54 protein-coding genes and 1 riboswitch (2 of these 55 only partly in view) are annotated in these 55,543 nt (G+C 67.6%); of the genes, 28 read left to right on the forward strand and 26 right to left on the reverse strand.

What is annotated here, in order from left to right; all coding sequences use genetic code 11:
• A protein-coding gene (locus FQU96_RS32435; protein ID WP_178130841.1) for a CaiB/BaiF CoA-transferase family protein crosses the window boundary here: on the reverse strand, positions 1-460 show its 5' end (the start). Its footprint begins 740 nt before the window's first position; only the first 460 of its 1,200 coding nucleotides appear in the window; it begins with the start codon at positions 458-460; its stop codon lies off the left edge, out of view.
• A gap of 99 nt (positions 461-559) precedes the next feature.
• Here FQU96_RS32435 and FQU96_RS32440 point away from each other — a divergent pair, with 99 nt between their 5' ends.
• Entirely contained in the window at positions 560-1,093 is a 534-nt protein-coding gene (locus tag FQU96_RS32440) for a GbsR/MarR family transcriptional regulator (protein WP_178130842.1), read from the forward strand.
• A 3-nt stretch (positions 1,094-1,096) separates the two neighbouring features.
• Here the strand turns inward: FQU96_RS32440 and FQU96_RS32445 are convergent, their stop codons facing one another.
• The 5 genes from FQU96_RS32445 to FQU96_RS32465 form a co-directional block, all read right to left on the reverse strand.
• Positions 1,097-1,864 carry an ABC transporter permease gene (locus FQU96_RS32445; protein ID WP_146545543.1) on the reverse strand — a complete coding sequence of 256 codons (768 nt, stop codon included), beginning with the start codon at positions 1,862-1,864 and terminating at the stop codon, positions 1,097-1,099.
• Positions 1,861-2,619: an ABC transporter permease gene (locus FQU96_RS32450; RefSeq protein ID WP_146545544.1), complete on the reverse strand. Its 759-nt coding sequence runs from the start codon at positions 2,617-2,619 to the stop codon at positions 1,861-1,863. Before FQU96_RS32450 ends, FQU96_RS32445 begins: the two co-directional genes overlap by 4 nt.
• Positions 2,620-2,701: 82 nt before the next feature.
• Positions 2,702-3,514 carry an ABC transporter ATP-binding protein gene (locus FQU96_RS32455; protein ID WP_146545545.1) on the reverse strand — a complete coding sequence of 271 codons (813 nt, stop codon included), beginning with the start codon at positions 3,512-3,514 and terminating at the stop codon, positions 2,702-2,704.
• Entirely contained in the window at positions 3,511-4,443 is a 933-nt protein-coding gene (locus FQU96_RS32460) for an ABC transporter substrate-binding protein (protein ID WP_146545546.1), read from the reverse strand. The genes FQU96_RS32455 and FQU96_RS32460 overlap by 4 nt, the downstream gene beginning before the upstream one ends.
• Positions 4,385-5,152 carry an FCD domain-containing protein gene (locus tag FQU96_RS32465; RefSeq protein ID WP_146545547.1) on the reverse strand — a complete coding sequence of 256 codons (768 nt, stop codon included), beginning with the start codon at positions 5,150-5,152 and terminating at the stop codon, positions 4,385-4,387. Before FQU96_RS32465 ends, FQU96_RS32460 begins: the two co-directional genes overlap by 59 nt.
• Positions 5,153-5,247: 95 nt before the next feature.
• Between FQU96_RS32465 and FQU96_RS32470 the strand changes: the two genes are divergently transcribed.
• The 4 genes from FQU96_RS32470 to FQU96_RS32485 all read left to right on the forward strand — a co-directional run bounded on the left by FQU96_RS32470 (position 5,248) and on the right by FQU96_RS32485 (position 8,740).
• Positions 5,248-6,222, forward strand: coding sequence for a fumarylacetoacetate hydrolase family protein (locus FQU96_RS32470; RefSeq protein ID WP_146545548.1), 975 nt, complete (start codon positions 5,248-5,250; stop codon positions 6,220-6,222).
• A 76-nt stretch (positions 6,223-6,298) separates the two neighbouring features.
• Positions 6,299-7,075: a cyclase family protein gene (locus tag FQU96_RS32475; protein ID WP_146545549.1), complete on the forward strand. Its 777-nt coding sequence runs from the start codon at positions 6,299-6,301 to the stop codon at positions 7,073-7,075.
• Between the two features lie 80 nt (positions 7,076-7,155).
• Positions 7,156-8,013, forward strand: a complete 858-nt coding sequence (locus tag FQU96_RS32480) for a fatty acid desaturase (protein WP_146545550.1) — start codon at positions 7,156-7,158, stop codon at positions 8,011-8,013.
• Between the two features lie 160 nt (positions 8,014-8,173).
• Positions 8,174-8,740: a hypothetical protein gene (locus FQU96_RS32485; protein ID WP_146545551.1), complete on the forward strand. Its 567-nt coding sequence runs from the start codon at positions 8,174-8,176 to the stop codon at positions 8,738-8,740.
• A 34-nt stretch (positions 8,741-8,774) separates the two neighbouring features.
• Here FQU96_RS32485 and FQU96_RS32490 read toward each other — a convergent pair whose 3' ends face one another.
• The 3 genes from FQU96_RS32490 to FQU96_RS32500 all read right to left on the reverse strand — a co-directional run bounded on the left by FQU96_RS32490 (position 8,775) and on the right by FQU96_RS32500 (position 10,992).
• Positions 8,775-9,452: a carboxymuconolactone decarboxylase family protein gene (locus tag FQU96_RS32490; RefSeq protein WP_218574964.1), complete on the reverse strand. Its 678-nt coding sequence runs from the start codon at positions 9,450-9,452 to the stop codon at positions 8,775-8,777.
• A gap of 82 nt (positions 9,453-9,534) precedes the next feature.
• Positions 9,535-10,110 carry a hypothetical protein gene (locus FQU96_RS32495; protein ID WP_146545552.1) on the reverse strand — a complete coding sequence of 192 codons (576 nt, stop codon included), beginning with the start codon at positions 10,108-10,110 and terminating at the stop codon, positions 9,535-9,537.
• Positions 10,111-10,251: 141 nt separating this feature from the next.
• Positions 10,252-10,992, reverse strand: a complete 741-nt coding sequence (locus tag FQU96_RS32500) for an aldolase (protein WP_146545553.1) — start codon at positions 10,990-10,992, stop codon at positions 10,252-10,254.
• A gap of 134 nt (positions 10,993-11,126) precedes the next feature.
• Here FQU96_RS32500 and FQU96_RS32505 point away from each other — a divergent pair, with 134 nt between their 5' ends.
• Complete coding sequence (locus FQU96_RS32505) at positions 11,127-12,572, forward strand: hypothetical protein (RefSeq protein WP_146545554.1); 1,446 nt, start codon at positions 11,127-11,129, stop codon at positions 12,570-12,572.
• 227 nt (positions 12,573-12,799) lie between these two features.
• Here FQU96_RS32505 and FQU96_RS32510 read toward each other — a convergent pair whose 3' ends face one another.
• A complete protein-coding gene (locus FQU96_RS32510; RefSeq protein WP_146545555.1) occupies positions 12,800-13,507 on the reverse strand; it encodes a DUF1194 domain-containing protein in 708 nt (235 codons plus the stop codon).
• Between the two features lie 124 nt (positions 13,508-13,631).
• Here FQU96_RS32510 and FQU96_RS32515 point away from each other — a divergent pair, with 124 nt between their 5' ends.
• Together FQU96_RS32515 and FQU96_RS32520 are read left to right on the forward strand one after the other, a co-directional pair.
• The gene (locus FQU96_RS32515) at positions 13,632-14,114 is read left to right on the forward strand and encodes a YbaK/EbsC family protein (RefSeq protein WP_178130843.1); all 483 of its coding nucleotides are present in this window, start codon (positions 13,632-13,634) and stop codon (positions 14,112-14,114) included.
• 61 nt (positions 14,115-14,175) lie between these two features.
• Positions 14,176-14,550 (forward strand): hypothetical protein, encoded by a 375-nt coding sequence (locus FQU96_RS32520; protein WP_146545557.1) that lies wholly within the window; start codon positions 14,176-14,178, stop codon positions 14,548-14,550.
• A 2-nt stretch (positions 14,551-14,552) separates the two neighbouring features.
• On the opposite strand, the gene FQU96_RS32525 is transcribed toward FQU96_RS32520, so the two are convergent.
• Both FQU96_RS32525 and FQU96_RS43070 read right to left on the reverse strand, forming a co-directional pair.
• Complete coding sequence (locus FQU96_RS32525) at positions 14,553-15,770, reverse strand: threonine synthase (RefSeq protein ID WP_146545558.1); 1,218 nt, start codon at positions 15,768-15,770, stop codon at positions 14,553-14,555.
• A 117-nt stretch (positions 15,771-15,887) separates the two neighbouring features.
• Positions 15,888-16,577 (reverse strand): RNA-binding protein, encoded by a 690-nt coding sequence (locus FQU96_RS43070; RefSeq protein WP_146545559.1) that lies wholly within the window; start codon positions 16,575-16,577, stop codon positions 15,888-15,890.
• A 335-nt stretch (positions 16,578-16,912) separates the two neighbouring features.
• Between FQU96_RS43070 and FQU96_RS32535 the strand changes: the two genes are divergently transcribed.
• The 5 genes from FQU96_RS32535 to FQU96_RS32555 all read left to right on the forward strand — a co-directional run bounded on the left by FQU96_RS32535 (position 16,913) and on the right by FQU96_RS32555 (position 23,062).
• A complete protein-coding gene (locus FQU96_RS32535) occupies positions 16,913-17,230 on the forward strand; it encodes an NIPSNAP family protein (protein ID WP_146545560.1) in 318 nt (105 codons plus the stop codon).
• 123 nt (positions 17,231-17,353) lie between these two features.
• A complete protein-coding gene (locus FQU96_RS32540; RefSeq protein ID WP_146545561.1) occupies positions 17,354-19,021 on the forward strand; it encodes a thiamine pyrophosphate-binding protein in 1,668 nt (555 codons plus the stop codon).
• Positions 19,022-19,088: 67 nt separating this feature from the next.
• A complete protein-coding gene (locus FQU96_RS32545) occupies positions 19,089-20,699 on the forward strand; it encodes an alpha/beta fold hydrolase (protein WP_146545562.1) in 1,611 nt (536 codons plus the stop codon).
• Between the two features lie 75 nt (positions 20,700-20,774).
• Positions 20,775-21,710, forward strand: a complete 936-nt coding sequence (locus tag FQU96_RS32550) for an aminotransferase class IV (RefSeq protein ID WP_146545563.1) — start codon at positions 20,775-20,777, stop codon at positions 21,708-21,710.
• 17 nt (positions 21,711-21,727) lie between these two features.
• On the forward strand, positions 21,728-23,062 hold the full coding sequence (locus tag FQU96_RS32555) for a methyltransferase domain-containing protein (RefSeq protein WP_146545564.1): 1,335 nt from the start codon (positions 21,728-21,730) through the stop codon (positions 23,060-23,062).
• Between the two features lie 98 nt (positions 23,063-23,160).
• Here FQU96_RS32555 and FQU96_RS32560 read toward each other — a convergent pair whose 3' ends face one another.
• The gene (locus FQU96_RS32560; protein WP_146545565.1) at positions 23,161-23,751 is read right to left on the reverse strand and encodes a hypothetical protein; all 591 of its coding nucleotides are present in this window, start codon (positions 23,749-23,751) and stop codon (positions 23,161-23,163) included.
• A 31-nt stretch (positions 23,752-23,782) separates the two neighbouring features.
• The gene (locus tag FQU96_RS32565) at positions 23,783-25,012 is read right to left on the reverse strand and encodes an alpha/beta fold hydrolase (RefSeq protein WP_146545566.1); all 1,230 of its coding nucleotides are present in this window, start codon (positions 25,010-25,012) and stop codon (positions 23,783-23,785) included.
• Between the two features lie 121 nt (positions 25,013-25,133).
• On the opposite strand from FQU96_RS32565, the gene FQU96_RS42880 reads away from it, so the two are divergent.
• Positions 25,134-26,558 carry a dipeptidase gene (locus FQU96_RS42880; protein ID WP_255468678.1) on the forward strand — a complete coding sequence of 475 codons (1,425 nt, stop codon included), beginning with the start codon at positions 25,134-25,136 and terminating at the stop codon, positions 26,556-26,558.
• 90 nt (positions 26,559-26,648) lie between these two features.
• On the opposite strand, the gene FQU96_RS32575 is transcribed toward FQU96_RS42880, so the two are convergent.
• Both FQU96_RS32575 and FQU96_RS32580 read right to left on the reverse strand, forming a co-directional pair.
• Complete coding sequence (locus tag FQU96_RS32575) at positions 26,649-27,602, reverse strand: alpha/beta hydrolase (RefSeq protein ID WP_146545567.1); 954 nt, start codon at positions 27,600-27,602, stop codon at positions 26,649-26,651.
• 70 nt (positions 27,603-27,672) lie between these two features.
• Positions 27,673-28,731 carry a hypothetical protein gene (locus FQU96_RS32580; RefSeq protein WP_146545568.1) on the reverse strand — a complete coding sequence of 353 codons (1,059 nt, stop codon included), beginning with the start codon at positions 28,729-28,731 and terminating at the stop codon, positions 27,673-27,675.
• Between the two features lie 307 nt (positions 28,732-29,038).
• Positions 29,039-29,115: riboswitch (SAM riboswitch) on the forward strand.
• Between the two features lie 77 nt (positions 29,116-29,192).
• On the opposite strand from FQU96_RS32580, the gene metZ reads away from it, so the two are divergent.
• Positions 29,193-30,416: an O-succinylhomoserine sulfhydrylase gene (metZ, locus tag FQU96_RS32585; RefSeq protein ID WP_146545569.1), complete on the forward strand. Its 1,224-nt coding sequence runs from the start codon at positions 29,193-29,195 to the stop codon at positions 30,414-30,416.
• Positions 30,417-30,569: 153 nt separating this feature from the next.
• Complete coding sequence (locus tag FQU96_RS32590; RefSeq protein WP_146545570.1) at positions 30,570-31,202, forward strand: TenA family protein; 633 nt, start codon at positions 30,570-30,572, stop codon at positions 31,200-31,202.
• A gap of 6 nt (positions 31,203-31,208) precedes the next feature.
• Here FQU96_RS32590 and FQU96_RS32595 read toward each other — a convergent pair whose 3' ends face one another.
• Positions 31,209-31,670: a MarR family winged helix-turn-helix transcriptional regulator gene (locus tag FQU96_RS32595; RefSeq protein WP_146545614.1), complete on the reverse strand. Its 462-nt coding sequence runs from the start codon at positions 31,668-31,670 to the stop codon at positions 31,209-31,211.
• Between the two features lie 266 nt (positions 31,671-31,936).
• Here FQU96_RS32595 and apaG point away from each other — a divergent pair, with 266 nt between their 5' ends.
• The 4 genes from apaG to argE (FQU96_RS32615) all read left to right on the forward strand — a co-directional run bounded on the left by apaG (position 31,937) and on the right by argE (FQU96_RS32615) (position 35,717).
• Complete coding sequence (apaG, locus tag FQU96_RS32600; RefSeq protein ID WP_146545571.1) at positions 31,937-32,353, forward strand: Co2+/Mg2+ efflux protein ApaG; 417 nt, start codon at positions 31,937-31,939, stop codon at positions 32,351-32,353.
• A gap of 29 nt (positions 32,354-32,382) precedes the next feature.
• On the forward strand, positions 32,383-33,027 hold the full coding sequence (gene folE, locus FQU96_RS32605; RefSeq protein ID WP_146545572.1) for a GTP cyclohydrolase I FolE: 645 nt from the start codon (positions 32,383-32,385) through the stop codon (positions 33,025-33,027).
• A gap of 335 nt (positions 33,028-33,362) precedes the next feature.
• Positions 33,363-34,535: an acetylornithine deacetylase gene (argE, locus tag FQU96_RS32610; protein ID WP_218574965.1), complete on the forward strand. Its 1,173-nt coding sequence runs from the start codon at positions 33,363-33,365 to the stop codon at positions 34,533-34,535.
• Positions 34,536-34,556: 21 nt separating this feature from the next.
• The gene (gene argE, locus FQU96_RS32615; protein ID WP_146545573.1) at positions 34,557-35,717 is read left to right on the forward strand and encodes an acetylornithine deacetylase; all 1,161 of its coding nucleotides are present in this window, start codon (positions 34,557-34,559) and stop codon (positions 35,715-35,717) included.
• A gap of 88 nt (positions 35,718-35,805) precedes the next feature.
• Here the strand turns inward: argE (FQU96_RS32615) and FQU96_RS32620 are convergent, their stop codons facing one another.
• The 4 genes from FQU96_RS32620 to FQU96_RS32635 all read right to left on the reverse strand — a co-directional run bounded on the left by FQU96_RS32620 (position 35,806) and on the right by FQU96_RS32635 (position 39,888).
• The gene (locus tag FQU96_RS32620; RefSeq protein ID WP_146545574.1) at positions 35,806-36,504 is read right to left on the reverse strand and encodes a hypothetical protein; all 699 of its coding nucleotides are present in this window, start codon (positions 36,502-36,504) and stop codon (positions 35,806-35,808) included.
• 164 nt (positions 36,505-36,668) lie between these two features.
• Positions 36,669-37,628: an Hsp33 family molecular chaperone HslO gene (locus FQU96_RS32625; RefSeq protein WP_146545575.1), complete on the reverse strand. Its 960-nt coding sequence runs from the start codon at positions 37,626-37,628 to the stop codon at positions 36,669-36,671.
• Positions 37,629-37,748: 120 nt separating this feature from the next.
• On the reverse strand, positions 37,749-38,675 hold the full coding sequence (gene argF / locus FQU96_RS32630; RefSeq protein ID WP_146545576.1) for an ornithine carbamoyltransferase: 927 nt from the start codon (positions 38,673-38,675) through the stop codon (positions 37,749-37,751).
• Positions 38,668-39,888 (reverse strand): aspartate aminotransferase family protein, encoded by a 1,221-nt coding sequence (locus FQU96_RS32635; protein WP_218574966.1) that lies wholly within the window; start codon positions 39,886-39,888, stop codon positions 38,668-38,670. Before FQU96_RS32635 ends, argF begins: the two co-directional genes overlap by 8 nt.
• Before the next feature lie 115 nt (positions 39,889-40,003).
• Here FQU96_RS32635 and FQU96_RS32640 point away from each other — a divergent pair, with 115 nt between their 5' ends.
• The gene (locus FQU96_RS32640; protein WP_146545578.1) at positions 40,004-41,104 is read left to right on the forward strand and encodes a mitochondrial fission ELM1 family protein; all 1,101 of its coding nucleotides are present in this window, start codon (positions 40,004-40,006) and stop codon (positions 41,102-41,104) included.
• Between the two features lie 287 nt (positions 41,105-41,391).
• On the opposite strand, the gene FQU96_RS32645 is transcribed toward FQU96_RS32640, so the two are convergent.
• Positions 41,392-42,825: a lipopolysaccharide biosynthesis protein gene (locus FQU96_RS32645; RefSeq protein ID WP_178130844.1), complete on the reverse strand. Its 1,434-nt coding sequence runs from the start codon at positions 42,823-42,825 to the stop codon at positions 41,392-41,394.
• Between the two features lie 235 nt (positions 42,826-43,060).
• Here FQU96_RS32645 and FQU96_RS32650 point away from each other — a divergent pair, with 235 nt between their 5' ends.
• The 4 genes from FQU96_RS32650 to FQU96_RS32665 all read left to right on the forward strand — a co-directional run bounded on the left by FQU96_RS32650 (position 43,061) and on the right by FQU96_RS32665 (position 47,517).
• The gene (locus FQU96_RS32650; protein ID WP_146545580.1) at positions 43,061-44,794 is read left to right on the forward strand and encodes a fatty acyl-AMP ligase; all 1,734 of its coding nucleotides are present in this window, start codon (positions 43,061-43,063) and stop codon (positions 44,792-44,794) included.
• Positions 44,795-44,936: 142 nt separating this feature from the next.
• A complete protein-coding gene (locus tag FQU96_RS32655) occupies positions 44,937-45,884 on the forward strand; it encodes an NAD(P)-dependent oxidoreductase (RefSeq protein WP_146545581.1) in 948 nt (315 codons plus the stop codon).
• A 92-nt stretch (positions 45,885-45,976) separates the two neighbouring features.
• On the forward strand, positions 45,977-46,288 hold the full coding sequence (locus tag FQU96_RS32660; protein ID WP_146545582.1) for an acyl carrier protein: 312 nt from the start codon (positions 45,977-45,979) through the stop codon (positions 46,286-46,288).
• Between the two features lie 2 nt (positions 46,289-46,290).
• On the forward strand, positions 46,291-47,517 hold the full coding sequence (locus tag FQU96_RS32665; RefSeq protein ID WP_146545583.1) for an aminotransferase class I/II-fold pyridoxal phosphate-dependent enzyme: 1,227 nt from the start codon (positions 46,291-46,293) through the stop codon (positions 47,515-47,517).
• 214 nt (positions 47,518-47,731) lie between these two features.
• On the opposite strand, the gene FQU96_RS32670 is transcribed toward FQU96_RS32665, so the two are convergent.
• Positions 47,732-48,337, reverse strand: a complete 606-nt coding sequence (locus FQU96_RS32670; protein WP_146545584.1) for a glutathione S-transferase family protein — start codon at positions 48,335-48,337, stop codon at positions 47,732-47,734.
• A gap of 128 nt (positions 48,338-48,465) precedes the next feature.
• Here FQU96_RS32670 and gcvA point away from each other — a divergent pair, with 128 nt between their 5' ends.
• The 3 genes from gcvA to FQU96_RS32685 all read left to right on the forward strand — a co-directional run bounded on the left by gcvA (position 48,466) and on the right by FQU96_RS32685 (position 50,864).
• Positions 48,466-49,362: a transcriptional regulator GcvA gene (gene gcvA / locus FQU96_RS32675; protein ID WP_146545585.1), complete on the forward strand. Its 897-nt coding sequence runs from the start codon at positions 48,466-48,468 to the stop codon at positions 49,360-49,362.
• Positions 49,363-49,433: 71 nt separating this feature from the next.
• Positions 49,434-50,075: a LysE family translocator gene (locus FQU96_RS32680; RefSeq protein WP_146545586.1), complete on the forward strand. Its 642-nt coding sequence runs from the start codon at positions 49,434-49,436 to the stop codon at positions 50,073-50,075.
• 216 nt (positions 50,076-50,291) lie between these two features.
• Positions 50,292-50,864: a hypothetical protein gene (locus tag FQU96_RS32685; protein WP_146545587.1), complete on the forward strand. Its 573-nt coding sequence runs from the start codon at positions 50,292-50,294 to the stop codon at positions 50,862-50,864.
• Between the two features lie 9 nt (positions 50,865-50,873).
• Here the strand turns inward: FQU96_RS32685 and FQU96_RS32690 are convergent, their stop codons facing one another.
• The 3 genes in view from FQU96_RS32690 to FQU96_RS32700 are tightly spaced (at most 25 nt apart) and all read right to left on the reverse strand, a layout consistent with a single transcriptional unit that may run on beyond the window.
• Positions 50,874-52,436 (reverse strand): MFS transporter, encoded by a 1,563-nt coding sequence (locus tag FQU96_RS32690; RefSeq protein WP_370461578.1) that lies wholly within the window; start codon positions 52,434-52,436, stop codon positions 50,874-50,876.
• 25 nt (positions 52,437-52,461) lie between these two features.
• Positions 52,462-53,514: an ABC transporter ATP-binding protein gene (locus tag FQU96_RS32695; RefSeq protein WP_146545589.1), complete on the reverse strand. Its 1,053-nt coding sequence runs from the start codon at positions 53,512-53,514 to the stop codon at positions 52,462-52,464.
• Between the two features lie 2 nt (positions 53,515-53,516).
• A protein-coding gene (locus FQU96_RS32700; RefSeq protein WP_218574967.1) for an iron ABC transporter permease crosses the window boundary here: on the reverse strand, positions 53,517-55,543 show its 3' portion. It continues 139 nt past the right edge of the window; the window shows 2,027 of its 2,166 coding nt (coding positions 140-2,166); its start codon lies off the right edge, out of view — the gene reads right to left on this strand; its stop codon occupies positions 53,517-53,519.

Consider the following 55,543-nt stretch of genomic DNA (forward strand, 5'->3'; position numbering starts at 1 on the left):
TCATGCCCGACTCGGCCTGCAGGACCGGATCGAAGCCCGGCCGGTCGGCCATCGGCCCGGTCTGGCCATAGGCCGAGACCGAGAGATAGACCAGGCGCGGATGACGCTCCTTCAATGAGGCGTAGTCGAGACCGAAGCGCTTCATCACGCCGGGACGGAAGTTCTCGACCAGCACGTCGCAATCGGGCAGCAGGCGCGCGATGATCTCCTGGCCTTCCCGGGTGCCGATATCGAGCGCAACGCTCTTCTTGCCGCGATTGAAGGCCAGGAAGAAATGCGTCTGCGACCCGACCTTGGGGCCGGCCAGGCGGCGGCCGTCGTCGCCACCATCGGGGTCCTCGATCTTGATCACCTCGGCACCCATATCTGCCAACGACTGGGTGCAGGCGGGGCCGGCGATGACACGGGAGAAATCGAGTACGCGAATGCCGTCGAGCGGCGGACGACCGGAGGCAGTCATGACAGATCCTGTTCCAACGCAAAACCGCGGCGAGGCTGGCACGGTGGGCACAGTACTGTCCACGCCGTGCGCGCCATGGCTGCCGCGCGGGTGGATGAGATGAGCCTGTTGCCGGCCATGCACGACTTCGTCACGTTCTTCGGCGAACTCGGTCCGCGGTGGGGATTGGAAGCCGACCCCTGCCGTGTCCATGCCTACCTCTATCTGGTCGAGCGGCCCGCCAGCGAGAGCGACATCGCCGGTGCGCTCGATCTTGACGGCGCTGCCGTGACGGCGGCGCTCGCCTACCTCGTTCGCTGGCGCATGGTTCAGTCCGTGGGCGCCTCGCTGTGGCAGGTCGGCGGTGATCCCTGGGACATGCTGATGTCGGCGCTGGAGGCGCGGCGACAGGAGGAAATCGCGCCGGCGCTGGCGACCCTGCGCGGCTGCCGTGACGCGGCGCTGCGCGACAAGCTCGATCCATCGGTGCGTCGCCGGATTGGTGCCGTTCTCGACCTCGCCGAGGACCTCGCCGCGATCGACACCCAGGCGCGGCGATTGTCGCCGCAGTTCCTGCGGCAGATGGTCGGCCTGTCCGGCCGCGCCGCCCGCTTCATGGATCGGACGTTCGGCAGTCGACGCGACAAGCGATGATGTTCAGTGGACGGGCGTGCGCCAGCGCAAGGCGTAGCGTTCGACGCTCGACAGCAGGGCGGCGCTGACCAGGCCGATCAGGCCCAGCAGGATGACGCCGGCGAACAGATCAGGCGCGCGAAAGGCGCGGGCCGACAACAGGATCCACAGCCCGAGGCCCTCGCGGCTGGCCAGCATCTCGCCGACGACGGCTAGGATCAGCGCCACGGTCAGGCCCAGCCGCAGGCCGGCGAAGATGTCGGGCAGCGCGTTGGGCAGGGCGATCTTGGCGATCACCTCCCAGCGCGACAGGCCGAGCGCCCGGCTGACCTCGTAGAGGCGCGGCTCGACGGCGGCAAAGCCGTGCACGGTCGCCAGCAGCATCGGCCACAGGGCGCCGAAGCCGATCACCACCAGCACCATGCCTTCCGACAGGCCGAGGAAGGCGATTGCCACCGGCACGATGGCCGAGGCCGGCAGCGGCCGCAGGAACTCGAGCGTGGGACCGAGATAGGCGCGCGCCGCGGGCGAGATGCCGATCAGCGCGCCGAGCCCGATGCCCAGCAGCGACGCCAGCAGCCAGCCCCAGACCATGCGCCCGACCGTACCCAGCACTTTGTCGAGCAGTTCGCCGCTGGCGAAGCCGCGCTCGAGCGCCGCCCAGGCCTTGTCGGGTCCGGGCAGGAACACCGGCGACACCAGCCGGGCGTCGGCCGCCAGCTGCCACAGCAGCACGATGCCGAGCCCGACCAGGACGCTGGCCGCCAGCCACAGTGCGCGGCGCCAGATCATGGTGCGGCCTCGACCGCGGCGGCGGGCCCGAACAGGCGCGCCTGCGCCCACAGCAGGGCCGCGTTCAGTCCCCAGCCGACCAGGCCCACCCACAGCAGCAGCGCGAACATCAGCGCCGGCCGCAGCGATTGCTGCGCATCCATCAGCGCGTAGCCCAGCCCCAGGGTGTTGCCGGTGATCTCGACCGTGACGGCCACGATCAGCGCGATGCCGACGGCCAGGCGAAAGGCGACGAACAGGCGCGGCAGCGCGGCGGGCAGCACGATCTTGGCGACGCGTCGGCCCAGGCCGAAGCCCAGCGCCCGGCTCACCTCCAGCAGGCGCGGCTCGATGCCGGCAATGGCGGCGCGCGTCAGGATCAGGATCGGCCAGAAGGTGGCGAACGCGACGATGGCGATCTCCATGCGATAGCCGAAGCCGAAGATCAGCAGCACGATCGGGATCAGCGCCACCGACGGGATCGGCCGGAACGCTTCGACCGAGACCGCCGCCAGCCGGCTGGCGGTGCGGAACAGCCCCAGCAGGATGCCGAAGGCGAGGCCCAGGCTGGTGCCGATCGCCAGCCCGGCAAACGCGGCGATCAAGGTTTGGCCTGTGGCGTGCAGCATGGTGCCGTCGATCAGCGCCGCGGCGCCGGCAGTCGCGATCTCGCTGGGCCGCGCCAGGCTGTCGCTCTGCAAGCCGGTGGCGCGCGCCGCCACCTCGGCGGCGATCACGATGCCGGCCGGCACGACGAGGCCGCGCCATCCGCTCATGTCGTTTCCTCGTCATCCCGAGCGGGGCGAGGGATCTTCGGCGAGCGACGCGCGGTGCGCTGCGCTCGGGATGACATCGCCATCACGCCTCGGACTCCTTGATGAAGTCGAACAGGGTGCGGCGCAGGCGCAGGAAGTCGGGATGCTCGCGCGTGGTGAGCTGATCGCGCGGCCGCGACAGGCGGACATCGAACATGTCGGCGACGCGGCCGGGGTTGGGCCGCAGCGCCACCACGCGGTCGCCGAGATAGATCGCCTCCTCCAGGTCGTGGGTGACGAAGAACACCGTGGCGCCCGAGCTCGCGGCCAGCGCCAGCACCTCGTCCTGCAGCGCCTGGCGCGTCATGGCGTCGAGCGCGCCGAACGGTTCGTCCATCAGCAGCACGGACGGCGCCTGCGCCAGGCAGCGCGCGATCTGCAGCCGCTGCTGCATGCCGCCCGAGAGCTGGCCGGGAAACTTGTCGGCATGGTTCGACAAGCCGACCGTGGCGAGCAGGGCGGCGATGCGGGCCGGACGCTCGGCGCGCGGCATGCCGATCGCTTCCAGCGCGAGGCTGACATTGCCGGCAGCGGTGCGCCAGGGCAGCAGGGCCTTGCCATAGTCCTGGAAGACGATGGCGATATCCTGGCGCGGCCCGGAGACCGGCTTGCCGTCGTACAGCACTTGTCCACCGCTCGGCAGGTAGAGGCCGGCGATGAGGCGCAGCAGGGTGGTCTTGCCGCAGCCCGACGGACCCACGACGCAGACGAATTCGCCACGCCCGATATCGAGCGAAATGGGATCGAGGATCCGCCGGCCGGCCAGGGTGAGCTCGACGGCGCGGAAGCGGATCAGCGGCTCGCGCGCCGCCGGCGGGGCGAGGCTTGCTGGCGCGGTGGCCGCCCGCGCCGTCATTTCACCAACAGCTTGCCGGCGTCGGGGCCGGTCTTGAACATGTCCTGGCCCCGCATGACGTCGACCCACCATTTCAGCTGGTCCACGGTCAGGTTGGCATCGGGCTTGGAGATCAGCACCGTCTTCAGCACTTCGGGCGGCAGCTTGATGTGCTTGCCCATGTGCTCGCGGGTCTTGTCGGGATTGGCGGCGACGAACGCCGAGCCCTCGGCAATCGCCTCACGGAAGGCCGTCACGACAGCGGCGTTCTTCTGCGCCCACTCGCGCGTGGCCGCATACAGGATCTGCGGCTTGTCCTCGGGCAGATCGACCATGTAATGGAACGCCACGGTGCCGGTGCCGGCCGCGACCATGCGGCTCATGAAGGGATCGGCGGTGACCACGGCATCGACCGTGCCGCCCTTCAGCACGTCGTTCATGGTGGGGAAGGAGACCTCGACGAAGGTCACCTTGCGCGGATCGACGCCCTTCTCGATCAGCCACTGCCGGAACAGCACATGCAGGAAGGCGCCGAGGCCGGGTGCACCCACCTTCTTGCCGACGAAGTCCTGCGGCGTCTTGATCTCGACGCCGGTGCGCGCCACCACGCCGCCGCCCTTGGCGTTCTCGCGCGCCGAGACGCTGGCACCCGAGACCGCGACCAGGTCGAGGCCGCCGTCGACCGCCTGCAGGAAGACCGAGGGTGTCGGGCCGCCGAACTGGATCGAGTTCGACATCAGGGCGGCGGGGATGTTGGAGTTGATCGCGATCAGGACCAGGTCGGCGTCCAGCCCGCGCTTCTTGAAGAAGCCTTCCTCCTTGGCCACGAACGCCGAGGCGAAATCGGTGACCGCCGTGTAGCCGATCGCGATCTTGGTCTGTGCCGCCGCACTAGTGGCGAGCGCGACCGACAGCGCGGCGGCGGCGATCCCCTTGAACAACATGCGCATGGGTGCGTTCCTCTTTGGCCTTGTTGGTTGGCGGATAGACGATGGCCAGCGTCGATGCCAGATGGTCGGCGAGTTTCGCGGTGGCGCGCGTGCTGTCACGCGCCAGGGTGAGGTCGGCCAGGATCTGGTGCTCGTCGTCCAACTGGCCCGGCCTTTCGAACCGGGTCATCATCACCCGGCGATAGCGGTAGGCCTGATCGTAGAGCGCGCTGTGCAGGTCCAGCAATCGCTGCGAGCCGCAGGCGGCGATCAACGCCGTGTGGAAGGCCTTGTGCACGGCGTCGAAGTCGGCAACGCCCTCGCGAAACCGACCCGTACCGCGCGCCGTGAACTTCCGCATGCGGTGCAGGCTGGCGACGATGCCGGCTTCCCACAGATCATCGCCGCGCGCCATCGACAGCCGCAAGGCCTCGACCTCGATCAGGGTGCGCGTGCGGGTGATGTCCTCGAGATCGGCCCGGCTGACGCTGGCGACGCGAAAGCCGCGCTGGCCGATCGCCTGCACCAGGCCCTGCGAGGCCAACCGCGACAGGCCTTCGCGAATGGGCGTCGTGCCGATGTCCAGTCGCGCCGCCAAGGCCTGGATGCGCAACTTGGAGTCGGGCGCCAGGGTGCCCGACAGGATGTCGCGCTGCAGGATCGCCGTCACCCGTTCGGTGAGCGTCTCGGCGGTGGGAGGCGATTCGGTCAGCGGCACCAGGGCAGCCATGGCGCGACTGTGTCATGCGGTGGCAGGCATCGCAAATGGAATATCGACAGAATATTTTTTTATATATATTTTGAGACAGTGATCAGGAGGGAACGATGAAGCTGGCGACATACCGCCATGGCACTGACGTGAAACTGGGCGCCGTGCACCAGGACGACCGGCGGATTCTCGATCTGGCTGCCGCCGCCGGCCACGGCGCGGTGCCGCATTTCGCCTCGATGCTGGCGCTGATCGATGCCGGTCCGGCAGCGCTCGATACGGCGCGCACGCTTCTGGAGCGCCACGCCGATGATGCCGATCTGAACCATGACGTCGGCGCCGTGAAGCTGCTGTCGCCGGTGCCGCGACCGCGGCAGATTCGCGACTTCTCGGTGTTCCCCGGCCATATCCGCCAGGCGCCGGCCGGCATGCAGCGCCTGCTGGCGCGCCAGCGTGGCGACAACGCGGCCGCTGCGGCGGTGCGGCCGGCCGACGACGTGCCGCCGGTCTATCGCGCGCAGCCGATCTACTACAAGGCCAACCGCTTCTCGGTGATCGGCACCGATGAGACCGTACGCTGGCCGCGCTACAGCCAGGTGATGGATTTCGAGCTGGAGTTCGGCGTCTTCCTCGGCACCGGCGGTACCGACATCGCCAAGGGCCAGGCGCGCCGGCACATCTTCGGCTTTGCGATCTTCAACGACTTCTCGGCACGCGATGCGCAGTTCACCGAGATGCAGGGCATGCTGGGGCCGTGCAAGGGCAAGGATTTCGACACCGGCAATGCCATCGGCCCCTGGCTGGTGACGGCCGACGAGATCACCGATCCCTATGCGCTCACCATGTCGGTGCGCGTCAACGGCGAGACCTGGGCCAGCGGCACCTCGGCCGAGATGCTGCACGGCTTCGAGGACATGATCGCCTTCGTGTCGCGCGACGAGACGCTGCATGCCGGCGAATTCTTCGGCTCCGGCACGATGGGCAACGGCTGCGGGCTGGAGCTCGATCGCTTCCTCAAGCACGGCGATGTCGTCGAACTCGACGTCGAACGCATCGGCGTGCTGCGCAACACCGTCGTGCGCCAGGATTGACGGTCATCCGTGCCGCGCGCCACCATCACGCAACACACCGTCTGAACGCCCTCCGCACCCATCGAAGGATACCGCCATGCCGCGCCGTTTCGTCGACCTGTCGATCTATCTCGAAAACGACGTGATCTCCGACCCGGTGCCGTTCGGGCCCAAGATCCAGTACCACAAGCACGAGGATACGGTGGGGCAGATCGCCGGCTTCTTTCCCGGCCTGAGCAAGGACGACATGCCTGACGGCGCCGGCTGGGCGGTCGAGACCATCAACCTCAGCACGCACAACGGCACGCATCTGGACGCGCCGTATCATTTCCACCCGACGATGAACCACGGCGAACGCGCCATCACCATCGACGAGGTGCCGTTGGAATGGTGCTTCCAGCCCGGCGTGAAGCTCGATTTTCGTGACAAGGCCGACGGCTACGTCATCACCGCGCAGGATGTCGAGGACGAGCTCAGGCGCGTCGGCCATGAGCTGAAGCCGCTGGAGATCGTCGTGGTGAACACCCGCGCCGGATCGCGCTACGGCAACAACGACTACGTCAATGCCGGCTGCGGCATGGGCTACGACGCCACCATGTTCCTGCTGGAGAAGGGCGTGCGGCTGACCGGCACCGATGCCTGGAGCTGGGATGCACCGTTCTATTTCACGGCCCAGAAATACGCCGAGACCAAGGATCCTTCGATCATCTGGGAAGGCCACAAGGCCGGCCGCCACATCGGCTACTGCCACCTCGAGAAGCTGCACAACCTCGAGGCGCTGCCGCCCGACGGTTTCGTCATCTCCTGCTTCCCCCACAAGATCCGCGGCGCCTCCGCCGGCTGGACCCGCGCCGTGGCGATCTTCGACGAGTGATACCTCTCTCGATGCATCCGCCGATCTGTCATGGTGGAGACTGAGAACGCCAGGGGTGCTGGTCGCTGCGGGAGGGGCAGATGAGTGGCGCGCAGGCACCGATGATCATGACGGATGCGCGCGTGCGTGCCATCAGGTGGCGCGACCTCGGGCAGCTGTCGCGGCTTGAAACGATCGGCGAACTGCTGATGCCCGTGCCGTGGCTGGCCCTGTCCTTGGGACTGGCGCATGCCGGTCACCACGCACTGGCCCTGCCGGCGTCGTTCATGTTCTTTCTCACCGGCCTGCGGCAGATCCACGACAGCTATCACGGCACGCTGGGCCTGACGCGGCGCGGCGACGACGTGGTGATGCTCATCCAGAGCGTCCTGATGATGAGCGCCCTGCACGCGGTGAAGATCAACCACCTGCGGCACCATCGGCTCTGCATGGCGGCGGGCGATGTCGAGGCAGCCAGTGCGCGCATGAGCGCCGTCGGCGCGATCGCGTTCGGACCGCTGTTCCCGTTCGTGCTGCTGCGCGAGGCCTTCCGCAGCGGGCCGCGACGCGACCGGCGCTGGGTGCGGATCGAGCTCGGCGCCATCGCGTTGTGGGTGGTCCTCGTGTTCGGCGTGCTGGAATGGGACGCGCTGCGCTACCATGTGCTGGTGATGGCCGCCGGCGAATGCTTCACCGCGTTCTTCTGCGTCTGGACGGTGCATCACGGCTGCGACCGCGATCATTTCATCGCCCGCACGTCGCGGCGGCGGATCTGGAACACCGTCTTCTACGACATGTTCTTCCACGTCGAGCATCACCTGTTCCCCGGCGTGCCGACACGGCATCTGCATCGCCTGGCCGCACGCCTTGACGCCGCCGCTCCCGAGTTGTGCGGCAAGGACGTCTGGGTCGTCGAGGATGTGTTCGGCGCCTCCTACCCAACCGCTGTCTCAAAGTAAACTTGAATACTCACTCATTTTAAGATACTGTAGTCGGCAGCCGCTGACAGATGCCGATGCATGACCTTCGGCCGATCCTCGTGCCGGACGTCGCCGGCGTGGCCGTCCCTTGATCGGACGGCGGGTCACTCAGCGCTGACGACGGGAGGAGGATGACCACATGGGCGTTCTCGAGTTCCGGGCCATTACGATCGTTCCCGCCGGCTTACGCGGCGATGGCGCGGGTTTTTTTGCCGGAGGCCAGTTCGTCGTTCGCGCCGCCTTCGATGCGGATGATTGCGCACGCTATGAATACCGCCAGGACATCAAGGGGACGGCATCGGTGCACCAAGGTGTGCTCGGTGCCGGTGGCCCCGCCAGCCTTGGCGGCTGGCTGCCCGCAGGCGCACCGCGCAACGCCGGCCCGGACTTCACCGTTCCCGGCGGTCTGACGTCCTCCTTCAAGGAAGACGGCGAGGTGCGCGGCGGGCGCGTCGAGCGCTTCGGCCACCGGCGCAATGCTGCCGTTCTGCGTACGGGACTCGAGGACCGCTATCTCTCCGCGCAGCGAGACGGTTGCCAGTATCGCCTCCGGGACACGTGGGGCCTGCGCGGCGCCGCGCGCCCGGCGGGGCTGCGCATCACGATCGACATCATCTATCGTGGACGGATCATCGATACGGCCGATGGAAACCGCGTGATCAGAACGCTGCACTGGGGCGTCCATATCGACGATATCATCACGTAGACCGCCGTGACGATTGTCGACGCAGAGCGCTCGTCTAGCGGCGTTTCTTCTTGGCCACGGCCTTCTTGCGGGCCGGCGCCTTTTTCTTCGCCGCCGGTTTCTTCGCCGGCGCCTTCTTGACGGCCTTCTTTGCTGCCGGCTTGCGCGTGCCCGGTGCCGCCAGCGGCTCCTTCTCGCCGGGCGGCAGTTCCATCTGGAAGACGTTGAGTGTGATGGACACCAGGCTGTAGTAGCCGACGACGCCCACCAGATCGACCAGACCCTGCTCGCCCAGCGCCGCCAGCGCGCGCTTGTAGGTGGCGTTGCTGACGCGGTTGGTCGCGAAGTACTCGGTCACGGTGTCGTAGATCACGCGTTCGACGTCGCGGCGGAAACGCGGCGCCTTGCCCAGCCGTACCGCCTCGATGATGTCGTCGGGCAGGCCGGCCTGCTGTGCCAGGCGGGCGTGGGCCCAGAACTCGAACTGCGCGCGGAAGTGCTTGCCGGTCAGCAGGATGGCCAGCTCCGACAGGTCCTTGGGCAGCGAGTTGCTGAAACGGCAGTACTCGCCCAGCTTCTGCGCCCGGTCAGCCAGCACCGGGCTGCGCAGCCACGGCTCGAACGGTCCGCGCAGGCCGCCACGCGGGCCGCTCATGATCGAGTCGGCCACGGCACGCTGTTCGGGTGTCAGTTCGGCCAGGTCAAGCGGGGCAAGGCGGTACTTCTCGGCCATCCGGTGGGCTCCTCCACGATGATGGCCGCCTTAATGCCTGCATATCAGCGGGCTGTCGACTGCCCGAGTCAGCGAACACGAGTCAGCGCGAACAATCGGCAGCGCCGCGACGCGAGCGATTGGGATCGGCAAAGATGGTGTTGATCATCTGGCGCCCGGCGGCGTAGGCGCGGCCGGGCGGGAACGGGCAGGCGACATAGGCCACCCAGGTCACCTCGCTGCTGTTGGCCGTACGCAAGGTCAGGGTGATGCGCAGGATTTCATCGTTGGCATGCGGGCGCGCCTCCAGGCTGCGCACGCTGCGTTCCGGCATGGGTGGGCGGGCGTCGGGACGATCGCTGGTCGACGGCAGCTGCCCGCGCGTGCCGAGCATGACGCCCTCGGTCGTCAGGCCGCCGGCAAAGCTTTGCGTCAGGTTGACCTGCATCTTCAGCACATGGCCGCCGCTGAAGCCGACCTGGTGGCCGCGGGCGGCCAGTTTTTCCATCACCAGCCGCCGCAGGTCGCGGCCCAGCTCGCTGTCGCTGTCGAGATCGACGGCGTATTTGCCCGCCGGCATTGGCTTCTTGGCCTGGATATCCAGCGACGGGCCGGGCGGATTCTGGGCGCTGGCCGCCGGAGCCAGCACGAGCGCGACGGCGAGGAACACGGTACGCATGCGAGCACTTCCAGCAGTCATCATGGACCTCATCATGCCTGAACGCGGATGGCCATGGCACGCTGCATCAGGCGTGGATCACAAAAGCGTTTTCGCCGATCTCGTCCGGTGAGGGAAGCGCATCAAAAAACACGACCGTTTTCAGGTCAGCCGATCCCAGCCCGGCTCATCGCGACCGAGCATCCGCTTCAATGCCTCGAAATGCAGCAGTGCCTGCTGACCCTCGCCCGCCATCTGGCGCACCGTGCGCTCGACGGTCTGGGTCGGCACGATTTCCAGCGGCCGGCCGGTTTGCATCGCCAGCACTTGCACCAGCGCCGCGCGCTCGAGGTAGTAGAGTTCGTCATAGGCCATGGCGACGCTTTCGCCGGTGACGATGACACCATGGTTGCGCAGGAACAGGATCGGCTTGTCGCCCATGGCGCGGCACAGCCGGTCGCCCTCGTCATTGTCGAGCACCAGGCCGTTGTACTGCTCGTCATAGGCGATGCGATCGTGGTAGCGGAAAGCGTTCTGGGTGCACATCTCCAGCCGGCCGCCGGTCAGCGTTGTGAGTGCCGTGGCGTAGGGCATGTGCGTATGAAGCACCACCTTGGCCCGCTTGTTGCCGAGGTGCACGCGGCCATGGATGAAGAAGGCGGTCGGCTCGACCGCGTGGCGGCCCTCGATGATGGTGCCACTGGCATCCGTCATCACGATGTCGGCCGGCGTGATCTCCGACCAGTGCAGTCCCTGCGGGTTGATCAGGAAGCGATCCTCGCGGCCCGGCACCACCATGCTGAAGTGGTTGCAGACACCTTCATTGAGCTGGTGGCGCGCCGCCCAGCGCAGCGACGCGGCCAGATCGATGCGGGCCTGGGTGACAGGATCGGTGGCAGGCATGGGGCTCCCTCGGGACAACCACCTACGTTTAGGTGCTTGGAGGTGCCGGCGACAAGCCCACGGTTGTGCGCGGCGGCTTTGCGCGACACGAATTCGTCATCATTGACCGCCATTTCTGTGGCATGGTCGAGTGGATGCCAGGCAAGCGCGGAAAGGTCGTATCCGCCGCCGTACCGGCGCGCGGCGGCGCGCCCGAGGCGGCGTTGCGCCGCGCCGCGCGCTCGCCTCTGGGCGCCATGGTGGCGCGACCCTGGGTCGACCCGGTAGGGCTGGGTGCGTTGCGCCGCTGGTTCTTTCCGCTGTCGCGGTTATGGGCCGCCGCCAACGTCGCCGAAGGCGACATCGATCGCTTTTTCGCCGAACCCGGCGCCCCGGCGGATGGGCCGTGGTCGCGCCGCGTGGTGGGCGCCGTGCTGCGCCGCCATGAGGCCGCGCGCCGGCGTGCCGCCAACGAACGGGTGCACTGGGAGACGGCGGCGTTCGGCCCCGATCCGGTGCCGCCCGAGGCGCTGGGGCGTCTCGATATCGCCCGCCGCCGGGCCGCCTCGTTACACTTGGCAACGCGCGGACTGCTCTATCCGCTGCTCTATTCGCGCCGCATACCACTGGCTGCATGGTCGGTCCCGACGCCGGCCACGGTCGAGGCGGCCTATGGCGTGGGCCGCGATGATCCGGCCGCGGTGTACGCGGTGCCGACGACCATGCCCGCGATCGACGTCTCGCATCCTGCCGTGCGGCCGGGTGCCACGGAGCGCTGGTTGCGGTTCACCACGCCGCACGCACCACTGGCGGCCCGGTCGGGCTGCGCGACGGTGTACGCTCGCGTCGTCGAGCCCGACGGTCTGCCGCCACACGCGCCGACGGTGATCGCCGGCAACGGGCTGTGCGTCGAAAGCGACATCCTGGTGAACAGCATCGATCCGGGCAGTGTGCTGACGCCGCTGGGGTTCCGCGTCGTCGAGGTCGTGTCGCCGTATCATGGCATGCGCACCCAAGTAGGCACGTACGGCGGCGAGCCGTTCTTTGCCGCCGCACCCTTGGGCACGCTCGATCTGATCGTCGGTCAGACCTTGGAGACGGCGGTGCTGATCGACTGGTGCCGGCGGCAGTTCGCCGGACCGGTCGCGGTCGGCGGTATTTCCATGAGTTCGTTCGTGGCCCAACAGGCGGCCACCTATTGCCGCGACTGGCCGCAGCGCCTGCGGCCCGACGGATTGCTGTTGGTGAGCCATTCCGGGCGCATCGAGGAAGTGACGTTCTCCGGTTCGCTGATCCGCGCGCTCGGCCTCACCACCTGGTTGCAGGCGGCGGGCTGGACCCGCGAGATGCTGATGCGCTGGGAGGGCCTGCTCAATCCGTCCGGCACGCCCGGCGTGCCGCCCGAGCGCATCGTGTCCGTCCTGGGTGTTGCCGATCGCCTGCTGCCGTTCGAGACCGGCCAGGAAGTCGGGCGCGCCTGGTCGCTGCCGGCCGAGAACGTCTTCGAGCTGCAGGTCGGCCACCTCGCCATGCCGGTGGCACTGATGCGCGACGACCGCCCGCTGCTGCGGCTGAAGGCGGTGATGGAAGAAGCGTGTTGACCTCTCCCCGGTGGGGCTGTCGCATTCACACATCTCATCGCGATTTCGCTGTCATTTGCGAGCGAAGCGAGCCCTGGGAGCGCGGGCGTCCCGCCCGCTCATGTCGGGCGAAAGCAAAGCTTTCGCCTTGATGCGGGCGGGACGCCCACGCTCCCAGGAATGATCGTGTTTCTCGCGGTTCAATCGCAGCGACAATGTGTGAATCCGATAGCCCCGGTGGGGAGAGGTTAGGAAATCTCGCGCGTCATCTTGCTGCGAATGGCGCGGCCGAAATCCTCGAAGCCCTTGGCCACCACCATGAACGAGCCGGGACCGCCGATCACCTTCTCCTCGTAGTAGGTGTCGAGGTCGGTCTCGGGCGGGCGGCCGAAATTGGGCCGGTCGCTCAGGATCGGCAGGCCGTTGATGACGATGCCGCGCTTGATCAGTTCGTCGCGCACCAGTTCGGCCGGCGGGCCGTTGTTGGTCTTGCCGTCGCCCGAGATGTCGATGACCTTGCGGTTGGAGCGGAACAGCGGTTCGTCGAACTTGGCGCCGGCATAGGCCAGCGCGGCACCGACCGCGGTCCAGCTCTGCGATGTCATGGGTGAGGTGTCGAGCTTGGCGGCGAAGGAAGCCGCCGCCGCCGGGCCATCGATCATGGTCCAATCGATGGCGGTGCGCTGGTAGTGCGTGCCGGCCCATTCGACATAGGCGATGGCGATCCGCTTCAGGACGCCGCCGGTCATGGCGTCGAGCACGCGCCGGTCGGCCAGCGCATCGAGATAGCCCTGGCGCTGCAGCCGCGCTTCATCCTCGTCGATGCTGCGCGAGACATCGACGGCGATCACCAGCCGCAGGTCGACCTCGACCACCTCGTCGGCGTGCACCACAGTCGGCGCGGCGACAGCCAGGGCCGCACCACCGGCGTTGCGCAGCAGGGTCCGTCGCCGCATGCCCGCCTCCTTGTTTCGGGACGGCGGCCGGCATTTCCGGCGGCCGCCGTCGCCGCTATGGTCGCGCTAAACGCGGCGGTCGCCAAGCCCGCCGATGCGGATGCATCCCACGAGAGGAGGTTCCATGCCGCTGGCACCGTCGGCGCAGAAGGTTGAAGACTGGCTCGCGGCGCGCGGCCTGGCCGGCCGGGTGACGGAAATGCCCGACAGCACCCGCACGTCGGCGGAGGCCGCGGCGACGATCGGCTGCACGGTGGCACAGATCGCCAAGTCGCTGCTGTTTCGCGGCCGCGACAGCGGCCGGCCAGTGCTGGTGATCGCCAGCGGCATCAACCGGGTCGACGAAGCCAAAGTCGCCGGCCTGCTGGGCGAGCGCATCACCCGGCCGGACGCCGACTTCGTGCGCGGCGCCACCGGCTACGTCATCGGCGGCGTACCCCCCGTCGCTCACGACGCCGCGATCACGACCTTGATCGATGCCGACCTGCTGGCGCTCGACCCGATCTGGGCTGCCGCCGGCACGCCGTTCGCGGTTTTCCGCCTGACAGCCACGGAATTAGTCGCGCTGAGCGGCGGTCAGGTTGTTGACCTGAAACGGGCAGCCTGACACCGGCACGCAGGGGACCGGTGCCGGTCGTCCGAGGTGACTGGCTTTCGTGGAGGTGCCCATGCAGACGACAAGATCGTGGCGTGTCCTGCTGGCCATGAACGTGATTCTTCTGGTCGCGTTGACCTGGACCGGCACCCGCTCCCAGACCACGGTGCCGGTCGCCGACGTCGTGCGCGCCCGCCTCATCGAACTGGTGAACGCGCGCGGCGAGATGCGGGCTGAGCTGTCGCTCGCCGAGGGTGGTGGCGGGCAGCTACGGCTGCGCGGCGGGCAGGGCGAGATCCGGGTGAAATTCGGCGCGGCAGACGACGGTGCGATCCTGCTGATGCTCGATCACACGACCGAGCCCGGCGTCCGGCTGGCGGCGGAGCGCGCCGGGCCCAGCCTGAAGCTCACGACCCCGGGCAAGCCTGACCGGATCGTCAGCCCCTGATCTCACAGCGCCGCATAGTCGATTGCCGCGTCCTTGTTCAGCTTCGCCGTCGGCTCGGGCATCGGGTACTTCAGCCCGGTGGCGCAGTTGAACAGCATGACCTGCTCATCCTTGCGGATCTGTCCGTCGACCAGCGCCTTCAGGTAGGCGGCATAGGTCGCGGCGCCTTCGGGGCAGAGCAGCAGGCCTTCCTGTGTGCCGACTTCGGTGCGGGCAGCGTCGATGGCGTCGTCATCGACCGCGATGGCAAACCCGCCGGACTCGCGCACGGCGTCGAGGATGAGGAAATCGCCGATCGCCGCCGGCACGCGGATGCCGGCGGCGATGGTGTGTGCGTTGGCGAACAGCTCGGCATGGCGGGCGCCGCTTTGCCAGGCCTTCACGATCGGCGCGCAGCCGGTCGCCTGCACGGCGACCATGCGCGGCTTCTTGGTGAGCCAGCCGATGGCCTGCAGTTCGTTGAAGGCTTTCCACATGCCGATCAAACCGGTGCCGCCGCCGGTCGGGTAGAGGATGACATCGGGCACGTTCCAGCCGAGCTGTTCGGCCAGTTCCAGGCCCATCGTCTTCTTGCCTTCGATCCGGTAGGGCTCCTTCAAGGTCGAGAAGTCGAACCAGCCGCCGATCTCCTTGCCGCCGCCGACGATCTTGCCGCAGTCGTTGATCAGGCCGTTGACCCGCCACAGGCGGGCGCCTTGCAGCGCCGTCTCGGCCATGTTCACCACCGGCGTATCGTCGGGGCAGAGCACGATGGACTCGATACCGGCGCGCGTGGCGTAGGCGGCCAGGGCGGCGCCAGCGTTGCCATTGGTCGGCATCGCGATCTTCCGCACACCCAGTTCCTTGGCCATGCTGACCGCCATGGCCAGCCCGCGCGTCTTGAACGAGCCGGTCGGCAGGCGGCCCTCGTCCTTCACCAGGATCTCACCGCCACCCAGCTTCTTCTGCAGCCGCGGCAGCGGTACCAGCGGTGTCCAGGTCTCCCCCAGCGAAACGATGTTGTCGGACCGGCGCACTGGCAGCAGCTCACGAAAGCGCCACATGTCCTGCGGACGGTCCTTGAGCGCACTCTTGGAGACAGCGCGCTTCACGCCCTCCAGATCGTAGCGCACGACAATCGGAAACCCTTGGGGTGACAGATTGTGCAGGACGCCGACCGGCAACGCCTCGCCGGTCATGCCGCATTCAAGGCGGGACACGCAGTAGGGATAGTCGGTCATGACGCCCACACGACTGTTGCGGAATGTTCATTAAACTGCATAAAAATGGCTCCGGCGAAGACTCGCCGGAGCCAGAAGTAGATCTCCCTGAGCGCTGAAGCGCCCAGCGTCTACAGCCTATTGATCGTCGCCGTCGTCGTCGCGGTCGCGTCGGCGATCACCACGATCGGGACCGCCACGCCGGCGCTCGCCGCCGCGATCCGCACCCGGGTCGAAGCCGCCACCGCCGCCGCCAGGACCAGGGCCGGGGCCGCGGTCGAAGCCACCGCCGCCACCGCCGGGTCCACGACCATAGCCGCCGCCGCCGGGTCCGCGGCCGTAGCCGCCGCCACCACCGCCGCCGCGATCGAAGCCGCCGCCACCGCCGCCTTCGCCGCCACGGCCATAGGGACTACGCGGTGTGCGGTCGAAGCCGCCACCACCACCCCCGCCGGGGCCACGTCCATAGCCGCCGGGGCCGCGCGGGCGGAAGCCACCGCCGCCACCGCCCTCACCGTCACCGAAGGAGCGCGGGCCGCGGCCGAAACCGCCGCCGCCACCACCACCACCGCCACCGGGCTGACGTTCCACGGCCTCGCGTACGGCGAGCGCTCGCCCACCGAACTGCGAGCCATCCAACGCCTTCATTGCGGCGGTGCCGGCTTCGTCTGTCGCCATTTCGACGAACGCAAAACCGCGGCTGCGGCCGGTTTCGCGGTCCATGATGATCTTGGCTGAAGCTACCTCGCCGTAGGGCGAGAAATGCTGGGTCAGATCTTCGTTCGTGCACGTATAGGGCAGGTTGCCCACGAAAAGTTTGCGGCTCATTCCCAAGAGGCTCGTTGACGGGTGGGGAGAAAAACGATCGGGTGCGCCGCCAGAGACCCAGTGCCGCAACGGCGGCCTGGTGCCGGAAAACACATATCTGGCCTGTCGTCCAAAGACTTCCGAAGTCGCAACCGAAACCAGTTAGCCCAAGATCGGCGGCTCATGCAACCGCCGGAACTCTGCCAACCTCACGACTATGCCCCCTGCAACATCAAATGTCCACCCGTGCTTGTCGGGTTTAAACAAAGACTGCATGAGGCACTCGCTTGTGATGGTGGAAGCGCCGGTGCACGATGCCGGCCCAACACGCATTCAAATACGCACAGGAGATACCGATGATTTTGGATCACCGCACGTACGTGCTGCATCCGGGCAAGCTGCGCGAGTTCCTGACGATCTACGAAGCGGAGGGCTTCCCCGTGCAGAGCAAGCATCTCGGCAAACCGTTCGCCTGGTTCACCACGGAAGTGGGTAACGTCAACGAAATCATCCATATCTGGGCCTACGAGGATCTCTCCGACCGCCAGAAGCGGCGCGCCGCGATGCAAGCCGACCCGGCCTGGCAGGCCTATCTCGCCAAGGTGTCGAGCTTCTTCCAGACCATGACCAACCGCATCGTGGTCCCGACCAGCTTCGCGCCGATCAATCGATAGGACACATCCTTTCCGGGTATTGCGTTGGCAGCACCGGCCACGGCGCATTCGTTCTCCAGCATCACGTCATAGCGAAAGTCCATGTCCACAACCCCGTCTTCCGCTGGCACACCGACCGGCCTCATGACTCGCACCGGCGGCCAGGTGCTGGTCGACCAGCTGCGCATCCACGGCGTCGACCACATCTTCGGCGTACCGGGCGAGAGCTATCTCGCGGCGCTGGATGCGCTGCATGATGCGCGCAACGCCATCAAGTTCGTGATCTGCCGCCAGGAAGGCGGCGCCGCCAACATGGCCGAGGGCTACGGCAAGTTGACCGGCAAGCCTGGAGTCTGTTTCGTCACCCGCGGTCCGGGCGCCACCAACGCCAGCATCGGCGTGCACACGGCTTTCCAGGACAGCACGCCCATGGTGCTGCTGGTGGGGCAGGTGGCGCGCGAGCAGGAGGAACGCGAGGCGTTCCAGGAGATCGACTATCGCCGCATGTTCGGACCGCTCACCAAGTGGGCGGCGCAGATCGAGGACGCGCGGCGCATTCCCGAGTTGGTCAGCCAGGCCTTTCACCGCGCCGTGTCGGGGCGTCCCGGTCCGGTCCTGCTGGCCCTGCCGGAAGACATGCTGACCGACCTTGTCGAGGTCGCCGACGCCCTGCCGTATACGACCGTGCGGGCGGCGCCGGCGCCGCAGGACATGACGCGCCTGCACGACATGCTGGCCAAGGCCGAGCGCCCGCTGGTGATCCTGGGCGGCGGCGGCTGGACAAGCCAAGCCTGCGACGACATCCGCGCCTTCATCGAGGCCAACAAGCTGCCGGTGACCACGGCCTTTCGCAACACCGACCTGATCGACAACCGTCACCCCAATTTTGTCGGCGACGTCGGCATCGGCATCAACCCGCCGCTGGGCAAGCGGGTGCAGGAGTCCGATCTGATCATCGCCATCGGGCCGCGCCTGGGCGAGATGACCAGCGGCGGCTACACGCTGTTCGACATTCCGGTGCCGCGGCAGCCGCTGGTGCACGTGCATGCCGGTGTCGACGAACTCGGCCGCGTCTACGAAGCGGCCTTGATGATCAACAGCGGCATGGCGCAGTTCGCGCAGGCGGCGCGCGCCCTGCCGCCGGTGGCCGGGCCGCGCTGGGCCGCCGATGTGACCGTGGCGCGGGCGGACTACCTGGCCACGCTCAAGCCTTCCGACGCGGTCGGCGCCGTCAATCTCGGCGAGGTCGTGGCGTGGCTGAACAAGCGGCTGCCCGACGACGCCATCATCGCCAACGGCGCCGGCAACTACGCCGGCTGGGTGCACCGCTTCTTCCAGTACCGCGGCCTGCGCTCGCAACTGGCGCCGACCAGCGGTGCCATGGGCTACGGCGTGCCGGCGGCGATCGCGGCCAAGATCGTGGAACCGTCGCGTACCATCGTCGCCTTCGCCGGCGACGGTTGTTTCCTGATGACGGGACAGGAGTTCGCGACCGCCGTACAGTACGGCGCCAACCTGATCGTGGTCGTCGTCGACAACGGCGGCTACGGCACGATCCGCATGCACCAGGAGCGCGAGCATCCCGGCCGCGCCCATGGCGTGGAGCTGCGCAACCCCGACTTCGCTGCCTACGCGCGCGCCTTCGGTGGTCATGGCGAGACGGTGCTGAAGACCGACGATTTCGCGCCGGCCTTCGAGCGCTGCCTGGCCGTCAATCTGCCGTCGATCATCCACGTGAAGACCGAGATCGAGCAGATCACGTCGCGGACCACGATCACCAAGTTGCGCGCGGCGGCCAAGGCGAAGGGTTGAGCATTGGACGGTTTCCCCTCTCTCCAGTCTCGCGGGGAGAGGGGGTGTACAGTGAGCTTGCCTCATCATGCTGGCGATCCGACTGCTCGGCGACATGCAGGTGCTGCGCGGCACAGCGCCCCTCGAGCTGCCACGATCACGCAAGGCGCGCGCCCTGCTGGCCTTTCTGGCGGCGACCGGCCAGCCGCACCGGCGCGAGCGGCTGGGCGAGTTGCTGTGGGATGCCGCCGAGGATCCGCGCGGATCGCTGCGTTGGAACCTTAGCCAGATCCGCCTGCTGACGCCGCCGGCGGAGCGGCCGCTGATCATCGCCGAGCGCGATACGGTGCGTTTCGATCCCCAGAGCGCGTCGGTCGATCTGGCGGACATCCGCGCCCTTCTCGCCGCCGACGTGGCGGCGGCGTCGCTCGAGCAGCTGCAGGAAGCCACCGCCTGGTTCCGCGGACCGTTTCTCGACGGCCTGGAGCTTCCCGACGACCACGCCTTTCGATCGTGGTGTGTCGCCGAGCGCGAGAACGCGCGGCAGATCCACGTGATGTTGCGCACGCAGCTGGCCGATCGCCTGGCATCGATACCCGATCAGGCGCTGCCGCACGCGCGCGTGCTGGTGACGATCGAACCGCTCAGTGAACATGCCTGGAGCCGGATGATCCGTCTTCTGCTCGCCGCCGGTCGTCACCGCGAGGCGCGCGAGCAATACGAGACGGCCGGCCGCTTGCTGCGCGGCGTCGGCGGGCCGGTCGGTCCGCTGCTGCAGGTGTGGCGTGACGGTGCCCCGGCGGCGTCCCCTGCTGGGGCACCCGAACCCGCGGCGGTTGACGTGGCACCCGTGTCGGCAGTGCAGGCGGTCCGCTTCTGCACCGGGCCCGGCGACGTGCGGATCGCGCATACCGCCGCAGGCGCGGGGCCACCTCTGGTCCGGGTCGCCAACTGGATGACCCACCTCGAGCACGACCATCAAAGCCCGCTGTGGGGGCATTGGCTGCGGGAACTGGCGTCCGATCATGGCCTGATCCGCTACGATCAGCGCGGCAGCGGCCTGTCGGCACGTCGCGTCGATGATTTTTCAGTCGATGCGCTCGCGAGCGACCTTGGAGCGGTCATTGACGCGGCGGGCTTGTCGCGGGTGCCGCTGCTGGGGTTTTCGCAGGGTTGTGCGGCGGCCATTGCCTATGCCGTGCGCTATCCGGAGCGGGTGAGCCATCTCGTCTGCATCGGTGGTTTCGCCGTGGGCGCGATGCTGCGAGCCCGGCATGACGCCGCGCGCCGTCAGGCCATCGGCGTGCTGTTCGAGCAGGGGTGGGCGCAGGAAAATCCAGCCGTGCGCCAGATGATCACGTCGCTGGTCATGCCGGATGCCAGCCGGGTGCAGATGCAGCTGCTCAACGACTTGCAGCGCAGGATGACGTCGGCGGACAATCTGACCCGGATCCATGACACCTGGGGGCGGATCGACATTCGCGCGCTGCTGCCGCAGGTCCGTTGTCCGACCCTGGTCCTGCACGCGCGCGATGACGGCATCACGCCCTTCGAGGAAGGGCGCAATCTCGCCATCGCCATTCCAGGGGCCCGCTTCGTTGCCCTGGACAGCCGCAGCCACATGCCGCTGGAAAACGAGACGGCGTGGCCGCGACTGCTCGCCGAGGTCCGGGCCTTCCTGGCGGCGGAGCAACGCTGACCGGCGCGGTGCCACCTTGCCGGCCTGGATGTCCGTCGTCATGCTGGACAGCAGGAAGGTTTGGAGGGCGCCGCCATGTCCATCAGCACTGCCGCCCGCGCGATGCCCGCGCGGACATTGACGCCGACCGGCGTCGGCTTCGCCGACGGCGACTACAAGCCGGTCGAGCAGATCACCGTGTCGGTGCTGGATTACGGTTTCACCCGGTCCGACGTCACGTACGATGTCGTGCATGTCTGGGATGGACGCTTCTTCCGTCTCGAGCATCACCTCGACCGCTTTCTGGCCTCGATGGCACGGCTGCGCATGAGCATCCCGCATGACCGCGACGCCATTCGCGCCATCCTGATGGAATGCGTGCGGCGCACGGGGCTGCGCGAGGCCTATGTCGCGATGCTGTGCACACGCGGCCGTCCGCCGGCCGGCGTGCGCGATCTGCGCCAGTGCGCCAATAGCTTCGTCGCCTATGCGCTGCCGTTCATCTGGATCGCGAGCCCCGAGAAGCAGCAGAGCGGCCTGTCGGCTGTCATCGCCCCGCGGCCGCGTATCCCGGCGCAGTCGGTCGATCCCACGATCAAGAACTATCATTGGCTCGACATGGAGCGCAGCCTGTTCGATGCCTATGACGCCGGCGCCGACACGGTGATTCTGCCCAGCATGGATGGCGTCGTCACCGAAGGGCCCGGCTTCAACGTCTTTGCCGTGCGGGATGGCACCGTGATGACACCCGACAGCGGCGTGCTGGAAGGCATCACGCGCCAGACCGTGATCGACATCTGCCGCCGCAACGGCATTGCCGTCGAGATCAGGCCGGTGCCGGTGGCCGAGTTCCGTGATGCCGACGAGATCTTCCTGACGTCGACCGCCGGCGGTGTCATGCCGCTGACGCGGCTGGACGGTCGCGTCTATGGCAATGGCGCGCCCGGCGCGATGACGACACGCATCCGAGATCTCTATTGGACCTGGCATCGCGAGGAGGCGGAAACCACGCCGGTGGCCTACGACGATTGATATTCCTGGTGAGTCGCGTGGCCGATGATGTGGATCTGACGACCGCCGAGCGGCTCGTCGCGCTGTGGGATCATCTGGGCATCGCAACAGCCCACGTTGCCACGCAGATACCCGCCGATATCGCCGGCCTGGCCAGCGAGCATGGCGATCGGTTGATGGGCATCGTGCTTTGCACGCCGACGCGTCTCGATGCCACGCCGTTCACGACGCTCGCCGATCGGATCCTGATGGTGTCGGGTGACAGCGGACCGACGGTCGGCGCCACGACGCGCGCCGTCGAACGCCTGGCCGGCGCCGAGCGTGTCGTGCTCGCCGGCTATGATGCACCGGGCTGGGCCGATGTCGCCGCGGACCGGTCCGATGAACTGGCCGCCCTGATGACGGGCTTCCTCGATCGCGCCGGCGCCCGTGCGGCAATGCCCGGCACATTGTGCACCGGCACCGCCCGGCAGGGCGTGCATGGCGGCATCACGTGGCGCATCGACGGGACCGGGCCTGTCCTCGTCCTGCTGCCGTTCTTCCTGGCGCCCTCGCAATGGGCACCGATCCTGCCGCGGCTGGCGGCCCGCTTCACCGTCGTGACCTTGGGCGGGCCGCACCTGGGCGGTGTCGCCGCACTGGAAGACAGGGCGCGGGCGCCGAGCTACCGGGCGATGTTCGGAACCCTGATCGACACGATGGCGCCGTCACCCGACGCGGCCATTCTCGATGTCGGCTGCGGCAGCGGCGCGCTCGATCGCCTGTTGGCCGGTCGTCGAGGCGCGTCGCACCGTATCACCGCCGTCGACACCAACCCGTTCCTGTTGCGCGAGGCGGAGGCGCTCGCAGCGGCGGAGGGGCTCGACGGGCGTATCCGGTTTGTCGAGGGCAGTGCCGAGGCCCTGCCGTTCGACGACGGCACCTTCACAGGCGCGTATTCGGTGACCGTGCTCGAGGAGTGCGACGCCGATCTCGCGTTGGCCGAGATGATGCGCGTGGTGCGTCCAGGTGGTCGGGTCGGCGTCATCGTGCGCGCGATCGACATGCCGCAATGGTGGAACCTGGCGGTGCCGGACGCGATCCGCCGCAAGATCGATACGCCGCCGCAATCCGTCGGCCCGCGCGGCGTGGCAGACGCCAGCTTGTACCGGCGCATGCGGCAGGCCGGACTGCGCGATCTGGTCTGCTTTCCGACGCTGGTAACGCTCGATCGACCCGCCGGCCCGATCTGGCGTTACCGCGAGGATCACGTGCTGTCGCTGCTGTCATCGGACGAAACGAAGGCGTGGAGCGTGCTCCGCGATGCCGCGGCCGGCGAGAGATTGCTGTTCATGGCGCATCCCATGCACTGCGCGGTCGGCACCCGGCCTTAGCCGGAGCGAAGGGCCCCGGGAGCGCGGGCCTCTGGCCCGCTCATGTCGATGACAGCGGAGCTTTCGCAGATGCGGGCGAGACGCCCGCGCTCCCAGGGCTACAGCAGCGCGCTGTAGTAGCGGGCCAGGAAGGTGGCCTGGTAGAGAAGCGCAACGACCACCAGGACGCCGTGAAAACGCAGATCGGTCGTGCGCATCGCGACGACGCACAGCACCAGCGAGCAGGCGATCTTGATCGGATACTCCAGACCGAGCGCGTGAAAGTGTTGGGCGCCCTTGAGCCAGGTGTCGACCACGTCCAGCAGGAAGCTGACGGCGAGCAGCCCGAAGAACCAGCCGCGCCGCGACATGAAGTAGTCCTGAAATCCACTGTACTCGGCGATGTCGTCGGGGAACAGCAGGGTGCAGAGCAGGAAGTAGACCGAGGCGTAGAGCGCGACGAAGACGTAGGTCTCGAATGTCCACCGCGGTACTTCGGCGAGTCGGAATTCCCACCACCAGAAACCGATCACCGACAGCAGCATCCAGCCGACCCAACCCAGATGCGTCCACCAGATGCGGTGCCGCCGGGGATGCTGGACGAACCGTGCGACGCCGTTCAGCAGGCGGGCGATGCTGAGCCCGAGAATGATGCTGACGATCACCCGGACGTGCAGATAGAGATCGGCGTTGGCGTGTGCGTCCGGCATCGGTTCCTCTCCACTCAACGCTGTTTGACTGTCAGTTCGTCCCGGCGGTGCGCTCGCTGGTCTTGATCAGAACCTCCGATGTCAAGGTGCGGTGGACGGGACACATGTCGGCGATTTCGATCAGGCGCTTGCGCTGCGTCTCGTCGAGCGTGCCGCGCAGCACGATCTCGCGGTCGATCCGGTCGAGACGGCCGGTTTTGGTCTCGCATTCGGCGCAATCGGCGGCGTGGATCTTGGCGTGGCGCAGATATACCGACACGCGCTCCAGCGGCAGCTGCTTGCGCTCGGCATAGAGGCGCAAGGTCATGCTGGTGCAGGCGCCCAGCGCCGACAGCAGCAGGCTGTAGGGGTCGAGGCCGGAATCGAGGCCGCCGGATGCCACCGGTTCGTCGGCCGGCAGCCGGTGCTTGCCGGCGCTGATGCGTTGCTGGAAGCGGCCGCCGCCGGTTTCTTCCACCAGCACGCCGTCGACGGGACTCTGATCGACGACGTCGGCGGCACGCGTCTGGAGATAGCGCTCGACCCACGCCGCGATGACCGTGGCGGCATAGGCGGCATCGCGTGGCCGGCGCAGCAGGTGGTCGGCATCGTCGAGCGACACGAAGCTCTTGGGATGCTTGGCGGCGCCGAAGATCGCGCTGGCGTTCTTGATGCCGACGGTCTCATCGCCCGGTGCGTGCAGGATCAGCAGCGCCTTGCGCAGGTGCGCGACCCGCTCGCCGAGTTTCTGGTGGGCGACATCCTCGAGGAACTGGCGCTGCACGCGAAACGGTCGGCCGGCCAAGGTGACCTCGACCTCGCCGTGCGCCTGGATGTCGGCCAGCTTGTCGCGCAGCAGGTGCGTCACATGGCTGGGATCGCTGGGCGCGCCGATGGTGGCCACGGCGCGCACCTCGGGAATGTCGCCGGCGGCGGCCAGAACCGCGGCGCCGCCCAGGCTGTGGCCGATCAGCAGTTGCGGTGCCGCATGCGTCTGCCGCAGATGATCGGCCGCGGCCACGAGGTCGGCGATGTTGGACGAAAAGTTGGTGTTCGCGAACTCACCGTCGCTGGCGCCCAGCCCGGTGAAGTCGAAACGCAGCACTGCGATGCCCAGCCGCGTCAGGCCCTGGGCGATCCGCGAGGCGGCCAGCACATCCTTGCCGCACGTGAAGCAGTGCGCGAACAGTGCGTAGGCGCGCGGCGTGCCATCGGGCAGGTCGAGCAGGGCCGCCAGGCGCTCGCCGCGCGGATTGGGAAAGTCGAAGCGTTGGGCAGGCATGCATCTCAGGATCAAGATACACTCTTTTGCTCCTTGAACCTGTTGCGGTCCAATTGGCATCGCGGTGAGCGAGGACTACGCTGGCGCTATGCCATGCATACCGTACCCGCCAGCAACAGCGTTGGACTGGCCTGATCTGGCGGGCGTTGTCGCGCGTGTGCCATCGAATGCCGTCGTCGAGCTTGTCGGCTGGATGGCGCCGGTCGAAGCGGCGGAGCGGCACGACTATTTCCTGCTGACGCCGGAGCCGGTCTGCTGCCGGAGTTGCCTGCCTGCCGATCCGTCGCGATGCGTCGAGGTCCTGGCCAGTGAGCCGCTCGCGCTGTCGTCTTATCCTGTCCGGCTGCGCGGGCGCTGGCGTCGACTGGCGGACGATGATCCCGCCGGCTGGCGCTGGCAATTGCGCGACGCGCAGATCGTGGCCACCTTGCCGCGGCCGGATGACGGCAGCGGGCTGAGCCGGCGCCTGGTGCTTGCCGCCGCATCGCTTTTCTATCCGGCGATCGCCGCGGCGCAGGGGCCGAGCGAGGTGCCGCGGCCGACGGAATCCCCCGGTCGCGCGCAGCACCTCGAACGGGCGCGGCAACTCATCGCTCAGACGGTGAGCGTCGACATCCATAGCCACGCCGGCCACGTTCTCGGCAGCCGCAATCCTTTCACGTCAGTCGCCGACCCCATGCGCGAAGGCGGCATGGCGCTGGTCTGCCTGGCGATGGTGGCTGATTCACCGGTGATCCGGATCCTGCAGGAGCAGCGGCGCATCGTGGCAAACCGCACGCCCGAGCCGGGCGAACTCTACGCCTGGGGCCGTCGTTCCTTCGAGCGCGTGACCGACTTGGTGCGCAAGCAACAGCTGGCGGTGGTGACGAATGCCGCGACCCTGACGGAGGCGCGCCGCCGCGGCCCCGCCGTGGTGATCTCGGCCGAGGGCGCCGATTTTCTCGAGGGCCGCATCGAGCGGCTGCACGAGGCACAGGCGACCTGGTCGTTGCGGCATTTGCAGTTGACGCACTACCGGGTCAACGAGCTGGGCGACATCCAGACGGAAGCGCCGCAGCAGGGTGGCTTGACCGATTTCGGCGCCGACGTCGTGCGCACCTGCAACCGGCTGGGCATCGTGGTCGATGTGGCGCATGGCACGCTCGATCTGGTGAAGCGCGCCGCATCGGTCACCACCAAGCCGCTGGTGCTGTCGCACACATCCCTGAGCGCCAAGCCCGGCGCCCGCAGCCGGCTGATCTCACCGGACCATGCCAAGATCATCGCACGCACCGGTGGCGTGATCGGCATATGGCCGCCGGCCACGATCTTCGCCGATCTCGCCGCGTATGCCGGTGGCATCGCGCGCATGGTCGATGCCGTCGGTATCGATCATGTCGGCATCGGCAGCGACATGCTGGGCCTGCTGTCGCCGGCTGCGTTCGACAATTATCGGCAGCTGCCCGATCTCGCCGCTGCCTTGCTGGCGGCCGGCTTCAAGCCCGACGAAGCCGGCAAGATCCTCGGCGGCAACTACGTGCGCGTGTTCACGGCAACGACGGGGTAGCCTGGGAGCGCGGGCGTCCCGCCCGCATCAAGGCGAATGCTTGGCGCGTAGCGCCTGATATGAGCGGGCCAGAGGCCCGCGCTCCCAGGGCTAGCGCGCCGCCTTCGTGAACGCGAGGATCTCGTTGGTCAGGCCGACATCCTTGGTGTTGATGGCATAGACCTCGGAGATGTGGCTGTGCCCGGGAAGCTTGACCAGCTTGGGGCAGCGCTTCTCCTGGCACAGCGCGGCGTTGAGCTTCTCCGACTCCTGCTCGAAGGCCGGCGGGTCGAGCTCGGCATAGACGACCAGCAGCGGAATGCGGGCCTTGAGCAGTCCGGGCAGCGACGAGCGGTCGGCGTAGGTGGCGGTGTCCTCGCCGAAATACGCCTTCTCCGGCGGGCCCGGCGGGCGCGCCGTCAGGTCGAACAGGCCGGACACCAGGATGGCGCCCGCCAGCCCGATGCCGTCGGGGCCGTGGAATGTGGGCTGCGCCACATAGGAGGCGACATGCACGGCGCCGGCCGAATGGCCCATCAGGAAGACGCGGGCCGGATCGCCGCCATGGGCGGCGATGTTCGCGCGCACCCAGCGCACGGCGGCGCCCATGTCCTGCGCGCCGGCCGGCCACGGGTTCTGCGGCGCCAGACGATAGGTCATGTTCACGCCGATGAACCCGTTGCGGGCCGCCCACAACGGGACCTGGTCATTGAACGGTGTGCCCGGCGCCCGCTTGTTGCCGGCGACGAACCCGCCGCCATGCACGAAGATCAGCACCGGCCGCGCGCCGCTCGCCCCCTCGGTGGCGAAGACGTCCAGCAGGTTGCGATCGGCCGGCCCGTACTTGAGATCGCGTGTCACCTTGACGCCGGCATAGGGCTCCTTCTCGTGCAGCGGCGCATAGAGTGCGGCGATGTCGGGCGGATTGATGACGCGACCGAAGCCCGCGATCTTCTGGGCGATGTCAGGCGCCGCTGCGGCGACCTGCGCCCGCGCGTCGCCCGCCGTTGCGAGCAGGACGATGGAAAGACAGGCGGCGCCCAGGCCCGCCAATGGCCGTAGCATGATGTTCCCCCCTCGATAGCGATTATCGCCAGAGCGCGGTGCAACCTGGCGTAACGACGGATGTCGGCGACTACGCCGTTGCCAGCGCGTACACGCCCTCGACGCCACCGGGCAGCTGATGCTGCTGCCAGTTCTTGCCGCCGTCCTCGGTGCCGAAGACCTGGCCGCGGCGGGCAGCGCACCAGACGCGGTCGGGGTTGGCGGCGCTGGCCGCGATGATCATCAACGTGCTGTCGATCGACACGTCGTGATCGAAGCGCTGCCAGCTCTGGCCCAGGTCGTGGCTGCGGTAGAGCGAGCCGGCATCGCTCTGGGCCGCGACGCTCAACGCGGCGTACATGGTCCGGGGATCGTGCGGTGATACCTTGACGTCGCGCGCATAGGTCAGCGGCGAGAAGCGACCGATCTCCATCTCCGTCCAGCGGCCACCGCCGTCGTCGCTGCGGAACAGGCCCATGCGGTTGGCGAGGAACACGGTACCCGACTGCGCCGGGCTGATGGCGAGCGCATGCGAATCCATCATGCCCTCGGTTTCCGTGTCGCTTACGATGCGGCTCTTCAGCCGCGGCTGCTCGGCATGTTCCAGCAGGCTGTCGTTGCAGCTCTGCCAGGTATCGCCGCCGTCGTGGCTGCGCATCACGCCGCCGACTTCCAGCGCGGCGTAGAGATCGTCCGGCCGGCCGGGATCGACGACGAGCCGGATGACGCGGCAGGGGAAGCTCATGTGCACCATGCCGCGCGGTTCCGGCGGCGACAACTCGCGCCACGTCGCGCCGCCATCGCGGCTGCGATAGATCGTCGTGCCCTGGGTGCCGGCATAGATCGTCTGCGGATCCTTGGGATGGATCAACAGCGACCAGACCAGCTGCTCCTTGCCGGGCAGCGCCAGCGCGGTCCAGCTGTCGCCGCCGTCGGTGCTGCGGTAGGGGCCGGCCTGGGTGCCGGCATAGACGATGTGCGGCGCGCCGGGATGGGTGGCGAGGCACCGGACCTCCACCTTGTCCGGCAGGCCGCTGCTGAGGGTATCCCACTGGCCGCGCGCGACATCGAGACGATAGATGCCTTGCATAGGTGTGCGGGCATCGGCGCCAAACGTTTGCGCCGCGCCGACATAGACGTACGTCTTCATAGCCGCCTCGTCGTTTCTCTCCGCTGGGTTGCGGCGAGACTAGCGCGGCGGTGGACCGTGGAGAAGCTGGATGCAGCACGGACACGGCTGCATTGCAGGCGCGCTGGCCATGCCACACGCCTGTCACAAGGGTGCCGCCATCCCGGGCGTTGCGGATGGGCCTGGAAACGCAGGTTACCCGTGACGCCCGAAACGGCGGTCCGCCAGCCGCCGGCACGACGGCCAGTGGATGGCGGTTGTCAGATGAACGCAACAGCGCGGCATCTATTCCTTTAGCGCTTGCGCGGGGCTCCACCTGGTTGTATGACGACGCCATCGTGGGATTTGAAGCCGACCGGCTTGCGGCCACGTAAAAAACCGCTAAAAGGTCGGGAGCGCTTCGAAAAAAGCCCCGCCCTTCTCGGTCGGGGCTTTTTTCGTTTGCGCGGTTCAGTCGATACCGCGCTGGTCGGGAGGATGTGATGGACGGCGATTTCCGCGGGCGACGCATCGAGACACGGCAGGACGACGGGATCGCGGATTGGCGGCCGCAGACGCGCGCGGTGCGCGGCGGCCTGCGCCGCAGCGATTTCGAGGAGACATCGGAAGCGCTGTTCCTGACCTCGGGTTACGTCTATCGCAGCGCCGAGGAAGCCGAGGCGGCCTTCTCCGGCGGGCTCGACCGCTTCCAGTATTCGCGCTTCAGCAACCCGACGGTGTCGTCCTTCGAGGACCGGCTCGCCGCGCTGGAAGGCGCCGAGGCGTGTCGCGCGACGGCGACCGGCATGTCCGCCGTCTTCTATTCCCTGCTGGCGCTGTTGCGCACCGGCGATCGCGTCGTGGCGGCACGCCAGCTGTTCGGCTCGTGTCACTACATCGTCACCGACCTGCTGCCGCGTTTCGGCATCGAGAGCGAACTGGTCGACGGCACCGATCTGGACGCCTGGAAGAAGGCGCTGTCGCGTCCGGCGAAGGCCGTGCTGTTCGAGACTCCGTCCAACCCCATGCTCGACATCGTCGACATCAAGGCGGTGGTTGACCTGGCGCATGCGGCCGGCGCCAAGGTGGTGCTCGACAACGCGTTCGCGACGCCGGTCCTGCAGCGCCCGCTCGAATTCGGCGTCGATGTGGTCGTGCATTCGGCGACCAAGTACATCGACGGCCAGGGCCGCACGTTGGGCGGCGCCGTGCTGGGATCGAAGGAATACATCATCGACCAGCTGCAGCCGATCACGCGCAACACCGGCCCCTCGCTCAGCCCGTTCAATGCCTGGGTATTGCTGAAAGGACTGGAGACATTGGCATTGCGCGTCGAGCGGCACAGCGCCAACGCCGTGCGCGTCGCCGATGCGCTCGCCGGCCATCCGGCAGTGGCCCGCGTTCTCTACCCCGGCCGCAAGGATCACCCGCAGCATGCGCTGGCGATGCGGCAGATGCCGCAGGGCGGCGGCATCGTCGCCTTCGAGCTGAAGGCCGGCAAGTGGGCGGCGTTCGAGACCCTCAATCGCCTGAAGCTGATCGACATCTCCAACAACCTCGGCGACGCCAAGAGCCTGGTGACGCACCCGGCGACGACGACGCACAAGCGTATCGGCGAGGTCGAGCGGGCCAAGCTCGGCATCACCGATGGCCTGGTGCGGCTGTCGGTCGGCCTGGAGGATGCCGAGGACATCATCGCCGATCTGGTGCAGGCCTTGGCCGGCTGACGCCAAGGGCTCTCCTGTCATCCGCCGTCGCATCAGGATGAAGACGGCGCGCAAGAAGTGTGACCTGCGATGCCCCTGCGGTTGAGGACAACCCCGGGATCGCGGCGACACGCCGGTTGGTATGAGGCGTCCGGATCTTTATATCTGGACGCCATGACGACCGAGCCTGTTGCCGCGACCCTGTCGCAAAAGCTGTGGGCGGCGAATGCCGACTGGGCGCAACGCACGCTCGCGCATCCGTTTCTGCGCGGGCTGGGCGACGGCAGCCTGCCGATCGACAGCTTTCGCCGCTACGTGGCGCAGGATGCGTACTTCCTCGAGGCCTTTGCCCGGGCCTATGCCCATTGCCTGGCGCAATCGACGGCGCGCGCCGACTTGCAGGCCTTCGCCGGCCTGATCGCGGGCGTCATCGACGAACTGAAGCTGCACGCCGGCTACGCCGAGCGTTGGGGCGTCGACCTGTCCAACGTGACGCCGGGACCGGCGACGGAAGCCTACACCGGATTCCTGATCGAACTGGCGCGCATGGGCGGCATCGGGCTCACGACCGCGGCGATGACGCCCTGCATGCGCCTCTATGCCTTTCTCGGCCAGGAACTGGCCAAGGCGCCCGTGGCGCCGCCCTACGCCGAGTGGGTGCGTGCCTATGCGGCGCCTGAGTTCGAGGCGCTGGCCGTGACCCTGGAGGGGCTGGTGGACTGGCACGCCAGCGACAGCCCGGCGGTGCGCAATGCCTATCGCCGCGCGATGGAACTGGAATACGGCTTCTTCGACGCCAACCTGTGACGTCGTTCACGCCTGTGGCGCGATGCGCTCCAGCGAGTGATCGAGCAGGTGCTGCAGTTGGCTGATGGCATCGGCGCCGACGGCGGCGCGCAGATCGCTCTCGGCCTGGCGCCACAGGGGCACGGCGCGGCGGAAGATGGCCTTGCCGTCCGCCGTCAGCGCGATCGCCCGCTGCCGGCGATCCTCACCCGCCACCAGGTCGATCCAGCCGGCGCGAATCAACGGCCGGATGTTGCGGGTCAGCGTGGTGCGATCCATGCCCATGATCTCGGCGAACGTGCCGATGGGCATCGGTGGCTGTCCCATGAGATTGCCCAGCAGCGAATACTGGGTGATGCGCAGGCCCAGCGGCGCCAGGTGGTGATCGTAGATCTGCGTCACGCGGCGCGTCGTGCGGCGCAGCCGCAACAAGGTGCACTGCGGCGGCTGCAGGTCTTTCGGCAGATCAATCTTGGACGGCTCGGTCATCATGTGTTTCACGGTGCGGGTCATCCTGCCCGGAATCATAGCGTAGGTATCGCGGCGCGGAAATAATAAAGTGCATATACACTTTGATCGGCTGCCGGCGCCGCCGTGGCGGTGGCCGCGGGCCAATCGTCGCGCCAGCTTGAATGCACGCATGTGCACCCCACCTATTGCGCTCGGTATGTCTGTAATGCCTATCCATCGTCTGGCGACCGACGCCGCACGGCGATAGAATCGGAGCGCGGCAGCGGGCCGGTACGGAGCGAATGATGTTCAGCGAGGAAACGCGTGCGATCCGCGTGACGGTGGCGCCGACGTATTTACAGGACCAGTCCGAGCCCGACGACGGTCGCTGGGTCTGGGCCTATACCGTGCGCATCGAGAACCGCGGCACGGAGAAGGTGCAACTGGTGAGCCGGCACTGGATGATCACCAATGCACGCGGCCGGCAGGAAGAGGTGCGCGGTCCGGGTGTTGTCGGCAAGACGCCGACGATCGAGCCCGGCAAGTCGTTCGAGTACACCAGCGGTTGTCCGCTCGACACGCCGTCGGGCTTCATGACGGGGACCTATCAGATGGTGGCGGAGAATGGCGAGCGTTTCGACATCCGAATCCCCACATTCTCCCTCGACTTGCCGCGCGAGCACAGGGCGGCGCTGTCCCAGGAGCATCGGACTCTGAACTGAGACTATCAGCAGCCAGGAAGGATCGAGGGATGAACAAGGTGCTGAAAAGGCCCGATCTGGGTTCAGCCGCGGTCGCCGCATCCCAGGTGAAACCGTCACGCGCCGAGGCCGAAGAGGCGGTGCGTACGCTGATTCGCTGGGCCGGCGATGATCCCGACCGCGAAGGCCTGGTCGGCACGCCCGATCGCGTCGTGCGGTCGTACGAGGAATTCTTTGCCGGCTACGCCGAGGATCCGCGCGAGATCCTGGCCCGGACGTTCGAGGAAACCGACGGCTACGACGAGATGGTCGTGCTGCGCGACATCCGCCTGGAGTCGTACTGCGAGCATCACATCGTGCCGATCATCGGCAAGGCGCATGTCGGCTATCTGCCGGCCCATCGCGTGGTGGGCATCAGCAAGCTGGCGCGGATCGTCGAGGCGTATGCCAAGCGGCTGCAGATCCAGGAGAAGATGACGGCGCAGATCGCCAACTGCATCCAGGAAGTGCTCGAACCGCGCGGCGTGGCGGTCGTCATCGAGGCGGCGCACCAGTGCATGACCACGCGCGGCATCCGCAAGCCCGGTGTCGCCATGGTGACCAGCCGCATGCTGGGCTCCTTCCGCGACGATCCGTCGACCCGCCGCGAGTTCCTGGCCATGATCGGCAAGAACGGCGCCGGCGGCTACGCGTAGGTCTTCCCCTGGGAGCGCGGGCGGGACGCCCATAGGCGCTAACTTACGCATGAACCTCACCCTGAGGAGCGGCCCGCAGGGCCGCGTCTCGAAGGGTGGGCAACGACGCAGGCGCTGCGAACACGCTTTTTCCAAGACTTCGCCTATAGCCTATCCTTCGAGACGGCCGCTACGCGGCCTCCTCAGGATGAGGTCAGTGGTTGGAACATCGCCAAAAGTTAGCGCCTATGGGCGGGACGCCTGCGCTTCCAGGGAAAGAAGATATGCCGGCCCGTCGCTTGATTCGGGGGTGCTGACGTGGCGATATCCACCCTTACAAAGGGTGGAGCTTCTGAATGTCGGGAGAAATCGTCGGTTCGGTCGAAATGCTGCGACGCCTAGTGGCGTTCGACACGACGTCGCGTGAATCGAACCTGGCGCTGATTCACTACGTTCGCGACTACCTCAAGGGGCACGGCATCGAATCGACCATGGTGCCCAACGAGGACGGCACCAAGGCCAATCTCTACGCCACGGTCGGGCCGATGAAAGCGGGCGGCATCGTGCTGTCGGGGCACACCGATGTGGTGCCGGTCGACGGCCAGCCCTGGGATACCGATCCGTGGGCGCTGACCGACAAGGGCGACAAGTACTACGGCCGCGGCACGTGCGACATGAAGGCGTTCTCGGCCATCGGGCTCGCGATGGTGCCGCACTTCCTGCGCGCCAAGCTGAAGGTTCCGATCCACTTCGCGCTGAGCTATGACGAGGAGGTCGGCTGCATCGGCGCCCACTCGCTGGCCGAGCGGCTGAAGGGGGCAGTGCCGGCGCCGCGCGTCGTCGTGATCGGCGAGCCGACCATGATGACCGTGATCCATGCCCACAAGGGCGCCCGCAGCTATGTGACGACATTCACCGGTGTCGAAGCGCATTCGTCGATGACGCACCTGGGTGTCAGCGCCATCCATTTCGCCGGCGAGTTCATCGCCTTCCTCAATCGATTGGAGGCTGAACTCGAGGCCCGTGCGTCGAAGGACAGCGAGTTCATGCCGCCGATGTCGACCATCAACGTCGGCACCGTGGACGGCGGCACCGCCGGCAACATCCTGGCCCGCGAGTGCCGGTTGCTGTGGGTCTCGCGCGTGCTGCCGACCGACGACCAGGAGGAAATCGAGCGGCGCGCGTTCGACTACCTGCAGAACACGCTGCTGCCGGCGATGCGGCGCAAGCACCCCGACGCCGACATCGTGACGGAGGCGCGCTCGGCGACGCCGCCGTTCTCGCCCGAAGGCAACGACGAAGCCAAGGCATTGGCGCGCGCGTGGTCGGGCTCCAACGTCGTGGGCAGCGTGCCCTACGGTACCGAGGCCGGCATCTTCCAGCGCACCGTCGGCGCGCCCACCGTTGTCTGCGGCCCCGGCGACATCGCCCAGGCGCACCAGCCCAACGAGTTCATCCTGAAATCCCAGATCGACGCGTGCGAAAGCTTCATGCGCCGCATGGTCGAATGGGCCGAGCAGCGGCCGTGAATGGATGATGAAGGCCACGCCATGACAGCCTCGACATACACGTCGCCGGACATGCTGACCCGCCTGGTCGGCTTCGATACGACGTCGGCGAAGAGTAACCGGGCGCTGATCGACTGGGTCCGCGACTACTTCGCGGGCCATGGCGTCGGCGTGACCCTGGTGCCCAACGCGGACGGCACGAAGGCCAATCTCTATGCTTCGATCGGGCCTGCTGTCGAAGGCGGCATCGTGCTGTCGGGCCATACCGACGTCGTGCCGGTCGATGGCCAGCCGTGGGACACCGATCCATGGCGGCTGACGGAGAAGGGCGGCAAGCTCTATGGCCGCGGCAGTTGCGACATGAAGGGGTTCGTCGCCTGCGCGCTGGCCGCCGTGCCGCGCCTGAAGGCGGCGCGGCTGAAAGTGCCGGTGCACTTCGCCTTCAGCTACGACGAGGAGGTCGGCTGCCTCGGCGCTCATTCGCTGGCCGAGCGCCTGATGGGCGACGTGCCGCGGCCGCGCGCCGTGATCATCGGCGAGCCCACGATGATGGGCACGGTGAAGGGTCACAAGGGCCAGAACAGCTACCAGGTCGTGTTCACCGGTTTCGAGGCGCATTCGTCGATGACCCATCTCGGCGTCAGCGCGGTGCACGTCGCCGGCGACCTGATCCATTTCATCAACCAGCTGCAGGACGAATTTGCTGCCCGCGCGACGGACAACGGCTACATGCCGCCGTGGGGCACGATGAATGTCGGCGTGCTCAACGGCGGCACCGCCGGCAACATCCTGGCGCGCGAATGCACCCTGATCTGGGAGTACCGCCAGATTCCCGGCGACGATGCCGACGAGGCGCGCCGCCGCGTGCAGGCGCAGATCGATGACGTGCTGCTGCCGGCGATGCAACGGCGCCATCCGTCGGCCCGCATCGAGATGACGCCGCGTTTCGTGGTGCCGGCATACAAGGGCGAGGACCAGGGCGAGGCCGAGCAGCTGGCCCGCAGCTGGAGCGGGTCGAACAACGCGACCATGGTAGCCTACGCCACCGAAGCCGGCATCTTCCAGCAGACCGGAATCTCGACCATCGTCTGCGGCCCCGGCGACATCGCCCAGGCGCATCAGCCCAACGAGTTCGTGCTGGCATCGCAGCTCACCGCCTGCGATGCGTTCCTCGATCGCATGATCGCCTGGGCGGAACGCTGATGTCCTGGGACCGCGGGCGTCCCGCCCGCTCATGATCACTGGCGCTTCGCGCCAAGGCGGGCGGGACGACGCCCGCGCTCCCAGGAACCTATTTCAGGAAGCGCGACAGGTAGGCCCGCGTGTTGGCCTCGAAGACCGGCACCAGGTTGTCCATCGCGGCGATCAGCAGGTCGTGCCATACCGCCGACCGGTCGGCGTCCTTCATGCCCTCGGGGACGGTGCGCCAGGCCGAGGCCTCGGCACTGGTGCTGCCGACCGTGGCGCCCAGCCGATCGCGCACCTGCAGGGTGACCGCCAGCCGCAAGGTGAACTTGTCGGAGTCCTCGCGGATCAGCGACTCGATCAGCCCCTTGCGCGTGCGGATCTTCTCGGTGATGACGCTGGCATCCTCGATGACGAACACGGCAGCCGAATCATCGCGCCCCGGTGCCGCGGCTTCGAGATGGCGGCGCGCCCAGTCGTCGACCATCGCCAGCGGCGAGATGATCATGCGGTGTTCGACGTTGGGCACGCGTTGCGGCGGCGCGTAGGCTTGCACGACCTCGATGCGCGACACGTCCAGTCGCAGCGGCGCCGAGCCGAAATCGGGAACCGAGAAATCGAAGGACCGACGCTTGGCCGCTGCGGCGGGCGCCGGTGCCGGTTGCGATGGCAGGGGCTCACGCGGCGCGGTTGCATTCTGCGGCGGCTGCGCGCCGGGCTGCGGTGCCAGGCCGGGTTGCGGGGCGGACAGGCTCGGCATGTTCTGGGCAAACGTCGTCTGGGCCGCGACCAAAATCAGAATCACCAGCGCCCCGATCAATGCGGGCGCAACACGCGCGTGCCAGGCAGACGCCGGTATCATGGCACCGGAGTGTAAACTCGTTTACGGCGCTATTGCGGCGATCCCACCTCCAGGCGAAAACAACACTGCACCTTTCGCACCTGCGAAATGACCATCCGTATCCTGAATCAGGCGGTCTCCAGCGCGTCCAGGTCGGCGTCGGCGTAGCGATACGCGGTCGAGCAGAACTCGCAGGTGACCACGACCCGGCCGCCGGTATCGCGCAGTTCATCGAGTTCGCTGCGCCGGATCGTGCGCAGCACCCGGTCGATGCGGGCCCGCGAGCAGCGGCACTGATCGTACAGCGGCCGGCGGTCGAAGGCGCGCACGCCGTCCTCGTGGAACAGGCGCAGCAACAGGCCCTCGACCGGCAGGCCCTGGTCCACCATCTCGGCCGCCGTCGCGCTGCCCAGCAGGACGACCGCCTTGCGCCAGCGGTCCTCCCGTTCATCGGCATCCAGCTCGGCCACGAGCTGGGCCGAGGGCAGAGCCTGCAGCAGCAACGCGGCGGCGCGCCAGTGCGTGCCATCGTGGGCAACGGCCAGCTTCAGGCCGGCAGCCAGCTGCTCGGACTGGCGGAAATAGTGGTGGGCGCAATCCGCCAATGTCGCGCCGTCCAGAGCCACCACGCCCTGGTAGCGCTCGGTTTGCGGGCCCTGATCGACGGTGAAGGCCATGTGGCCCGCGCCCAGCAGTCGCGGCACCGGGCTGGACGGCAATCCCGACACCGGGTCGACAGCCGCGTCCGCCAGGACGGCGTCGAGGCGCTTGGCATCCACCTGGGCGTAGCCGCGCAGGGCGCCGTCGGATGTCAGGTCGACGACAATCAACCGCACCGGTCCGTCGCCGCGCAGCTGCAAGGTGAAGATGCCGTCGTATTTCAGCGCCGAGGCCAGCGCGGCGCCCAGCACCAGCGCCTCGGCGAGCAGCGCGGCGACCGGCGTCGGGTAGGCGTGTCGCGACAGGATGGTGTCCAGCACCGGACCCAGCCGCACAGCCCGGCCGCGCACACCCAGCGCCTCGAGCTGGAAGGGCAGCACCGAATCGCTGTGGGCGGCGAGGATGGATCCAGCACGCGTCGTAATCATGCCGACAAATCCTACAAAGCACCGATCGACACGTGCCCTGACGGGAGCCCGTGGCGTGCCGTCATCGCGCGGCGCGTGCCGTACCGATATAGGGTCTCGCCGGCCCTCTCACCAGATCCGTCAGGTCTGGCCCAGGCACCAGGCGAGAATGCCCTTCTGCGCGTGCAGCCGGTTCTCGGCTTCGTCCCACACGACCGACTGCGGCCCGTCGATGACGTCGGCGGTGACTTCTTCACCGCGATGGGCCGGCAGGCAGTGCATGAAGATGGCGTCCTTCTTGGCCAGCTTCATCATGCGGTCGTCGACCTGATAGCCGCGCAGCAGATTGTGGCGCCGGCCGGTGCGGGTCTCGTCCTCGTCGCCCATCGACACCCAGGTGTCGGTGACGACGCAGTCGGCATCCTTCAGCGCATCGACCGGATCGTGGACGACGCTGACGCGGGCGCCGCGCTTGGCTGCCCATTCCAGCACGTCGGCCGGTGGCTTCAGCTCGGGCGGGCAGGCGATGCGCAGCTGGAAGTCGAACTGCGCCGCGGCGTGGATCCAGCTCGTCGCCATGTTGTTGCCGTCGCCCGACCAGGCCACGACCTTGTCCTTGATGGCGCCGCGATGCTCCTCGAACGTCATCACGTCGGCCATCAGCTGGCAGGGATGCGTCTTGTCGGTCAGGCCGTTGATGACCGGCACCGTGGCATAGCGCGCCATCTCCAGCAGTTTTTCCTCGGCCGTCGTGCGGATCATGATGGCATCGACGTAGCGCGACAGCACGCGGGCGGTATCGGCGATGGTCTCGCCGCGGCCCAGCTGCGTATCGGTGGTGCCCAGCATCACCGTGCGGCCGCCGAGGTCGCGCATGCCGACCTCGAACGACACGCGCGTGCGCGTCGACGGCTTCTCGAAGATCAGGGCCAGCGTCTTGCCGGCCAGCGGCTGGTCGTGACCGCCATTGGCGCGGGCGCGCTTGTAGCCGCGGCTCTGGTCGAGGATGTGCCGGAGCTGCGCCGGTTCGAGTCGGTCGAGATCGAGGAAGTGCCGGGTCTCAGCCATGAGCGGCTCCCGCCGGTGCCGCGGCGTGCTTGGCCGCCAGCGCCGTGCAGGCTTCGTCGATGATGGCAAGGCCGTGGTCGAGGTCTTCGCGCGCGGCGACCAGCGATGGATAGATGCGCACCACGTTGTCGCCGGCGCCGACGGTCAGCATCTGGCGTTCGAACAGCGCGCTCACCAGATCGCCGCTGGGCACGACGCAGCGCAGGCCGCTGATGAACCCGGCGCCGCGCACTTCCGACAGAACCTTGGGGTGCTTCGCCACCAGCGCTTCGAGCTTGGGGCGGAAATAGCCGATACGCTCGCGCACGCCGTCGAAGAAGCCGGGTGCCAGCATGACGTCGAGCACGGCGTTGCCGACCGCCGTGGCCAGCGGATTGCCGCCATAGGTCGAGCCGTGCGTGCCGAAGACCATGCCGGCCGCGGCCTTTTCGGTGGCAAGGAAAGCGCCCAGCGGGAAGCCGTTGCCGATGCCCTTGGCCACGGCCATGACGTCGGGCTTCACGTCGAACCACTCATGCGCCCACAGTTTGCCGGTGCGGCCGAAGCCGCACTGGATCTCGTCGAAGAACAGCAGCAGGCCGAACTCGTCGCAAATGGCGCGCAGTGCGCGCAGGAATTCGCCGGTGCCGGGCCGCACGCCACCTTCGCCCTGGATCGGCTCGACCAGGATGGCTGCCGTCTCGTCGTCGATCGCATCGCGCACGACGTTGGTGTTGTTCAGCGGCACGTGCACGAAGCCGGGCGCCTTGGGGCCGAAGCCCTGCAGGTATTTCTCGTTGCCGGTCGCCGCCAGCGCCGTGCCGGTGCGGCCATGGAAGGCCTGGTCGAAGCAGATGATCTTGTAGCGTTGCGGCTTGTTGTTCACGTACTGGTACTTGCGCACCAGCTTGATGCCGCCCTCGATCGCCTCGGCGCCCGAGTTGCTGAAGAACATCGTGTCGGCGAACGAATGCTCGACCAGCCGCTGCGCCAGGCGCTCGCCGTGCGCGATGCGGTAGAGGTTCGACGTGTGCCACAGCCTGGCGGCCTGTTCCTGCAGCGCCTTCACGACCGTGGGGTGGCAGTGGCCGAGATTGTTGACGGCGATGCCCGACGTGAAGTCGAGGAATCGTCGGCCGTCGACGGCGTAAAGGTAGGAGCCCTCGCCACGCTCAAAGGCGACGTCCTTCCGATCGTACGTCGGCATCACGGCCGGTATCACGCGATCCTCCATCGCTTAAAAAAACACGCGACGCTCCAGTTTCGGACCTCGCCGATCACCGGATCACGCCGCTCGCCGGCACTATCCGGACGGGCCGCGGCGCTGTCAACCACATGGCGAACCGGTGGTGGAGACTGGCACCCGCGTCCGTTACAACATCGTCATGCACGACGTCAGGCGTTCGGCGCCACTGGTCTGGCTGCTGGTGGGCGACAAAGGCGGCGATACCGCGCAGCTGCGCCGGCTGGCCCGTGCGCTGGCCTGGCCGACGGTCGAGAAGCCGTTGAAATTCAACGGGCTGTACCGCCTGCCCAACCGCGTGCTGGGGGCCTCGGTCGTATCGCTGGCAGCGCCGGCGACCGCCGACCTGGCACCGCCCTGGCCCGACCTGGTGCTGTCATCAGGCCGTCGCACGGCGCCCGTCGCGCGCTGGATCCGGGACCGCAGCGGCGGGCGGGCCAAGCTGGTCAATGTCGGCCGTCCGTGGGGGCCGCTGGCCGCTTTCGACCTGGTGGTCGCGATGCCGCAATACCAGCTGCCTTCAGGCGCCAACGTCTGGCCGGCGCGCCTGCCGTTCAACCGTATCGATCCGGCTGCCATGGCCGAGGGCGCGGCAGGCTGGACCTCCCGCCTGGGCGATCTGAAGCCGCCGTTCCTGGCCGTGCTGGTCGGCGGTTCGGCGCGGCCGCTGCGCTTCGATGCCGCGGCTGGGCACGCCATCGGACGGAACGTCGATGTGCTGGCACGCGGAATGAACGGTGCGGTGCTGGTGGTGACCAGCCGCCGAACACCCGAAGCCGTGATTGCGGCACTGGAAGCCGAGATCACCGTGCCGCGGCTGGTTCACCGCTGGCGCGCCGGTGATGCGTCCAACGCGCTGGCCGGAGTCGTGGGCCTGGCCGACCGCGTGGTGGTGACGGGTGACAGCGCATCGATGATCGCCGAAGCCTGCCATAGCGGTAAACCGGTGTCGGTCGCGCCGGTGCCGCTCGATCGGTCCTGGCGCGAGCAGTTGCCGCGCATGGTGTGGCGGCTGCTGCCGCGCCCAGTCGTCGATGCCCTGTATGCCGGCGGCTGGATCACGCTGCCGCGCGATATGGCGGCACTCTGGCAGTCGCTCGCGCGCGACCACCACGTGCATATATTAGGTGAACCGATGGCGGCCACCACGGCGCCGCCCGATGACCTGCCGGCCGTGGCGGCCCGCATTCGCGCGCTGCTCAGTTAGAGCCTGAAATCCTGGGAGCGCGGGCGTCCCGCCCATAGGCGCTAACGTTGGCGATGTTCCAACCACTGACCTCATCCTGAGGAGGCCGCGTAGCGGCCGTCTCGAAGGATAGGCTACAGGCGAAGTCTTGGAAAAAGCGTGTTCGCAGCGCCTGCGTCGTTACCCACCCTTCGAGACGCGGCCCTGCGGGCCGCTCCTCAGGGTGAGGTTCATGCGTAAGTTAGCGCCTATGGGCGTCCCGCCCGCATCAAGAGCGGGCGAGACGCCCGCGCTCCCGGGGCATGACTCTAGCTGCCGATGGCAGCCGAGCGGGCCGACTCCGGTGCGGGCGGGCTCTCTTCGCTGCGCACGCGGGCGTTCACGGCCTTCATGACCGTCCATCCGAACACGACAGCCGTCAGCGTCTCGGCCACGATTCGCGACAAGGCCGCGCCGATGAGTCCGAACTGCCATGTCAGTACCAGCAGCATCGGCACCGAGATCATGGCCAGCATCAGGGCCAGCTTCAGGTTGCGCACGGCGCGGCCCATGGCGGTCAGCGCCGGCCCGAACGGCGACATCAGCACCGTGGCAACCCGCGAGATCATCAGCAGCAGGGCCGGCAGATAGGCGTCGAGGAACTGGTGCTGCGAGGCTTTGTGGAAGAAGAGATGCAGCAGGAAAGGGCCGAGCGCGGCAAAGGCGGCCACCACCAGCAGGGCGCCGACCGTCGACGTGACGCTGCTGCGCACCACCAGGCGCCGGAAGCTGCGGTAGCTGCGAGCGCTCCACAACCGGGCGAGCTGCGGAAACACCGAGATCACGAAAATCCGGGCCGGTCCCGTCAGAACCGACGAGACCTGCTTGGCGATCCGCCACAGCGCCGCGCCGGTGGGACCGGCGAAGGCGGCCACGATCAGGTCGTCGGACTGCTTGGTGATGACGCCCAGCGAGGTGCGGCCGTTGTTGGCCAGCACGAACTTCCACAGCCCAGGATGGCCTTCGGTATGGCGGGCCCATACATGACGCCAGCCCGGCACCATGTCGCGCTGACGCAGCTCGCGCCAGCCCAGCCACACTGTCAGCAGGCGGTCGATCGCGGACGAGATCAGATAGGCGGCACCGAACGCCCAGATGCTCCAGCCCAGGTAATAGAACAGCGCACACAGCCCCAGGCGGACGATCGGGCCGATCGGTTCCGTGATGGCCAGCAGGCCGAAGCGGTCGAACAGGCGCAGCACGCCGACGGGCGTGGCGCTGACGGTGAAGAAAGCGCTCAGGCTCATGAACAGCGCGAAAGGCAGATACTCGCCCGGCACCTTGATCAACGGCAGGATGACATAGGCAAGGCCGCCGCAAACCAGCAGCGACACCAGCGCCGTGCCGACGTCGAGCAGCGTGTTGAACGCGACCAGGCGCCGCAAGGCTTCCGCATCGCTGCGGCTGAGATCGTCGGCGCCATACTTCACCACCGCTTCCCAGGTCGAGAACTTCAGCGTGTTGCCGACCAGGCTGGTGAAGCTCAGGAGCGCCGTCAGGATGCCGAACTGCCACACGCCCAGGCCGGCCGTTGCGAACCAGATCGTACCCAGCCCGACAAAGGCGCTGACCGCATGGCCGGAGAACAGCTTGGCTGTATTGGCATAGAGCTGCTGCAACGAGACGTCGCGCCGCCACGCCCACAGGCGGCCGAGCCAGGTGGGCGATCTGGCCGGGGTTGGAGGCAATTCGGACGAAGACATGCCGGAGCTATGGGAAGCGGATTGCGGCAGCTTTGCGGTTGGGTGAGGGAGCGGCCCACAGGCGGCCGGCACCGAAATCATCACAAGCCGGCAGGTCCGTCAACGCGGCCACCGCGACACGCCGCCGCTGCCCCTTGCTTGTGAGCGCCCATATCATTTGCTAGAGGACCGCCGATCGCACCCGCCGCCACCCGATGCACCAGGGTGACCTTTCAACCCCTTCACCGAAGAGCAGATGACTCCCACGCCGACGCGAAATGCCGCCCTGCCGTACCGGCGCGGGGGCTTCGGTTGCCTTGCCGAGGCGCTGGACTACGCGGCGCGGAGTGAGACGGGGATGAATTTCTACGACGCCAGGGGACGCCTGACGGCAGTCCTGCCGTGGCGTGAGGCGCAGGCGCAGGCCCACATCTTTGCCCGTCGACTGATCGGCGCCGGCTTTGCCGTCGGTGATCGACTGCTGATCACCGCCGAGACCTGGCCCGGATGCATCACGGCCTTTCTCGGCGCTCAGTATGCCGGCCTGCTGCCGGTGCCGGTCGCGCTGCCGGCGGGCCTGGGCGCACGTGATGCTTATATCGAGCAGCTGCGACGACAATTGACAGCGTCGGGAGCGGTCGCGGCGCTGTCCGTTGACTCGCTGGCGGGCTATCTCGCCACGGCGGCGGAGGGCACCGGCGTGCAACTGGCCGGCCCGATGGCGGCGTTCGATGCTCTGCCGGAAAAGCCTGTCGATCTGCGGCCGCTGGGTCCCGGCCAGCAGTGCTATCTGCAGTTCTCGTCCGGCAGCACACGCTTTCCGTTGGGCGTCGATATTCGCCAGGCGCCGCTCATGGCCAATATCGACGCAACACTCTCGCCGCAAGGACTCGACCTGCGCGACGACGACCGCGCGGTGAGCTGGCTGCCCTGGTATCACGACATGGGCCTGATCGGCTTCCTGCTGGCGGCTTTGTGCAGCCAGCGCTCCGTGGACGTCATGTCGTCGAGCGATTTCGCACGCCGTCCCTTGCAGTGGCTGACACTGATCGCGCAGTCCCGGGCGACGATCACCTACAGCCCCAGCTTCGGCTATGACCTCGCCGCACGCCGGGCCCAGACGCAATCCCTGGAGGGACTCGATCTGTCGAGCCTGCGCGTGGCGGGCATCGGCGGCGACATGATTCAGGCGCCCGTGCTGCGCCGCTTCATCGAGACGTTCGCGCCGGCCGGCTTCAATCGCGGCGCATTTCTGCCGTGCTACGGCATGGCGGAGATGTGCGTGGCGTTGTCGTTTTCCGAGATCGATCGCGGCTTCATGATCGATAGCGTCGACCGTGACAGCCTGGTCGACAAACAGATAGCGGCACCGGCGACCGGCACCAACGCGCGCGAATTCGTCATCTGCGGGCGGCCGCTGCCCGGACACACGGTCGAGATCCGCGATGCGGCGGGCAAGCCCTTGGGCGAGCGGCACGTCGGCCGCATCTTCGCGCAGGGCCCCAGCGTCATGGCGGGCTACTTCGGTGAGCCCGAGGCCAGCGCCGCGGTGCTGCAGGACGGCTGGCTTGACACCGGCGATCTCGGCTACTGGTGCGAAGGCGAAATCGTCGTCACGGGCCGGGCCAAGGACCTGATCATCGTCAATGGCCGCAACATCTGGCCGCAGGACATCGAGTGGGCCGTCGAGGCCATCGCGGCGCTGCGACGCGGCGATGCCTGCGCGTTTTCGGTGCAGGACGACGACGGTGCTGAGCGGATCATTGTCGTGGTCCAGGCGTGGCCGGCTGATGCCGATGCGCGCGCGGCGCTGCGTGACGCCATCGCGCAGAAGGTGAAGGAGACGGTGGGGGTGGACGGCGTCGTGCAGCTCATCCTGCCGTCGGTCGGCCTGCCGATGACGTCTTCCGGCAAGCTCAGCCGCTCGCGGGCCCGCACCCACTGGCTGGCTGGCGCCTACGAAAACGGCGGCCGCCCGTCGAAGCCATGACTGCTCTGGAAGCGCGGGCAGCCTGCCCGCATCAAGGCAGGGCAATCCATGCACGGCTCCTCGGGCTGGGGTTGGCGCGGCACGCGAAGGTCTCGCTTTCGCCTGACACAAGCGGGCGGGACGCCCGGGCTGCCGGGGCGTGATGGGCGGTCTGGTCGCGGTCACCGGGGCGACGGGCTTCATTGGCCAGCACCTGATCGCGGCGTTGGCAGCCGCTGGCCTGCGCCAGCGGTTGCTGGTGCGGCGCCTGCCGGTGCTGCCGGCCGTGGACTCTGCCGAAGCGATCGAATTGGTGGTGGGCGATCTCGCTTCGCCCGGGGCGCTGCACCGCCTCGTCGACGGGGCCGACGTGGTGATCCACTTGGCCGGGACCATCAAGGCGACCCGTCCGGCGGACTTCCACCGGCACAATGCGCAGGGGGTACGCGACTTATTGGCGGCCATCACGGGCGCCAATGCACGAACCCGTGTCCTCCTGCTGTCGTCCCTGGCCGCCCTCGCCCCGCACCTGTCTGATTACGCCGCCAGCAAGCGCGCCGGCGAAGATTGCCTCGTCGCCGCGTCTCCGGCTGCCGGCTGGACCGCCATCCGGGCGCCGGCGGTCTATGGCCCGGGCGACCGCGAGACTCTGGCGTTCTTTCGCACGGTGAAATTCGGATGGGCGCCGGTACCAGCCGACGGCAGCGGCCGGTTGTCACTGATTCACGTCGCCGACCTGTGCGCGGTGATCGCCGCCGTCGTCGCGCACCCGCCTGCAGATGGTGTGTATGAAGTCGATGATGGTACCACTCGCGGATATTCTTTGATGGAGATGGCGGCGGTGGCGGCCGAGGTCCTGGGACGACGCGTCCGCACGATCGGGGTGCCGCAGCGTCTCATGACCGGCGTCGCCGGCCTGCAGCAGCTGCTGGCGCGGGCGACAGGCCGGCCCGCCATTCTCAGCCGCGGCAAGGTCCGCGAGATTTTCCATCCTGACTGGGTCGTCACCGATCGCCGCCTCGCCGGGGCCCTGGATTTCAAGCCGCGCTTCAATCTCAGGGACGGCTTTGCCGATACCATCCTGTGGTATTTGCGCCACAGGTGGCTGTAGCGATGACGTAACAGTGGGTAACAATTTGTTAATGGCCTGATTTGCCGAGGTTTTGTCCAATAGGCCTCCCTCTTTGTCCGGGCCGTTGGACCATGCGCAGCGCACACAAATTCAAAGTCTACGACTTCACCGACACCCTCGTTGCCGATTCCGGCTTGCCGGCGCGCGAAGAAGTTGTTGCCGAAATCGTTCAACGTCTGGAACCATTCCGAGTGGAATCGCGACCGATCCTGGGCTCCACTGTCATCACCAAGGACCTGAACATCGACTCCTTGGCAGTGATGGACATGGTGATGGAGCTCGAGGATCGATTCGATATTTCGATCCCGCTCAATGACGTCGCCGAGATCCACACCGTGGACGAACTCGCCGACGCCGTGTTGCGTAAGGTCGAGGGTCGCTGATCATGGGTATTTTTGACCGCCACCGGCAGCTTCTCGAGAGCTACCGGATGATGCGGGCAACGGGCGAAGACCCGCTGACCGTGACCATGGACCGGGTGCTCTCGCCAACCGAGGCCATCATCAATGGCCGCAAGACGCTACTGGTCGGCACCAATAACTATTTCGGCCTGACCTTCGATCCGGTGTGCGTCGAGGCAGCCATCGAAGCGACCCGCGACGAAGGCACCGGCACGACCGGCTCGCGCATCGCCAACGGCAACTATGCCCAGCATGCCGCGCTGGAGGCCGAGCTTGCCGAGTTCTACGGCATGAAGCACTGCATGGTGACCACGACCGGTTACCAGGCCAACCTCGGCATCATCTCGACCCTGGTGGGCGACGGTGATTACCTCGTCATCGACGCCGACAGCCATGCGTCGATCTACGACGCCTGCAAGCAGACCCAGGCGACGATCATCCGCTTCAAGCATAACGATCCGGCCAGCCTCGAGGCGCGCCTGCGCCGCCTGAAGGACGAGCCGGGCAACAAGGTGGTGGTGGTCGAAGGCATCTATTCGATGCTGGGCGACACCGCGCCGCTGAAGCCGTTCGTCGAGATCACCAAGCGTTACGGTGGCTACATCGTGGTCGACGAGGCGCACTCGCTGGGCGCACTGGGCGAGCATGGTCGCGGCCTGGTCGAGCAGGTGGGCGTCCTGGACCAGGTCGACTTCGTGGTCGGCACGTTCTCCAAGACCCTGGGCTCGATCGGCGGTTTCTGCGTCTCCAACCACGATGGTTTCGAGGTGCTGCGCATCGCCACGCGCGCCTACATGTTCACCGCCTCGCTGCCGCCGTCGATCATTGCCTCGGTGCGGGCGGCGCTGAAGATCGTGCGCCGCGACGGTGCCAAGCTGCGAACCCGACTGTGGGACAATGTCGCCACGCTGTATGACGGCTTGGCGGCGGCCGGCTTCCAGCTGGGGCCGGAGCACGGCCCGGTGGTGGCGGTCGTGATGCCTGATCAGATGACCACGGTCGGCGTCTGGCGCGCGCTGCTGGAGGCGGGCGTCTACGTCAACGTAGCGGTGCCGCCGGCGACGCCGGGCGGTCTGTGCCTGCTGCGTTGCTCGCTGTCGTCAGCCCATTCGCGTGGGCAGCTGAAGCATGTGGTCGAGGTCCTGACCGGCATCGGCCGCCAGTTCGGCTTGCTGCCGGCGGAGCGGGTGCGCGCGGTCGCTGGCGGCTGAACGCGCTATCCATCGCTTTCGAGAAGAACGCGGGCCGCAGAGCCCGCGTTTTTTCTTTGGTGCAATGGCTGCTCTCAGGGCTCGTTCGAATGCCCATCACGCTGTCATCCCGAGCGCAGCGAGGGATCTAGGCGCCGGCCCTGGATCCCTCGCTGCGCTCGGGACGACAGTGGAGATCGAGCGATGGCGTGCGTCCATTTCAACGAAACAGGCTCTAAGGCGCGTCGATGGCGACATGCCGCGGCTGCATGCGCACCCGCTCCAGCCAGGCGATGATGTGCGGGTAGGGCGACAGATCGAAGCCGCCCTCGTGCGCGACGTGCGTATAGGCATAGAGCGCGATGTCGGCGATCGAGTAGCGGCTGGCGACGAAGAACGGCCGTATCGCCAGGTGGGTCTCCATCACCGCCAGCGCCGCATGGCCCTTGGCCTGGCGCTCCGCCAGCTGGGCCGTGCGCGCTGCGTCGAGCAGATGGTGCTTGAGCCAGTGGCGCACCACGGCGATGTACGGCTCGTGGCTGTACTGCTCGAAGAACATCCATTGCAGCACCTGGGCCCGCTCGAGCCGATCGTTCGGCAGCAGGTCGGTGCCGTCGGCCAGGTACCACAGGATCGCGCCCGACTCGGCGAGGTGCGTGTCGTCATCCAGCTCCAGCACCGGCACGCGCCCGTTGGGGTTCTTCGACAGGAAGCCCGGCGTGCGCGTGGCGCCGTGGTCGGTGTCGTATTCGATGCGCGTGAACGATCGGCCGAGCTGCGCCAGCGCCAGGCGCACCTTGTAGCAATTGCCCGAGTCGGCGTTGCCATGCAGCGTCGTCACGGTGTTTCTCCGGCTCCTGGGAGCGCGGGCGTCCCGCCCGCGCTCCCAGGCTCTAAGCCGCAGACAGCCACGCCGCAAACGAATAGGCTCAGGTCTCAGACCAAGCAGGATTGAGCCTCGGGACACCCATGACCAGACGCCTGCCGCCGCTGATCTCGCTGCGGGCCTTCGAGGCGGCGGCGCGCCATGGCAGCTTCGTCAGGGCCGGTGCCGAGCTGGCGCTGACGCCGGCGGCCATCAGCCACCACGTGAAGCTGCTCGAGGCCCATCTGCAGGTCGCGCTCTTCACCAGGCTGGCGCGCGGCCTGCGCCTGACCGAGGCCGGCCGAGCCTGTCTGCCCGGGCTCTCGTCCGGGTTCGATGCGCTCGAGCACGCCATCACCGGCATTCGCGCCGAACGCCTGGCCGGTCCTCTGGTGATCAGCGTGCTGCCGTCCTTCGCCGCCGGCTGGCTGATCGAGCGCCTGCCGCGCTTTCGCACGCGTCATCCCGAGATCGACCTGCATGTGCGTGCCGACGTCGCCATCGTCGACCTTGACCGTGACGGCGTCGACCTCGCGGTGCGCTACGGCACCGGCCGCTTTCCAGGCCTGCGCGCCGTCGAACTGCTGCGCGAGGAGGTATTTCCCGTGTGTGCGCCGGGGCTGGTGGGCGGTGTGCGCCCGCCGCGTCGCTTCGCCGACCTGCGGCGCTACACCCTGCTGCACGATTCGGGCGCCCGCCGCAACGAACCGTGGATCAACTGGGGGCCGTGGTTGCGCGAATCCGGGCTGGAGGATATCGACCTGGCGCGCGGCCTGCATTTCACCGACAGCGCCATCCTCTACCAGGCGGCGATCGCCGGTCATGGCATTGCGATCGGACGCAGCGTGCTGGTCGGCGGCCACCTCTCGGCCGGGCGCCTGGTGAAGCCGCTGGGTACGCCACGAGTGGTCACGCATGCGTACTACGCCGTGACGCGGGCGCGGGTGACGCCAAAGGTCGATGCCTGCGTGCGCTGGCTGCTGGAGGAAGCAGCGCTGTAAAAATCGGCACCCGTTCGTGACGGACGATCGCCGTGCTACCATCGATGGACATCAATCCGGTCGGATCATCCATGGACATCTCGCTTCTGTTCGCCGCTGCCATCGCTGGCTTCGTTTACGGCATCTCGCCCGGTCCGGGTGTTCTCGCCGTGCTGGGCATCGGCGCCGGCCAGGGACGTCGCGCCGGCGCCGCCTTTCTTGTGGGCCACCTCGCCGGCGACGTGTTGTGGGCCACCACGGCGCTGGTGGCGATCATCGGCGTGACCGCGATCGGCCCACTGGTGTTCGACATCCTGGGCGCCGTCAGCGGGGTGTATCTCTTCTGGCTGGGATGGCGTGCCGTGCGGGCGCGTCGTGCCGCCGATGGCGGTACCACCACCACCGTGCGCAATCCGCTGCTGCACGGCGCCATCTTCGGACTGACGAACCCCAAGGCCTATCCGGTGGCTGTCGCCACCTTCACGGCGCTGCTGTCGGCCAAGGCCCACCTGCTCACCTGGAGCATGCTGCCGGCGCTGGTCGTGGCGAGCTGTGTCGGCGGTCTCGTCGCCTACATGATCCTGGTCGCCGTGGTGGGCGCCGAACCGGTGCGTCGCTCGTACCGGCGGCATGAGATCCTGATCACGCGCACATCGGGGCTGCTGTTCATGGGCTTCGCCGTGCACGCGCTGCTGCATGCCGCGCCCGGATTGCTGCCGCGCCGCCTGACGTAGCGACCGCACTGTGATTCGCTGCCTGCTGTCATCCCGAGCGAAGCGAGGGATCTTTTGATGCATCACGCGGCAAAAGATCCCTCGCTTCGCTCGGGATGACAGCCCGTGTCAGCGACCAGTGATCGCAGGTGGCCAACAATCCTCGGATCGGATGCGCAATGCCGGACGCTGAACAGCGCCTCATTTTTGCGATGATTGCCGCCATACTCGATACCCATGACCGTAGCTGAACAGCCCCCGATTACCGGCCAGACAACGCTGCTGCAGCGAGACTCCTTCGCATTCCTCGCGATGATGTGGCTGCCGCGGCTCCTGATCATCGTGGTGGTCGTGCTGTTCATCGTCGCTGCCGGCACGTGGCTGGCCACCCTGTCGGAGGCGCAGCGCCTGCGGTTCTCCGACGATCCGGTAGCGGGCTTCACGCGCTTCATGACGCAGCTCGGCTGGGTGCCGATCGTCTTCACGGTGCTGTTCGTTCTGTTCCTGGCTGCCGTCAACTGGCTCCAGATGGCACGGCTGCCAATGGAAAACCGCAAGGTGAGCTATGAAGCCAACCAGGACGCGCTGATCACCCGCGATGCGGCAGGCGCGGAATTCAAGCTGCCGTGGACCATGGTGCGCACGCTGCGACCAGGCAAGCATCTGCTGATCCTGAAGCTCGGCATGCGCGTCTGGCGCTACGTTCCGTGGCGCGCCTTTGCGCCGGAGGATCGGGTGCGACTGCTGGCGCTGGCGCAAGCGCGCATCGCGCCGCAAGCGTCGAGCGCTGCGGCCAAGGACCGGAGCTAGAGCCGAGGCCTACGCGGCCGGGGAGCGCCGCAACAGCAATGCCGCCAGGGCGGCCGTCCCGATCATCAGGACAGTGCTGACGACGGCAACGATGTCCAGTGCGTGGACAAACGCATCGCGCGCGAATTGCAGCAGCGCCGCGCGCGTCTCGTCGGGCAGCGTGTTGGCCGCCGCTAGCGCCGCGCCCAGTGTACTCTTGGCGGCGTCCATGATCGTGACCGGGATGTCGCCTGGGGCGGAGTGGCTCATGACGCCGCGATAGATGGCCGTGGCGACGCTGCCGAGGATGGCGATGCCGAGCGCGCCACCCAGTTCCGTGCCGGTCTCCGAGATCGCCGATGCCGCACCGGCGCGCGCCGGTGGTGCGCTGGCCACGATCAGGTCGGTGGTCAGGATGTAGACCGGCGCCAGCCCGATCGAGAAGATCACCGAAGCGGCCACCAGCAGCAGCGGTCCATTCGCGGCGTCGATCCGTGTCAGGACCGCGAAGCCGACGGCGGCGAGCAGCAGGCCGCCGCTCACCATCGTGGCGGCATTGATGCGCCGTGCGAGCGGCGCCGTGAGCATCGAGCCCACGGTGAAGCCGACGGACGAGGGTATCGTCCACAGGCCGGCCTGCCAGGGCGACAGCCCGAACACCAGCTGCAGGCACTGGGCGAACAGCAGGAACGTGCCGAACATCACGAAGAAGCCGGCCATGTTGGTGACCACCGCCGTGCTGAACGCCGGCACGCGGAAGAGCCCGAGATCGATCAGTGGGTCGGGCAGGGTGTTCTGCCGGCGCACGAAGAGGGCGCCGACGGCAATGCCGGCTGCGATCGACATGCCGGCGACAGCGTCCACGCCGTCCTCGGCCCAGCGCTTGATGCCGTAGATGGCCGCCAGCACGGCGATCAACGACAGCGTGGCGCTGGCGATGTCGTAACGGTGCGGGCTGGGATCGCGGAACTCGGGCAGCAGCAGCGGTCCCAGGATCAGCAGCAGCACCATCGCCGGTACGCCCACCAGGAACACCGACCCCCACCAGAACTGCTCCAGCAGCAGGCCGCCCACCAGCGGGCCCAGCATGCCGCCGACCGAGAAGCTGGTGGTCCACAGGCCGATGGCGAACGTGCGCTGGACCGGATCGTGAAACATGTTGCGGATCAGCGACAGCGTCGACGGCATCAAGGTCGCGCCGGCCAGGCCCAGCACGGCGCGGGTGGCGATCAGCATGTCGGCGCTGGTCGAGAACGCGGCCAGCACCGAGGCGGCGCCGAACGCGGCGGCGCCGATCAGCAACAGGCGGCGCCGCCCGATGCGATCGCCCAAGGTGCCCATGGTGATCAGCGACCCGGCGATCAGGAACCCGTAGATGTCGACGATCCACAGCAGCTGCGCGCTGGTGGGCCGCAGATCGGCGCTGAGGTGCGGCACCGCCAGGTTCAGCACCGTGAGGTCCATGGAAACCAGCAGGCACGGCAGCATCAACACCGCCAGGCCGATCCACGCGCGGTTGGAGGCAACACTCATGGCAGCAATGAAATCTCGTATGCCAGCACCCCGGCGCACGGGTACCAGCGATGGTGGCATTCATCTCTAACAGAGGACGAGCGGCTCAGGCCACGACGATGATGCCACGCGGTGCCAGCGTGAGGGCCACGGCTTCACCCGGCGCGAGGGGCCGATCGACCCGAGGACACACCGCGAAGAGGGCGCCGGCTGCGGTGTCGATCGTGTACTCCATGTGCGTACCGACATAGGCGGCCTTGGTGATCGTTCCGGCCAGCGCACCGTCGGATGCCGGGCCACGTTGGATCGCGACGGTCTCGGGTCGGATGGCAACGGTGGTCTCGCCGTCGGCGGCCCGGCTGTCATCAACGGTGAACGCGGCATCGCCCAGCCGGACGACAATGCGCTCCCCATCGAGTCGCTTCACCGTGGCGCGCGCCTGGCTGGATTCGCCCATGAAGTTGGCGACGAAGGATGTCGCCGGCCTCTCGTAGAGATCGCGCGGCAAACCGTCCTGCTCGATGCGACCCCTGCTCATCACGATGATGCGGTCTGATACCGCCAGCGCCTCCTGCTGGTCGTGGGTGACATAGACCGCCGTCAATCCCAGCCGCTGCTGCAGGTCCCGGATCTCCTCGCGCATCTGGCGGCGCAGGCGTGCGTCGAGGTTGGACAGCGGTTCGTCGAACAGCAGGACCTGCGGGCGCAGCACCAGGGCGCGGGCGACGGCGACGCGCTGCTGCTGGCCGCCCGACAATTCGCTGGGTTGGCGCCGATCGTAGCCGTCGAGTCCGACCTGGCGCAGCGCTTCGCGGGCGCGCTCGGCCGCCGGTGCCTTGGTGATGCCGGACCGGCGCAGCCCGTAGCACACGTTCTCCAGCACATTCATGTGCGGGAAGAGGGCATAGGACTGGAACACCATGCTGACGTCGCGTTCGGATGCCGACAGTGTCGTCACGTTGCGGCCGGCGATCGAGATGGTGCCGCTGGTGACGTTCTCCAGGCCGGCCAGCATGCGCAGGATCGTGGTCTTGCCGCAGCCGGACGGCCCGAGCAGGGTCACCAGGCTGCCGGCCTCGACGGTGAAGGATACGCCATTCACGGCGACGGTATCGCCGTAGCGCTTGACGATGTCGCGGAACGCGACCCCTTCTGTCATCGTCACGCCCTTCCTGCAGGTGCGGCGGCAACCGGCGCCGCCGCGCGGCGACCCAGGCGTCGCTCGCCCACCAGCAGCTGAATCAGCAGGATCGCCACCAGCATCAGCACGATCAGGGCGCAGCTGTAAGCGATTGCCAGGCCATAGTCGCCGTTGATGACACGCAATACGATGTATGTCGTCGCCAGCTCGTATTCCGCTGTCACCAGGAAGACGACGGCACTCACCGTCGTCACGCTGCGCACGAAGCCGTAGACCAGGGCTCCGACCATCGCCGGCCGCAGCAGCGGCAGCACGACATACGCCAGTGTCTGGGGCGCGCGGCCGCGCAGCATCGCCGACGCCTCGTCGAGGCTGCGGTCGATCTGGCTCATCGCCGCCATGCCGGCGCGCACGCCGACCGGCATGTTGCGGAACACGAAGCACAGCACGAGGATCAACGCCGTGCCGGTGATCTCCAGCGGCGGCACGTTGAAGGTGAATACGTAGGCGACGCCGATCACGGTTCCCGGCACAGCGAAGCTGAGCAAGGTCGCGAATTCCAGCGCCGCGCGCCCGGCGAACCGTTGTCGCGCCAGCAGCCAGGCGGCCAGCAGGCCGAGCAGGCCGGTGAGTGGTGCCGAAATGGCCGCCAGTTTCACGGTGGTCCAGAACGAATGCCATGCGGCGCCAGTCCACAACAGGCCGTCCGGGCCGCGCTCGACGGCGAAGGCTTTGGCGTAATGCTGCAAAGTCGGTGTGTAGTCGCGCCCCCAGACCTTCACAAAACCACCGACAAAGACGAAGACATAGAGCAGGCCGGTGAAGGCCGCCCACGGCAGGGCGATGGCCTGGGCGAGGCGCCGCAGGCCGTCGGGTAGCGCCACCGGCAGGCCGGCGTCACCTTTGCCGGCGATCGTGGCATAGGAACGCGTGCCCACGACGCGACGCTGCAGGAAGAAGGCCGCCAGCGCGAAGGCCAGCAACAGCAGGGCGAGCGTGGCGGCGCGACCGTAGTCGAGCTGCGCGCCGACGACAGCGAAGTAGATCTCGGTGGAGAGCACCCCGTAGTCGCCACCCAGGACGATGGGGTTGCCGAAATCGGCGATGCTTTCGATGAACCCGACCAGGAAGGCGTTGGCCAGGCCCGGCTTCATGAGCGGCAGCGACACGGTGCGGAACGTATCCCAGCGGCCGGCACGCAAGGTCTGCGAAGCCTCCTCCAGTGTCGGGCTGACGCCTTCGACGACGCCGATCATTACCAGGAAGGCAACCGGCGTGAAGGCGAAGAGCTGCGCCAGCAGCACGCCCTGGAAGCCGTAGATCCAGCGCGTGGGCGCGATGCCGAAGGCGTTGTCGAGGAACTGGTTCACCAGCCCGGCGCGACCGAACACCAGGATCAGGCCCAGGCCGATGACAAACGGCGGGGTGATGATCGGCAGGATGGTCAGCACCCGCAGGGTCTTCTTGTAGGCGAATGCGGTGCGGGTCGCGATCAGCGCGAAGGCCAGGCCCAGCACCGTGGTACCGGCGCCGCAGCACAGCGCCAGGAACAGCGTGTTCCATGCCACGCCGCAGCCACCGCCGCCCCACAGGCAGCGCAGTGTCCAGATCTTGGGCGTCGACAGGCGCTCAATGAGCAGTGCCGGCGCGAACGCGCCCTCGGTCGTGTTGAAGGCTTGCACGAGGATGCGCAGCACGGGCCACACGGTGAACAGCACGATGCTGGCCGTGACGGCGACCACAGCACCGGCGATGAATGCGTCACCTTTGAAAGCGCCGCGCGCTGCCAACCCGAGCGAGAGCAAGGCCAGTAGCGCCACCAGCACGATGGTGGCGCCGGCACCGATGCCGAACTGCCGTCCATCGATCGCGCCGAAGGCGGCGACAAGCCAGTCCGTTGTCCATCCGCTAACGCCGATGGCCAGGCCCTGCAGCCAGAACAGCACCAGGCCGGCGCCCGCGAGTCCGGTCAAGACGGTGCCGATGGTGCGTCGATGCGGTTGCAGCAGCGGAAGGCTGAGGCAGCCGAGCAGGGCGCCCAGCAACG

It is taken from the genome of Reyranella sp. CPCC 100927, from assembly GCF_007859315.1.
Lineage (GTDB): Bacteria > Pseudomonadota > Alphaproteobacteria > Reyranellales > Reyranellaceae > Vineibacter.

Bases quoted from the DNA above. Each gene is read 5' to 3' on its own strand.
- FQU96_RS32440 (WP_178130842.1), top strand. From the start codon at position 560: ATGAGCCTGTTGCCGGCCATGCACGACTTCGTCACGTTCTTCGGCGAA.
- FQU96_RS32445 (WP_146545543.1), bottom strand. From the start codon at position 1,864: ATGATCTGGCGCCGCGCACTGTGGCTGGCGGCCAGCGTCCTGGTCGGG.
- FQU96_RS32450 (WP_146545544.1), bottom strand. From the start codon at position 2,619: ATGAGCGGATGGCGCGGCCTCGTCGTGCCGGCCGGCATCGTGATCGCC.
- FQU96_RS32455 (WP_146545545.1), bottom strand. From the start codon at position 3,514: ATGACGGCGCGGGCGGCCACCGCGCCAGCAAGCCTCGCCCCGCCGGCG.
- FQU96_RS32460 (WP_146545546.1), bottom strand. From the start codon at position 4,443: ATGCGCATGTTGTTCAAGGGGATCGCCGCCGCCGCGCTGTCGGTCGCG.
- FQU96_RS32465 (WP_146545547.1), bottom strand. From the start codon at position 5,152: ATGGCTGCCCTGGTGCCGCTGACCGAATCGCCTCCCACCGCCGAGACG.
- FQU96_RS32470 (WP_146545548.1), top strand. From the start codon at position 5,248: ATGAAGCTGGCGACATACCGCCATGGCACTGACGTGAAACTGGGCGCC.
- FQU96_RS32475 (WP_146545549.1), top strand. From the start codon at position 6,299: ATGCCGCGCCGTTTCGTCGACCTGTCGATCTATCTCGAAAACGACGTG.
- FQU96_RS32480 (WP_146545550.1), top strand. From the start codon at position 7,156: ATGAGTGGCGCGCAGGCACCGATGATCATGACGGATGCGCGCGTGCGT.
- FQU96_RS32485 (WP_146545551.1), top strand. From the start codon at position 8,174: ATGGGCGTTCTCGAGTTCCGGGCCATTACGATCGTTCCCGCCGGCTTA.
- FQU96_RS32490 (WP_218574964.1), bottom strand. From the start codon at position 9,452: ATGGCCGAGAAGTACCGCCTTGCCCCGCTTGACCTGGCCGAACTGACA.
- FQU96_RS32495 (WP_146545552.1), bottom strand. From the start codon at position 10,110: ATGCGTACCGTGTTCCTCGCCGTCGCGCTCGTGCTGGCTCCGGCGGCC.
- FQU96_RS32500 (WP_146545553.1), bottom strand. From the start codon at position 10,992: ATGCCTGCCACCGATCCTGTCACCCAGGCCCGCATCGATCTGGCCGCG.
- FQU96_RS32505 (WP_146545554.1), top strand. From the start codon at position 11,127: ATGCCAGGCAAGCGCGGAAAGGTCGTATCCGCCGCCGTACCGGCGCGC.
- FQU96_RS32510 (WP_146545555.1), bottom strand. From the start codon at position 13,507: ATGCGGCGACGGACCCTGCTGCGCAACGCCGGTGGTGCGGCCCTGGCT.
- FQU96_RS32515 (WP_178130843.1), top strand. From the start codon at position 13,632: ATGCCGCTGGCACCGTCGGCGCAGAAGGTTGAAGACTGGCTCGCGGCG.
- FQU96_RS32520 (WP_146545557.1), top strand. From the start codon at position 14,176: ATGCAGACGACAAGATCGTGGCGTGTCCTGCTGGCCATGAACGTGATT.
- FQU96_RS32525 (WP_146545558.1), bottom strand. From the start codon at position 15,770: ATGACCGACTATCCCTACTGCGTGTCCCGCCTTGAATGCGGCATGACC.
- FQU96_RS43070 (WP_146545559.1), bottom strand. From the start codon at position 16,577: ATGAGCCGCAAACTTTTCGTGGGCAACCTGCCCTATACGTGCACGAAC.
- FQU96_RS32535 (WP_146545560.1), top strand. From the start codon at position 16,913: ATGATTTTGGATCACCGCACGTACGTGCTGCATCCGGGCAAGCTGCGC.
- FQU96_RS32540 (WP_146545561.1), top strand. From the start codon at position 17,354: ATGACTCGCACCGGCGGCCAGGTGCTGGTCGACCAGCTGCGCATCCAC.
- FQU96_RS32545 (WP_146545562.1), top strand. From the start codon at position 19,089: ATGCTGGCGATCCGACTGCTCGGCGACATGCAGGTGCTGCGCGGCACA.
- FQU96_RS32550 (WP_146545563.1), top strand. From the start codon at position 20,775: ATGTCCATCAGCACTGCCGCCCGCGCGATGCCCGCGCGGACATTGACG.
- FQU96_RS32560 (WP_146545565.1), bottom strand. From the start codon at position 23,751: ATGCCGGACGCACACGCCAACGCCGATCTCTATCTGCACGTCCGGGTG.
- FQU96_RS32565 (WP_146545566.1), bottom strand. From the start codon at position 25,012: ATGCCTGCCCAACGCTTCGACTTTCCCAATCCGCGCGGCGAGCGCCTG.
- FQU96_RS32575 (WP_146545567.1), bottom strand. From the start codon at position 27,602: ATGCTACGGCCATTGGCGGGCCTGGGCGCCGCCTGTCTTTCCATCGTC.
- FQU96_RS32580 (WP_146545568.1), bottom strand. From the start codon at position 28,731: ATGAAGACGTACGTCTATGTCGGCGCGGCGCAAACGTTTGGCGCCGAT.
- metZ (WP_146545569.1), top strand. From the start codon at position 29,193: ATGGACGGCGATTTCCGCGGGCGACGCATCGAGACACGGCAGGACGAC.
- FQU96_RS32590 (WP_146545570.1), top strand. From the start codon at position 30,570: ATGACGACCGAGCCTGTTGCCGCGACCCTGTCGCAAAAGCTGTGGGCG.
- FQU96_RS32595 (WP_146545614.1), bottom strand. From the start codon at position 31,670: ATGACCGAGCCGTCCAAGATTGATCTGCCGAAAGACCTGCAGCCGCCG.
- apaG (WP_146545571.1), top strand. From the start codon at position 31,937: ATGTTCAGCGAGGAAACGCGTGCGATCCGCGTGACGGTGGCGCCGACG.
- folE (WP_146545572.1), top strand. From the start codon at position 32,383: ATGAACAAGGTGCTGAAAAGGCCCGATCTGGGTTCAGCCGCGGTCGCC.
- argE (WP_218574965.1), top strand. From the start codon at position 33,363: ATGTCGGGAGAAATCGTCGGTTCGGTCGAAATGCTGCGACGCCTAGTG.
- argE (WP_146545573.1), top strand. From the start codon at position 34,557: ATGACAGCCTCGACATACACGTCGCCGGACATGCTGACCCGCCTGGTC.
- FQU96_RS32625 (WP_146545575.1), bottom strand. From the start codon at position 37,628: ATGATTACGACGCGTGCTGGATCCATCCTCGCCGCCCACAGCGATTCG.
- argF (WP_146545576.1), bottom strand. From the start codon at position 38,675: ATGGCTGAGACCCGGCACTTCCTCGATCTCGACCGACTCGAACCGGCG.
- FQU96_RS32635 (WP_218574966.1), bottom strand. From the start codon at position 39,888: ATGGAGGATCGCGTGATACCGGCCGTGATGCCGACGTACGATCGGAAG.
- FQU96_RS32645 (WP_178130844.1), bottom strand. From the start codon at position 42,825: ATGTCTTCGTCCGAATTGCCTCCAACCCCGGCCAGATCGCCCACCTGG.
- FQU96_RS32650 (WP_146545580.1), top strand. From the start codon at position 43,061: ATGACTCCCACGCCGACGCGAAATGCCGCCCTGCCGTACCGGCGCGGG.
- FQU96_RS32655 (WP_146545581.1), top strand. From the start codon at position 44,937: ATGGGCGGTCTGGTCGCGGTCACCGGGGCGACGGGCTTCATTGGCCAG.
- FQU96_RS32660 (WP_146545582.1), top strand. From the start codon at position 45,977: ATGCGCAGCGCACACAAATTCAAAGTCTACGACTTCACCGACACCCTC.
- FQU96_RS32665 (WP_146545583.1), top strand. From the start codon at position 46,291: ATGGGTATTTTTGACCGCCACCGGCAGCTTCTCGAGAGCTACCGGATG.
- gcvA (WP_146545585.1), top strand. From the start codon at position 48,466: ATGACCAGACGCCTGCCGCCGCTGATCTCGCTGCGGGCCTTCGAGGCG.
- FQU96_RS32680 (WP_146545586.1), top strand. From the start codon at position 49,434: ATGGACATCTCGCTTCTGTTCGCCGCTGCCATCGCTGGCTTCGTTTAC.
- FQU96_RS32685 (WP_146545587.1), top strand. From the start codon at position 50,292: ATGACCGTAGCTGAACAGCCCCCGATTACCGGCCAGACAACGCTGCTG.
- FQU96_RS32690 (WP_370461578.1), bottom strand. From the start codon at position 52,436: ATGCCACCATCGCTGGTACCCGTGCGCCGGGGTGCTGGCATACGAGAT.
- FQU96_RS32695 (WP_146545589.1), bottom strand. From the start codon at position 53,514: ATGACAGAAGGGGTCGCGTTCCGCGACATCGTCAAGCGCTACGGCGAT.